At 27.6% G+C, this 57,671-nt stretch carries 65 protein-coding genes (1 of these 65 cut by a window edge); 23 read left to right on the forward strand and 42 right to left on the reverse strand.

The window, feature by feature from the left end:
• The 8 genes from AACT_RS09215 to AACT_RS09250 form a co-directional block, all read left to right on the forward strand.
• A protein-coding gene (locus AACT_RS09215; protein WP_172126526.1) for an RluA family pseudouridine synthase crosses the window boundary here: on the forward strand, positions 1-500 show its 3' portion. The gene continues 487 nt to the left of window position 1, outside the view; the window shows 500 of its 987 coding nt (coding positions 488-987); the start codon falls outside the window, past its left edge; the stop codon is at positions 498-500.
• Positions 448-1,731 carry a fibronectin type III domain-containing protein gene (locus AACT_RS09220; RefSeq protein WP_228720467.1) on the forward strand — a complete coding sequence of 428 codons (1,284 nt, stop codon included), beginning with the start codon at positions 448-450 and terminating at the stop codon, positions 1,729-1,731. The genes AACT_RS09215 and AACT_RS09220 overlap by 53 nt, the downstream gene beginning before the upstream one ends.
• An 8-nt stretch (positions 1,732-1,739) precedes the next feature.
• Positions 1,740-2,933: a tRNA (guanosine(46)-N7)-methyltransferase TrmB gene (trmB, locus tag AACT_RS09225; protein ID WP_172126527.1), complete on the forward strand. Its 1,194-nt coding sequence runs from the start codon at positions 1,740-1,742 to the stop codon at positions 2,931-2,933.
• Positions 2,930-3,592, forward strand: coding sequence for a cell division ATP-binding protein FtsE (locus AACT_RS09230; RefSeq protein WP_172126528.1), 663 nt, complete (start codon positions 2,930-2,932; stop codon positions 3,590-3,592). Before trmB ends, AACT_RS09230 begins: the two co-directional genes overlap by 4 nt.
• On the forward strand, positions 3,579-4,397 hold the full coding sequence (locus AACT_RS09235) for a cell division protein FtsX (protein ID WP_172126529.1): 819 nt from the start codon (positions 3,579-3,581) through the stop codon (positions 4,395-4,397). The genes AACT_RS09230 and AACT_RS09235 overlap by 14 nt, the downstream gene beginning before the upstream one ends.
• Positions 4,390-5,709, forward strand: a complete 1,320-nt coding sequence (locus AACT_RS09240; protein WP_172126530.1) for a murein hydrolase activator EnvC family protein — start codon at positions 4,390-4,392, stop codon at positions 5,707-5,709. The genes AACT_RS09235 and AACT_RS09240 overlap by 8 nt, the downstream gene beginning before the upstream one ends.
• Positions 5,709-6,161 (forward strand): YaiI/YqxD family protein, encoded by a 453-nt coding sequence (locus tag AACT_RS09245; protein WP_172126531.1) that lies wholly within the window; start codon positions 5,709-5,711, stop codon positions 6,159-6,161. The genes AACT_RS09240 and AACT_RS09245 overlap by 1 nt, the downstream gene beginning before the upstream one ends.
• A 78-nt stretch (positions 6,162-6,239) precedes the next feature.
• On the forward strand, positions 6,240-7,049 hold the full coding sequence (locus tag AACT_RS09250) for a DUF234 domain-containing protein (RefSeq protein ID WP_172126532.1): 810 nt from the start codon (positions 6,240-6,242) through the stop codon (positions 7,047-7,049).
• Here the strand turns inward: AACT_RS09250 and AACT_RS09255 are convergent.
• From AACT_RS09255 to AACT_RS09330, 16 genes are all read right to left on the reverse strand, one after another.
• Positions 7,046-8,875, reverse strand: a complete 1,830-nt coding sequence (locus AACT_RS09255; RefSeq protein ID WP_172126533.1) for an ABC-F family ATP-binding cassette domain-containing protein — start codon at positions 8,873-8,875, stop codon at positions 7,046-7,048. The two genes, AACT_RS09250 and AACT_RS09255, sit on opposite strands and share 4 nt — an antisense overlap.
• Before the next feature lie 146 nt (positions 8,876-9,021).
• Entirely contained in the window at positions 9,022-9,393 is a 372-nt protein-coding gene (locus AACT_RS09260; protein ID WP_172126534.1) for a SpoIIAA family protein, read from the reverse strand.
• Positions 9,394-9,526: 133 nt separating this feature from the next.
• On the reverse strand, positions 9,527-10,714 hold the full coding sequence (locus tag AACT_RS09265; protein ID WP_172126535.1) for a tetrahydrodipicolinate N-succinyltransferase N-terminal domain-containing protein: 1,188 nt from the start codon (positions 10,712-10,714) through the stop codon (positions 9,527-9,529).
• An 82-nt stretch (positions 10,715-10,796) separates the two neighbouring features.
• Positions 10,797-12,644: a primosomal protein N' gene (locus AACT_RS09270; protein ID WP_172126536.1), complete on the reverse strand. Its 1,848-nt coding sequence runs from the start codon at positions 12,642-12,644 to the stop codon at positions 10,797-10,799.
• On the reverse strand, positions 12,645-13,115 hold the full coding sequence (locus AACT_RS09275) for a hypothetical protein (protein ID WP_228720468.1): 471 nt from the start codon (positions 13,113-13,115) through the stop codon (positions 12,645-12,647).
• Positions 13,078-13,287, reverse strand: a complete 210-nt coding sequence (locus AACT_RS09280) for a hypothetical protein (RefSeq protein ID WP_172123754.1) — start codon at positions 13,285-13,287, stop codon at positions 13,078-13,080. Before AACT_RS09280 ends, AACT_RS09275 begins: the two co-directional genes overlap by 38 nt.
• Positions 13,280-13,480: a hypothetical protein gene (locus AACT_RS09285; protein WP_172126537.1), complete on the reverse strand. Its 201-nt coding sequence runs from the start codon at positions 13,478-13,480 to the stop codon at positions 13,280-13,282. The genes AACT_RS09280 and AACT_RS09285 overlap by 8 nt, the downstream gene beginning before the upstream one ends.
• 53 nt (positions 13,481-13,533) lie before the next feature.
• The gene (locus AACT_RS09290) at positions 13,534-13,944 is read right to left on the reverse strand and encodes a TerB family tellurite resistance protein (RefSeq protein WP_172126538.1); all 411 of its coding nucleotides are present in this window, start codon (positions 13,942-13,944) and stop codon (positions 13,534-13,536) included.
• A 64-nt stretch (positions 13,945-14,008) separates the two neighbouring features.
• Complete coding sequence (locus AACT_RS09295) at positions 14,009-14,656, reverse strand: MarC family protein (protein WP_172126539.1); 648 nt, start codon at positions 14,654-14,656, stop codon at positions 14,009-14,011.
• Between the two features lie 30 nt (positions 14,657-14,686).
• Positions 14,687-15,382: an ABC transporter ATP-binding protein gene (locus tag AACT_RS09300; protein WP_172126540.1), complete on the reverse strand. Its 696-nt coding sequence runs from the start codon at positions 15,380-15,382 to the stop codon at positions 14,687-14,689.
• Positions 15,375-16,142, reverse strand: a complete 768-nt coding sequence (locus tag AACT_RS09305; RefSeq protein WP_172126541.1) for an ABC transporter ATP-binding protein — start codon at positions 16,140-16,142, stop codon at positions 15,375-15,377. The genes AACT_RS09300 and AACT_RS09305 overlap by 8 nt, the downstream gene beginning before the upstream one ends.
• Positions 16,139-17,164: a branched-chain amino acid ABC transporter permease gene (locus AACT_RS09310; protein WP_228720576.1), complete on the reverse strand. Its 1,026-nt coding sequence runs from the start codon at positions 17,162-17,164 to the stop codon at positions 16,139-16,141. The genes AACT_RS09305 and AACT_RS09310 overlap by 4 nt, the downstream gene beginning before the upstream one ends.
• Before the next feature lie 17 nt (positions 17,165-17,181).
• Positions 17,182-18,078 carry a branched-chain amino acid ABC transporter permease gene (locus tag AACT_RS09315; protein WP_172126543.1) on the reverse strand — a complete coding sequence of 299 codons (897 nt, stop codon included), beginning with the start codon at positions 18,076-18,078 and terminating at the stop codon, positions 17,182-17,184.
• 130 nt (positions 18,079-18,208) lie between these two features.
• Entirely contained in the window at positions 18,209-19,324 is a 1,116-nt protein-coding gene (locus AACT_RS09320; RefSeq protein WP_172126544.1) for an ABC transporter substrate-binding protein, read from the reverse strand.
• A gap of 123 nt (positions 19,325-19,447) precedes the next feature.
• Entirely contained in the window at positions 19,448-20,632 is a 1,185-nt protein-coding gene (gene alr / locus AACT_RS09325) for an alanine racemase (RefSeq protein ID WP_172126545.1), read from the reverse strand.
• A 156-nt stretch (positions 20,633-20,788) separates the two neighbouring features.
• Positions 20,789-21,880, reverse strand: a complete 1,092-nt coding sequence (locus tag AACT_RS09330; RefSeq protein WP_346726265.1) for an alanine/glycine:cation symporter family protein — start codon at positions 21,878-21,880, stop codon at positions 20,789-20,791.
• Positions 21,881-21,921: 41 nt separating this feature from the next.
• On the opposite strand from AACT_RS09330, the gene AACT_RS09335 reads away from it, so the two are divergent.
• Positions 21,922-22,980 carry an IS630 family transposase gene (locus AACT_RS09335; protein WP_172124971.1) on the forward strand — a complete coding sequence of 353 codons (1,059 nt, stop codon included), beginning with the start codon at positions 21,922-21,924 and terminating at the stop codon, positions 22,978-22,980.
• A 15-nt stretch (positions 22,981-22,995) separates the two neighbouring features.
• Here the strand turns inward: AACT_RS09335 and AACT_RS09340 are convergent, their stop codons facing one another.
• The 3 genes from AACT_RS09340 to AACT_RS09350 form a co-directional block, all read right to left on the reverse strand.
• Positions 22,996-23,445 carry an alanine:cation symporter family protein gene (locus AACT_RS09340; protein ID WP_172126547.1) on the reverse strand — a complete coding sequence of 150 codons (450 nt, stop codon included), beginning with the start codon at positions 23,443-23,445 and terminating at the stop codon, positions 22,996-22,998.
• Between the two features lie 147 nt (positions 23,446-23,592).
• The gene (locus AACT_RS09345; protein ID WP_172126548.1) at positions 23,593-24,831 is read right to left on the reverse strand and encodes an NAD(P)/FAD-dependent oxidoreductase; all 1,239 of its coding nucleotides are present in this window, start codon (positions 24,829-24,831) and stop codon (positions 23,593-23,595) included.
• A 32-nt stretch (positions 24,832-24,863) separates the two neighbouring features.
• Positions 24,864-25,238: a RidA family protein gene (locus AACT_RS09350; RefSeq protein WP_172126549.1), complete on the reverse strand. Its 375-nt coding sequence runs from the start codon at positions 25,236-25,238 to the stop codon at positions 24,864-24,866.
• 305 nt (positions 25,239-25,543) lie between these two features.
• On the opposite strand from AACT_RS09350, the gene AACT_RS09355 reads away from it, so the two are divergent.
• The gene (locus AACT_RS09355) at positions 25,544-26,191 is read left to right on the forward strand and encodes a helix-turn-helix transcriptional regulator (protein WP_172126550.1); all 648 of its coding nucleotides are present in this window, start codon (positions 25,544-25,546) and stop codon (positions 26,189-26,191) included.
• Positions 26,192-26,193: 2 nt separating this feature from the next.
• Here AACT_RS09355 and hypA read toward each other — a convergent pair whose 3' ends face one another.
• From hypA to AACT_RS09400, 9 genes are all read right to left on the reverse strand, one after another.
• Positions 26,194-26,535 carry a hydrogenase/urease nickel incorporation protein HypA gene (hypA, locus tag AACT_RS09360; protein ID WP_172126551.1) on the reverse strand — a complete coding sequence of 114 codons (342 nt, stop codon included), beginning with the start codon at positions 26,533-26,535 and terminating at the stop codon, positions 26,194-26,196.
• Between the two features lie 42 nt (positions 26,536-26,577).
• On the reverse strand, positions 26,578-27,576 hold the full coding sequence (hypE, locus tag AACT_RS09365; RefSeq protein WP_172126552.1) for a hydrogenase expression/formation protein HypE: 999 nt from the start codon (positions 27,574-27,576) through the stop codon (positions 26,578-26,580).
• Positions 27,577-27,933 carry a nucleotide pyrophosphohydrolase gene (locus AACT_RS09370; RefSeq protein ID WP_172126553.1) on the reverse strand — a complete coding sequence of 119 codons (357 nt, stop codon included), beginning with the start codon at positions 27,931-27,933 and terminating at the stop codon, positions 27,577-27,579.
• A 9-nt stretch (positions 27,934-27,942) separates the two neighbouring features.
• Positions 27,943-28,806: an NAD(P)-dependent oxidoreductase gene (locus tag AACT_RS09375; protein WP_172126554.1), complete on the reverse strand. Its 864-nt coding sequence runs from the start codon at positions 28,804-28,806 to the stop codon at positions 27,943-27,945.
• Between the two features lie 145 nt (positions 28,807-28,951).
• Positions 28,952-30,076, reverse strand: a complete 1,125-nt coding sequence (gene hypD, locus AACT_RS09380; RefSeq protein ID WP_172126555.1) for a hydrogenase formation protein HypD — start codon at positions 30,074-30,076, stop codon at positions 28,952-28,954.
• Positions 30,077-30,089: 13 nt separating this feature from the next.
• Positions 30,090-30,371 carry a HypC/HybG/HupF family hydrogenase formation chaperone gene (locus AACT_RS09385; protein WP_172126556.1) on the reverse strand — a complete coding sequence of 94 codons (282 nt, stop codon included), beginning with the start codon at positions 30,369-30,371 and terminating at the stop codon, positions 30,090-30,092.
• A gap of 130 nt (positions 30,372-30,501) precedes the next feature.
• A complete protein-coding gene (hypB, locus tag AACT_RS09390; protein WP_172126557.1) occupies positions 30,502-31,320 on the reverse strand; it encodes a hydrogenase nickel incorporation protein HypB in 819 nt (272 codons plus the stop codon).
• A 128-nt stretch (positions 31,321-31,448) separates the two neighbouring features.
• On the reverse strand, positions 31,449-31,841 hold the full coding sequence (locus tag AACT_RS09395) for a NifB/NifX family molybdenum-iron cluster-binding protein (RefSeq protein ID WP_172126558.1): 393 nt from the start codon (positions 31,839-31,841) through the stop codon (positions 31,449-31,451).
• A gap of 87 nt (positions 31,842-31,928) precedes the next feature.
• The gene (locus AACT_RS09400) at positions 31,929-32,570 is read right to left on the reverse strand and encodes a hypothetical protein (RefSeq protein ID WP_172126559.1); all 642 of its coding nucleotides are present in this window, start codon (positions 32,568-32,570) and stop codon (positions 31,929-31,931) included.
• Positions 32,571-32,681: 111 nt separating this feature from the next.
• Between AACT_RS09400 and AACT_RS09405 the strand changes: the two genes are divergently transcribed.
• Together AACT_RS09405 and AACT_RS09410 are read left to right on the forward strand one after the other, a co-directional pair.
• A complete protein-coding gene (locus tag AACT_RS09405; protein WP_228720469.1) occupies positions 32,682-33,338 on the forward strand; it encodes a hypothetical protein in 657 nt (218 codons plus the stop codon).
• 34 nt (positions 33,339-33,372) lie between these two features.
• Positions 33,373-34,533, forward strand: a complete 1,161-nt coding sequence (locus AACT_RS09410) for an MFS transporter (protein WP_172126561.1) — start codon at positions 33,373-33,375, stop codon at positions 34,531-34,533.
• 27 nt (positions 34,534-34,560) lie between these two features.
• Here the strand turns inward: AACT_RS09410 and AACT_RS09415 are convergent, their stop codons facing one another.
• The 3 genes from AACT_RS09415 to AACT_RS09425 all read right to left on the reverse strand — a co-directional run bounded on the left by AACT_RS09415 (position 34,561) and on the right by AACT_RS09425 (position 36,674).
• On the reverse strand, positions 34,561-34,986 hold the full coding sequence (locus AACT_RS09415) for a DsrE family protein (RefSeq protein WP_172126562.1): 426 nt from the start codon (positions 34,984-34,986) through the stop codon (positions 34,561-34,563).
• 75 nt (positions 34,987-35,061) lie between these two features.
• Positions 35,062-35,400, reverse strand: a complete 339-nt coding sequence (locus AACT_RS09420; protein ID WP_172126563.1) for a DsrE family protein — start codon at positions 35,398-35,400, stop codon at positions 35,062-35,064.
• A gap of 32 nt (positions 35,401-35,432) precedes the next feature.
• On the reverse strand, positions 35,433-36,674 hold the full coding sequence (locus AACT_RS09425) for a BaiN/RdsA family NAD(P)/FAD-dependent oxidoreductase (protein ID WP_172126564.1): 1,242 nt from the start codon (positions 36,672-36,674) through the stop codon (positions 35,433-35,435).
• 147 nt (positions 36,675-36,821) lie between these two features.
• Here AACT_RS09425 and AACT_RS09430 point away from each other — a divergent pair, with 147 nt between their 5' ends.
• Both AACT_RS09430 and AACT_RS09435 read left to right on the forward strand, forming a co-directional pair.
• Positions 36,822-38,450, forward strand: a complete 1,629-nt coding sequence (locus AACT_RS09430; RefSeq protein WP_172126565.1) for a sensor histidine kinase — start codon at positions 36,822-36,824, stop codon at positions 38,448-38,450.
• Between the two features lie 16 nt (positions 38,451-38,466).
• The gene (locus AACT_RS09435) at positions 38,467-39,573 is read left to right on the forward strand and encodes a DUF808 family protein (RefSeq protein WP_172126566.1); all 1,107 of its coding nucleotides are present in this window, start codon (positions 38,467-38,469) and stop codon (positions 39,571-39,573) included.
• A 36-nt stretch (positions 39,574-39,609) separates the two neighbouring features.
• Here the strand turns inward: AACT_RS09435 and AACT_RS09440 are convergent, their stop codons facing one another.
• Together AACT_RS09440 and AACT_RS09445 are read right to left on the reverse strand one after the other, a co-directional pair.
• Positions 39,610-40,317 carry a DUF481 domain-containing protein gene (locus tag AACT_RS09440; RefSeq protein ID WP_172126567.1) on the reverse strand — a complete coding sequence of 236 codons (708 nt, stop codon included), beginning with the start codon at positions 40,315-40,317 and terminating at the stop codon, positions 39,610-39,612.
• Positions 40,317-41,825, reverse strand: a complete 1,509-nt coding sequence (locus AACT_RS09445) for a B12-binding domain-containing radical SAM protein (RefSeq protein ID WP_172126568.1) — start codon at positions 41,823-41,825, stop codon at positions 40,317-40,319. Before AACT_RS09445 ends, AACT_RS09440 begins: the two co-directional genes overlap by 1 nt.
• 194 nt (positions 41,826-42,019) lie before the next feature.
• On the opposite strand from AACT_RS09445, the gene AACT_RS09450 reads away from it, so the two are divergent.
• From AACT_RS09450 to AACT_RS09465, 4 genes are all read left to right on the forward strand, one after another.
• Complete coding sequence (locus tag AACT_RS09450) at positions 42,020-42,322, forward strand: DUF3817 domain-containing protein (protein ID WP_172126569.1); 303 nt, start codon at positions 42,020-42,022, stop codon at positions 42,320-42,322.
• A 1-nt stretch (position 42,323) separates the two neighbouring features.
• A complete protein-coding gene (locus AACT_RS09455; RefSeq protein WP_172126570.1) occupies positions 42,324-42,788 on the forward strand; it encodes a DUF420 domain-containing protein in 465 nt (154 codons plus the stop codon).
• A gap of 99 nt (positions 42,789-42,887) precedes the next feature.
• Positions 42,888-44,105 (forward strand): cytochrome-c peroxidase, encoded by a 1,218-nt coding sequence (locus tag AACT_RS09460; protein WP_172126571.1) that lies wholly within the window; start codon positions 42,888-42,890, stop codon positions 44,103-44,105.
• Positions 44,102-45,922, forward strand: a complete 1,821-nt coding sequence (locus tag AACT_RS09465) for a multiheme c-type cytochrome (RefSeq protein WP_228720470.1) — start codon at positions 44,102-44,104, stop codon at positions 45,920-45,922. Before AACT_RS09460 ends, AACT_RS09465 begins: the two co-directional genes overlap by 4 nt.
• A 1-nt stretch (position 45,923) precedes the next feature.
• On the opposite strand, the gene AACT_RS09470 is transcribed toward AACT_RS09465, so the two are convergent.
• The 6 genes from AACT_RS09470 to thiI form a co-directional block, all read right to left on the reverse strand.
• Complete coding sequence (locus AACT_RS09470) at positions 45,924-46,637, reverse strand: alpha/beta fold hydrolase (protein WP_172126572.1); 714 nt, start codon at positions 46,635-46,637, stop codon at positions 45,924-45,926.
• The gene (locus AACT_RS09475; RefSeq protein ID WP_172126573.1) at positions 46,634-47,029 is read right to left on the reverse strand and encodes a DUF3465 domain-containing protein; all 396 of its coding nucleotides are present in this window, start codon (positions 47,027-47,029) and stop codon (positions 46,634-46,636) included. Before AACT_RS09475 ends, AACT_RS09470 begins: the two co-directional genes overlap by 4 nt.
• A gap of 50 nt (positions 47,030-47,079) precedes the next feature.
• Complete coding sequence (locus tag AACT_RS09480; RefSeq protein ID WP_172126574.1) at positions 47,080-47,505, reverse strand: DUF2214 family protein; 426 nt, start codon at positions 47,503-47,505, stop codon at positions 47,080-47,082.
• An 82-nt stretch (positions 47,506-47,587) separates the two neighbouring features.
• The gene (locus AACT_RS09485; RefSeq protein WP_172126575.1) at positions 47,588-49,420 is read right to left on the reverse strand and encodes an SLC13 family permease; all 1,833 of its coding nucleotides are present in this window, start codon (positions 49,418-49,420) and stop codon (positions 47,588-47,590) included.
• 65 nt (positions 49,421-49,485) lie between these two features.
• Positions 49,486-50,109, reverse strand: coding sequence for a M15 family metallopeptidase (locus AACT_RS09490; protein WP_228720471.1), 624 nt, complete (start codon positions 50,107-50,109; stop codon positions 49,486-49,488).
• On the reverse strand, positions 50,109-51,569 hold the full coding sequence (thiI, locus tag AACT_RS09495; protein ID WP_172126576.1) for a tRNA uracil 4-sulfurtransferase ThiI: 1,461 nt from the start codon (positions 51,567-51,569) through the stop codon (positions 50,109-50,111). The genes AACT_RS09490 and thiI overlap by 1 nt, the downstream gene beginning before the upstream one ends.
• Before the next feature lie 150 nt (positions 51,570-51,719).
• On the opposite strand from thiI, the gene AACT_RS09500 reads away from it, so the two are divergent.
• Together AACT_RS09500 and AACT_RS09505 are read left to right on the forward strand one after the other, a co-directional pair.
• Positions 51,720-51,911, forward strand: coding sequence for a hypothetical protein (locus AACT_RS09500; RefSeq protein WP_172126577.1), 192 nt, complete (start codon positions 51,720-51,722; stop codon positions 51,909-51,911).
• Positions 51,912-51,924: 13 nt separating this feature from the next.
• Positions 51,925-52,179 carry a hypothetical protein gene (locus AACT_RS09505; RefSeq protein ID WP_172126578.1) on the forward strand — a complete coding sequence of 85 codons (255 nt, stop codon included), beginning with the start codon at positions 51,925-51,927 and terminating at the stop codon, positions 52,177-52,179.
• A gap of 39 nt (positions 52,180-52,218) precedes the next feature.
• Here the strand turns inward: AACT_RS09505 and AACT_RS09510 are convergent, their stop codons facing one another.
• The gene (locus tag AACT_RS09510; RefSeq protein WP_172126579.1) at positions 52,219-53,682 is read right to left on the reverse strand and encodes a potassium/proton antiporter; all 1,464 of its coding nucleotides are present in this window, start codon (positions 53,680-53,682) and stop codon (positions 52,219-52,221) included.
• 158 nt (positions 53,683-53,840) lie between these two features.
• Between AACT_RS09510 and AACT_RS09515 the strand changes: the two genes are divergently transcribed.
• Complete coding sequence (locus AACT_RS09515; protein ID WP_172126580.1) at positions 53,841-54,833, forward strand: peptidoglycan bridge formation glycyltransferase FemA/FemB family protein; 993 nt, start codon at positions 53,841-53,843, stop codon at positions 54,831-54,833.
• A gap of 59 nt (positions 54,834-54,892) precedes the next feature.
• Here AACT_RS09515 and AACT_RS09520 read toward each other — a convergent pair whose 3' ends face one another.
• Positions 54,893-55,441 carry a hypothetical protein gene (locus AACT_RS09520; RefSeq protein ID WP_172126581.1) on the reverse strand — a complete coding sequence of 183 codons (549 nt, stop codon included), beginning with the start codon at positions 55,439-55,441 and terminating at the stop codon, positions 54,893-54,895.
• A 352-nt stretch (positions 55,442-55,793) separates the two neighbouring features.
• On the opposite strand from AACT_RS09520, the gene AACT_RS09525 reads away from it, so the two are divergent.
• Positions 55,794-56,177, forward strand: coding sequence for a thioredoxin family protein (locus tag AACT_RS09525; protein ID WP_172126582.1), 384 nt, complete (start codon positions 55,794-55,796; stop codon positions 56,175-56,177).
• Between the two features lie 9 nt (positions 56,178-56,186).
• Positions 56,187-56,780, forward strand: coding sequence for a pentapeptide repeat-containing protein (locus AACT_RS09530; RefSeq protein WP_172126583.1), 594 nt, complete (start codon positions 56,187-56,189; stop codon positions 56,778-56,780).
• 94 nt (positions 56,781-56,874) lie between these two features.
• Here the strand turns inward: AACT_RS09530 and AACT_RS09535 are convergent, their stop codons facing one another.
• The gene (locus AACT_RS09535; RefSeq protein ID WP_172128633.1) at positions 56,875-57,570 is read right to left on the reverse strand and encodes an AAA family ATPase; all 696 of its coding nucleotides are present in this window, start codon (positions 57,568-57,570) and stop codon (positions 56,875-56,877) included.
• Between the last annotated feature and the right edge of the window lie 101 nt (positions 57,571-57,671).

Here is a 57,671-nt window from a genome sequence, read left to right on the forward strand (position 1 = left end):
GACAACTAGAAGATAAATCTATGGGAAGATATTATCTTGCAATCATGGATATGCCTTTAAAAGAAAATATAATTGTTGAAAAACCAATAGGTAGAAACGTAAATAACAGATTAAAAATGTCTATTGAAGAAAATGGAAGAAATGCAAAATCTGCTTTTTCAAAGATTGCTTTAAGTGATAATGAAAAATTTGAATTAATAGCTGCAAAATTATATACAGGAAGAACTCATCAAATTAGAGTTCACTTAAGTTCGATGAATAGGCACATACTTGGAGATAATTTATATGGTTTTAAGGGCGAATTAAATAAAATAAATAGATTTTATTTGCATGCTTATTATCTTTATTTAACTCACCCAATAACAAATAAGCAAATGAGTTTCAAAGCAAATTTACCAAAAGACATAAATGAATTTCTAAATAAAAATTTTCAAAAGGAAAATATTGATGATAAACTTAATGAAAGCTACATCATTAACAGCTTTAATACTTCTATTTAGTGGATGTAATAATGTATTTGATAATTTAAATACTCCTACTACTCCAAGAGTAAATAATGCAATTGAATCTGTTGATTTTAATTCTATAAAATCAATTCCAGATATTGTATCTATTGGGTTTGAATGGCAAAAAGTGGATGATCCAAAAGTAATTGGATATAACTTTTATAGAACAGATTTACAAAAAGATGGTAAAACTCTTAAATTAGTAAAATCTATTGACAATAGATATGCAACACATTACGTGGATAAAGATTTAGAACCAAATACAAAATACGCATATCAAATATCTGCAAAAGCTGCTGATGGTAGTGAATCAAGAACAACAGAAGCTTATATCACACAAACTCTACCTCGAATTGTGCCTGTAAGTTTTGCACAAGCTGTTTCTGAATTACCAAATAGAGTAAAATTATTGTGGAGACCACATCCTGATAAAAGAATACAGTATTATAGAATTGAGAAATATAATGAAACTATAAATGAATGGATTCATCTAAAAACTGTAGAACAAAGATTGCAAGTTGAATATATTGATACTGGTTTAGACAATAATGCAACTTATAAATATAGAATAAAAGCTTTTACATTTAACGATGTAGAATCAGCTCCAACAGCTACACTTGTAGGAAAAACAAAAGCTTTACCTAAAGATGTTTCAAATATTAGTGTATCTAATAATCTTCCTAAGAAAATCAATATTACGTGGAATGCATCGCCTTCAAGTGACATAATAAGTTATGAGATTCATAGGAGTTCATATAGCGTATTAGGGTTTAGTAAAATTGCGACAGTAAATGCAGATACATTAGAATACTCAGATAAAATAAATGATGATGGTAGATATTACTATTATAAAGTACTTGCTATAGATAAAGATCATTTAGAAAGTAAATTTAACATGGATCCTAAAAAAGGAAGTACATTAGGTAAGCCTTTAAAACCTGTATTAACTCTTGCACAAATCCAAGGTAATAAAGCAATTTTAAACTGGAAAGCAGGAGATGAAAGAGCAATTTCATACAATGTTCAAAAAAGAATTAAAGTTAATTTTTTCGAGTATAAAACTGTAAATATAAATAATATAAACGATTTAAGATTTGAAGATACAGATGTTTTAAGTGGAGTTGAATATAAGTATTCAGTTCAAGCAAATGGAGAATTTGGATTAGTATCTGATAGAACAGATGAAGCTTCATTAACAATACCAAAATCAAAATCACAACAATAAGAAGATAAATGCCACATATAGTATTTGAAAGAAAAGAATTAATAACTACTCCATCACAAAAAGATGGAGTAGATTTTGAGTTTATTGCAAAATCTTATAACTTTACTCAAAAAACAAGAAAAACTGAATATAGAATTGCATTAAAAAATCAAGGAAAAGAATTTTTATTATCATTAAAACCAAAAGATGAAAATTTTATGATTAAAGCAGATAAAGTAACAAGGTTATCTCCTGTTACTCTTGTAAAAAATGCTTTGAATGCTTATGTTAGCTTAAACAATGCAAATGTATTATTTTCAAATACACATAATTTAAAACTAAAAGATGAATCAAAAAGTGAATATTTAAAAGATATTAACTATTTTGTTGATGAGTTTAATACTGAAAAAGAGATACAAATAGAGATTGGATTTGGAAGTGGAAGACATCTTTTACACCAAGCTAAAGTAAATCCTAATATCCAATTTGTGGGTCTTGAAATTCACTATCCATCAATAGAACAGCTATTAAAACAACTTGAACTTCAAAATATAACAAATGTTTTAGTTGTAAATTATGATGCAAGACTTTTTATGGAGTTTATAGAATCAAATAAAGTTGGAAAGATATTTGTACATTTCCCTGTACCCTGGGATAAAAAACCTCATAGAAGAATTTACTCAAATGAATTTGTAAATGAAGCATTAAGAGTTCTTAAAATTTCTGGAACATTAGAGCTTAGAACTGATAGTAGAAAATATTTTGATTTTTGTACAGAAGTTTTAACAAACCTTCCAAAAGGAAGAATAACTATCGATATAAATAAAGACTTGGCAGTGTCAAGTAAATACGAAGATAGATGGAAGAAACAAGGTAAAAATATCTATGATGTTGTTTTAGAAGCTTTTAACGAAGATGCAAATATTAATTTAGATTTTGATTTTTCATTTGATTTTGAAGTTAACTTTGAAAATATATTAAAAGATATTCCAACAAAATCTATTATAGAAAAGAATTTTTTTATTCATGTGGAAGAACTTTATGTTATTGAAGATATTAAGAATTCAGGACTTATAAAATTAACAATGGGAAATTTTGATAGACCTGTTACAAAATATTTATATGTAAATGAAGGAAAAATCTCTTATTATCAAGGTAACCCACTCCCTACAAGTGCAAATATTGATGCACATAAAAAACTAAAAGAGATTTTAAGTAAATGATAGAAGCTAAGAATATTTATCTTTCATATGATGATAATAAATATATTATAAAAAAAGGTAATTTTACTATTAAACCAAAAGAGTTTATCTTTATTGGAGGAAATTCAGGAAGTGGTAAATCTACACTTTTAAAATCTTTTTATGGAGACATCCCTTTAAAACATGGAAGTTTGAAAATTGAAAATCAAGAAGTTTTTGGTATAAAAGGTAAAAAACTAAGAGTTTTAAGAAAAGACATAGGTATTATATTTCAAGATTATAAACTAATAAATGAATATACTATTGAAGAAAACATTATGATACCACTTAAAATAAATGGATACTCAGATGAAGTGTCAAAGGATCAAGCTAATAAATTGTTAGCACATGTAAGATTATCACATAGAGCAGGATATTATCCAAATGAACTAAGTGGTGGAGAGCAACAAAGAGTTGCAGTTGCACGTGCACTTGCACATAATCCGAAAATAATCATTGCAGATGAACCAACAGGAAATCTAGATGATTTTTCAGCTGAAGTTGTATGGAACTTATTAAAAGGTGCTAATGAACAATTGGGTATTACAATTGTTGTAGTAACACACAGAGTTCCAAAAAATCTTGGAATAAAATTTAGACAGTTATCTATTGAGGATGGAATCATTTATGAAGTTTCTTAAAAATTTATTTGCTTTTTTAATTCCATTACTTTCAATGTTAATTACATTTTCGATATTTTTATTAATAAATAATGTAGTTGAAAATTACAAATCTAAAATTTCTAGAGACTACTCAATTGTAATAGTTACAAACACACCTTTAGAAAAAGACTCAATTAGTGAATTAGCAGGAATAAAAGTAGAGAAAATACAAGTTTTGCCAAATGATAAAATTATAACAAGTATAAAATCTAGTTTATCTGATAATTCAATAGAATTATTAAAAGAAAAACTTCCAAATTTTTATCAAATATACTTGGAAATATTTCCTACAAGTAGTGAATTAGAAGAAATAAAAGAAACTTTATTGCAAAATAAAAATATTAGAAAAGTTGAAGTATTCTATAAAAATCATAACCAAACATATTTATTACTACTATTACTTAATAGTGTATCATTTATATTATTTTGTATCATAACTTTGTTCGCAATTATAATTATTGCTAAACAAATAAAACTGTGGTTCCATGAACATAGTGTAAAAATAGCTATTTTAAGATTACATGGTGCTTCAATACTCTATAGTGCATCATCTATTTTAAATTATGCATTATTAAGTTCACTATTGGCATTTTTAATATCTGCTGCATTTTTATATTATGTATCACATAATATGACCGTATTATTTCCTTTAGAGTTACATGATATTATGGATATAGAAATAAATCTTACTTTAGAATTAATGAAAATATTTTTATTATCATTTTGTATATCTATATTTACAATATTTGGTGTTTTATTAAAGTATAAGATCAATAATGACTAAAATATTTTTCTTGTTGTTTTTAAGTACGAATCTACTTTTTTCGGCTACTAATATCGATAAAAAAATTCAAAAGAATAAACAAATTCTTGATTCCAGTGCAAAAAAAGAAGAAACAACATCTTTAAAAATAAAAGAATTAGCAGATAAAATAGAATCACAAAATTCAAATATTATAAATCTTGAGAAAGATATTAAACAAGTTAATCAAGATATAGATGAGCATCAAAAACTACTTGAAGATTCAAAACAAAAATTAGATGAATTAAAATCTAAATCAACTGATCTAATAAAAGAAAAAACATCTAACGAAGAACAAATAGTTAATACTATAATCGAAGAGTTCTCCATATCAATTGCTTTAAAACTCGCTTCTGAAAATAGCTTACAAGAATTAATTGATAGTGAAATATATACTCTTTTATCTCAACACTCAAAAGATAAAGTATTAAAACTAAATAACAACTATAATCTCCTATCAACAAATACAAAGAGTAATCAAAAAGATATAGAAAAAATTGCTTCTTATATAGAAGATAGACAAAAAACAAAAGAGAAATTAACAAGCTTAAAACAAAAGCATTCTAGCTCACTTGAAAATTTAGAAGAACAGCATAAATCATATCAAGAAGAGTTAAGTAAAGTTGCAAAACAACAAGACTCTTTAAAAAATCTTCTTGCAGAATTAAATATTTTAAAAGAAGAAGAAAATAAAAAAGCTGAAGAAGAGCGAAAAGAAAAGTTAGAAAAACTTTTAGCCAAAAAGAAAGCTGATGCTAAAAAAACCATAAGAGAAGAAGCACAAGAAGAAGCACCAAATGATGAGATTCAAACAGCTGAAGTTAGAAATCAAAGATATGCAAAAAATCTAAATTTAGATGTTAGAAAGATTGGTTCTTCAACTGATGGTATAAAAATTGTTAAATATAGAGGAACATCTACAATTGCACCTCTAAAATCATTTAAGGTTGTTAAAAATTTTGGAACATATTATGATCCAGTTTATAAAATAAAACTTTTTAATGAATCTATTGTTTTAAAAAGCGATGAACCAAAAGCAAAAGTTGTTGCTGTTTTAAATGGAAAAGTAGTTTATGCTAAGAAAAATGCAGGAATGCTTGAAAATGTTGTTATTATTCAGCATGAAGATGGTCTTCATACTATTTACTCTCATTTAGATGAGATATCTCCTACTCTAGTTGTTGGGAAATGGATTAAACAGGGTTATGTTGTAGGACGTGTTGATGATAGCTTAATGTTTCAAGCAACAAAAGATTCATCTCATATAGACCCAAAAGACTTATTTAAAATATAATGAAAATATTCATAGATGGTGATGCATTTCCAAATCTCTTAAAACCTATAATATTAAGAGCTATTGAAAAACAAAAAATAGATACAATTGTCATTGCAAATAAAAAAATAAATATAGGTGCTTCTAATCATATAGAATATATAATTGTAGATCTTGGTGCAGATGAAGCTGATAATAAAATAGTTGAAATGCTAAGTGAAAATGATTTAGTAATCACAGCGGATATACCACTTGCAGATAGAACAATTAATAAAAATGGCCACGCAATTGATCATAGAGGCGCAATGTACACAGAAGATAATATAAAACAATATCTTGCAATTAGAAATCTAATGCAAGAGATACGAGATAGCGGAGAGATTACTAAAGGCCCACCTGCTTTTAATCAAAAAGATGCTCAACAATTTGCAAATTCTTTAAATAACTTTTTGCAAAAATATAATAAAAAATAAGGATTTCCCATTATACTAATAGATCAATCAACAAAAAATCAATTTAGAATTTTTTGCAAAGAAAACAATATTCAAGATATGGAAGTAGCTGTTAAATACTTTATAGTATTTGGTGGATTAGATATAAAAATAGATACAACAAAACCTCTTTTAGAATTAATTGAAAAGCATATTTTAGATGACTATACTGATCTTAAATATGAAATCACAACAATATGTGGTGGATACAAAGTAGATCAAGCCATTCTAACAGGAATTGCCCAAGGGGATAGAAGAACAACTACATCTTTTAAAAGAGCTTTTGTAAGCTTTGAAGAAGGTAGTAGATGTATAGAAAAAATAATCGATAGAGGAATTATCGAAATAGAATCTTCACAACATCACCTAGCAAAAAAAAGAGGTGATGATAAAATTGCAAAAAAACTTCTTTTTACAGCACCATTCTTAAGATTTTGGTTTGCTTTTGTTTCTCCTATATATAAAGGAATAAAAGAAAAAAATTACAAAGAATTTTTTGAATTATATGAAAATAAAGAAGCTGAATTTGGAAACTTTGTTTTTGAAGAATTAGCTATGGAATGTTTAAGAGATACATTTACAGATGACCCAATTAAACAGTTTGGTAGATATTGGGATGATAAATATGAAATTGATTTAGTTGCAAAAACAATTTCAGGAAAGATAATTGCAGGAAATTGTAAATACATTACTTCAAAGTTAAAGAAAAATGAACTAAATAAACTAAAAGATGATTCTACTTCAATAGATTTAAATCCTGATATTCTAGTTTTATTTAGTAAAAACGGGTTTTCAAATGAGTTAAAATCACAAAAAAGTGAAACTCTAAGACTATTTACAACAAAGAGTTTTAAGCTATTATTAGCTTAAACCTCATTCATTCTTTTTTCAAATTCAGCGTTCATCTCATCAAGTTTTGTTTGAGACACTTCAAGTGCTGAAAATTTAGTTTCAATATCTTTTTCATATTTATTAATATTCTTTAAAAGTTCAATAGATGAATTATTATCACCTTTATTTGTAGCTTTTGTTAATTCATTTTGGTCATGATCTAAAAGTTCTTCTAATTTTTCAATCTCTTTTTCTAACTTCTCAACCTCTTTTTTAAGAGGTCCTGTTGCTTTACTTTTCTCAGCAACAATAGCAGCTCTTAATTTTTTACTCTCTTTTTTATTTACTTTTACATTTTTTACTTTTTTCACTTCAACAACATCATCATCCCAACCAATTTTTTCTAAAAACTCATCATAAGTTCCATCAAAATAGATTGCTTCATCATTTGCGAATATAATCAATCTATCACAAACTTCTCTTAATAACTCTTCACTATGTGTTACGATGATACTTGAACCCTCAAATGCTTTAATAGCTTTTGTTAAAGCTGCAATTGAATCCATATCAAGGTGATTTGTAGGCTCATCTAGGAATAATAAGTTTACATCTTTTGCAATTATTTTACCAAGCATTACCCTAGATTTTTCTCCCCCTGATAATAAAGAAATTTTCTTCTTAGCATTATCTCCACTAAACATCATTAAACCACAAATACTTCTAATTACAGCTTCTGGTAATTTTGTATTTGTTGAATGTATTTCATCCATAATTGTACTGTTTAGATTTAAGTGAGAAATATTTGTTTGTCCAAAGTGTCCAAAAACTGTACTTCCATGATAGTCAATAGTTCCACTTAAGGCTTTTAATTCGTTTGCAATTACATTTAGTAAAGTTGATTTTCCTTTACCATTTTTTCCTATGATTCCAAGAGTTTCACCTTTTTGAAGAGCAAATGAAATATTTTTAAATAAAATATTATCTTTTGAGTATCCAAAGCTTACATCTTTTACTTCAACTAAAAATTTTGCAGGTGTATCTTTATAATTAAAGTCAAATTTTAAAGTCGAGTCATAACCAATATCTTCTAAAACATCCATTTTTTCTAAAATTTTTACTTTAGATTGTGCTAAAGCTGCTGTTGATGCTCTAGCTTTATTTTTTGCAATAAAATCTTCAAGTTCTTTTATTTTCTTATCTTGAGCTATTTTTTGTTTTTCATGGTGCTCTTCATTACTTGCTAATTGCTCATAAAACTTCTCAGTTCCACCTGCAATCATATATGCATTTCTTCTAATAATTCCCATAGTATGTGTACAAACACTATCCATAAACTCTCTATCGTGGGTAATTAAAATTACTTCACCTTCAAAAGTTTTTAAGAAAGCTTTTAACCATCTAATAGATAAAATATCCAAATAGTTTGTAGGCTCATCTAAAAGTAGCATATTTGGTTCTGTTAATAGAAGTTTTGCAAGGTTAATTCTAATTTGGTAACCACCTGAAAAAGATTTTGGTGCTTTTTCTAAATCTTCTTGTGAAAATCCAAGACCAAATAATATTTTTTCAACCTTGTAAATACTAAATTTATCATCTTCAGCAAGTGCAAGTGCAGTTTCATCTACCAATGTTTTTTCTGTAAAATCAAAATATTGTTTTAATGCTCCAATTTTATAATTCTTTGGAATCATTACATCACCACCATCGGCTTGTTCTTCATTAAGAATTAACTTGAAAAGTGTTGATTTACCACTACCATTTCGCCCTACTAAACCTATTTTATTACCAGAATTTAGTCTTAAATTTAGTTCACTAAAAAGCTCATTTGGCCCATAGCTTTTTGATACATTTGAAAGTTCTATCATGTTTCTCTTTTATTATGTGTTTTATATTTTTTTGATTTGGAAGTATACGATATATGTGGTTATATGTTGATTAGAGAGAATTTATTAATTAAGTGTCTTAATTCACAAATATTAAATTTAGACACCTTTTATATGGATAATATTAATTATTTTTTAGAACTTGTTATCCATTTTTTAGCTTTTTCTAAATCAGTAAATTCAAAATGTTTAATTTCAGCTGCAATAAAATGTTTTCCTAAATCTTGAGCAAATTCACCTATTATACTATTTGTAACTATAGCTACTTTAGATACTTTTTTATGGTGAGCATTTATAAATTTTAAATGACTAATTAATGCACCAAAAGAATCCCATCCGGGGAATGTTTCAACATAAATTATTATACCATTCAATTTTTCATGATTTTCAATAAAAGGATCTATAATATCCCTTGCAGAATTAAAATCACTCTCACTTAATCTACCGTTTGGTTTTAATATTGCTATATATTCTTTTTCATTTAAATGTACTTGCATCATTAATTATCCTTTAAAATATTATATTTTATATTTTAATTATACTATTTAAAAAATTTATTTTCATCATAAAAATAAAAAAAGGGTAAGAACATTTAAGCTCTTACCCTTTTATATCTATAAAGTTTTTAAAAAATTAATGTAAATCAGCGTTTAATTTAATTTCTCTAGTACTTCTCATAGCAATTGTTTGACCAGTAGAAGAATTAACTCTAAAGTGAACTCCATTTACTCCTTGGAAATCGCTACCTTTCATTACTGTTGTAATTTCTTTACCAGGATTAATCTCTTTTAATGCAGCAACTGCTTTTTCAGATAAAGCAATTTTAGTACCAGGTAAGATTGTAACACCTGCATCTAAAATACAACCATCACCAATAGCAGTTCCAGTACAAGAATTTGCACCTAATAATGTATTTTCTCCAATAGAAACAGGAACTCCATCAGTTCCTGATAAAACTCCAAGAATTGAAGCTCCACCGCCAACATCAGATCCAGCACCAACAACAGCAGATGAAGAGATTCTTCCTTCAACCATTACTGAACCTAAAGTTCCTGCATTGAAGTTAATATAAGCAGCACCTGGCATTACAGTTGTTCCTGCTGCTAATTGTGCTCCCATTCTAACTTTTGAAGTTTCTAAAATTCTTGTATTATCAGCAGGAATTACATGTTGTAAGAATCTTGGGAATTTATCAACAGCATCAATATTTGGATATTTTCCTGATAATTTTAAAACAATTTCATTTGCTCTTAACCAGTCAAGTTCCACTGGTTGATTTCCAATCCATGCACAGTTGTGTAATTTACCAAATGCACCTGTTAGATTAAGACTTCTTAATGCTGCTTTTCCAGTAGAAAGTGCATAAAGTTTTAAATATACAGCTTCTGTAGTTTCAGGAGCAGCATCTTCAAAAATAAATACAACTCTATAATCATCGGCTGTAAGTCCTGAATCTATTGGAAGTGAAGCTAATGTTGAAATAACTTGAACATTTTTATGTGCATCACCTTTTGCTTCTGGAATAAATGGTCTAAAAGCTTCTATACAAGAAGTTAAAAACTCATCAGAAATTTTAAATACTAATTCAGATTTTGTAGTATCTACATTCTCTCCTGCTACTTTTAAAGCATTTAAAAATACTGCTGCACTTCCAAAGTTTTCATTCCAATTTATTAAAGGGAAAGTAGCTTGTAGTATTTTATCTTTATTAATTTGTCCTCTATCTACTTTTGCAATACCAAATCCAATTGGATTTCTGTACCAAGATTGTGATTGAATATCATCTATTAATTGTTTAAATTCATCTTTTGTATAAGCCATTATTTCTCCTATTATTTTTTGTGTATTGTACAACAAAGAAGACTAATATTAGGTTAATTTATAAGAAAAAATTATAAATTTATTAATAAATAGTATCCATATCAATTGAAGCATTTGTAGTATTAACAGAATGTAAAGCTGTTAATAGAGCCTTTACATTTGAGCTTCTAAGAATTATTTCATATCTAAATTTATTTGCCATTTTAAAAATAGGGCTTTGTCCAAATCCCACAACTTCTATGTTTTTATTCTCTTTAAAATAACTAACATAAGAATCCATTTCATCTTTTATTTTAAGACCGTTTGCATGGGAAAATGTAACTTTTGCCATTTTTAGAAATGGAGGATAAAGCTCTTGTCTAAATTCAAGTTCAGATTCTAAAAACTCTTGATAATTTGATTCATTTAAATAATGATTAAAAAACTCTTCATTTTTTGTTTGAATTATAACTTCACCCTCACCTTTTCTTCCGCTTCGTCCTGAAATCTGAATTAGCAAAGATAAAGCTTTTTCTCTTGATTTATAAGAGTTCATATTTAAAACCGAATCAATTCCCAGAACAACTGCAAGACGAACATTATGATAATCGTGCCCTTTTGAAAGCATTTGTGTTCCAACTAAAATATCGATTTCACCTTTATTAAACTCATTTAAAATAGTTTTTAATTGATTATTAGTTTTTATTTTATCCCTATCAAATCTTTTTATAATTTTTTCTGGAAAAATTTCTTTTAATTCTTCTTCTATTTGTGCAGTTCCCACTCGCAAATTATGTATTATTCCACTATGACAAGAAGGACAAGAATCAGGAATTTGTTGAGCATAACCACAATAATGGCACTTTAATGCTAAATCATTTTTATGTAAACTCATAGAAACAGAACAATAAGGGCACTCAACTGATTTTCCACAAGATGTACAAATTTGATATTTAAAATTTGCTCGTGTTGGTAAAAACACAATTACTTGATTTCCACCATTTATTGTGTTTTCAATTTTATTTATAATTTTTCCTGATAAATTACCATTACTATCATCAAAACTATAAGTTTTTTTTGTAGTATGAAATGTTTCATTTAGTCTGAAAAATGGTATTTTATGAAAAGAACTAGCACTAACAGTTGCACTTCCTAAAACAAGTTGAATATTAAATTTTTTTGCAATATAAATACATAAATCTTTTGTATGAAATCTAGGTTTTGAATCACTCTTATAAGACTCATCATGCTCTTCATCAACAACAATTACCCCAAGGTTTGAATATGGTAGAAATAAAGCAGATCTAGCTCCTGCAATTAGTTTTATACTTCCTTCTTGTAAACCTTTTAATATTTCAGTTTTTTTCTTTGCTGTAATTTTAGAGTGCCAAATTGCTACGCTTTTATTAAATACTTTTTCTAATCTTTTTTGCATTTGTGGAGTTAGAGAAATCTCAGGCATTAGTAAAATTGCTTGTTTATTATCATTTAAATGCTCTTCAATTATTTTGATATAAACCTCTGTTTTCCCTGCTCCTGTATCTGCAAATAATAAAGCTTGCTTTTTTTCTTTTAAAAAAACTTTTGCTTTTTCTTGAGAGTTTGATAAAAGAATTTTACTATCAAACTTTATTTCATCATTTTGTTTTTCTATTGATTTTGAAAATGGATGATATACACTTAAAGCCTCACCTAAAGAGCATACATAATATTGAGATACAAAATGTGCCGTTTGCATCATAATTTCATCATAATAATTATTTGAGATTTCAGAAATATTAGTACATTTAAAACTTGGCTCTTCTACTTGCTTTATAATTACAGCTTCATTTAAAACTTTTCTATTTTGTAGTTTTACCAAAACTTTTGCACCTATAGTTATTTCTTCTTCACTTTTATAAGTAAGATTATTTAATGGGGATTTTAATAATGCTAATTCATAATAAAACAATTATCTGATCTCCTTACATATATCTTCTTCACTTTTACAAAGCATTTTTTCATTTTCATATAAAAATAAAATAGATTTAGAAGATGAAAGATAAAATTCGTAAGAGTTATCTGAAATTTTGCTCCACTTTCCTAGTTTTTTTTCTTTTGTATCTGTAGAAGTTATAGAAAACTCTATAACTTTTGTAAATAATTTTTCATTAATTTTATCAATAGCACTATAATCTAAATTTTCTATTTTATCACCATTTGATAAAAGGGTATTTATTGTTTTTTTTTGTTCAATTCCACTTTGAATTAAAGATAAATCTGATTTCAAAAGAGATAAGTTTGAACTATCAATTATTGCATTGTATTTAGGAAGAGCAAAAGAAGTTATAAGTACAATTAAGATAATTGCAATTATAATTTCTAAAAGAGAAAAGGCCTTTATATTAAAACCTTGATAATTTATTTGTAATATCTTCAACATTTTTTTGAAAAGTATTATATTCTTGAGACAATCTTATATAAGCTGCTAATAAATCTCTAGTATCATTGTTTTTACCTAAATCCAAGTATTTACTTAGCTCTTTATGTATTTTTTCATCAACAGTAATAGTATAGGCCATATTGTTTATATGAAATGTAACTTCTTTATTCACCCTTTTGCGCCTTTATCAATGTTAATGTACTATCGATTCTTAAAAACATATCTTGATTATTTCTAATTAATTCATCATTATCATTTTTAACTCTATTTAATTCTTGAGTTAATGCTTGATTTTCCAATTTTAATTTTTCATAATCATGAATTAATTTATCAATTTTATTATTTAATGTTTCTATTATTTCCATAAAAAGATTTTATCCAAAATTTCCTAGGTTTCGAACATAAATTATAGTGATAATTATATTTTTTTCTCATTTATAAAGATTTTCGCTACTTCATACAACATTGCAACTGATTTTCCCCATTGAGAATAATCATTTACGTCTTCAAGATTAATTCCAAAATTTTGTGAAATCTGTTGCATTAGCTTTTGCTCATTTAAATGAAAAGTGTGATCAATATGAATTAAAATCATTAATTCAAGTATAACTATTCTTTTACTTTGCTCTGATTTAAAATCTTTTAAAATACCATCTAAACTAAAATTTTCACTATCAAAAGAGTCTAAATTTTCAATACCCATTTCAGTGCAATATTCAAGCAATATTTCTTCTTCTCTTGGCCCATATTTACTATCCACCCGAGCAAGATAATGAGCTAATTGTAAAAAAGAAAACTTCTCTTTTGATTGTAATTTCATTAATAACATTATGATTATTCCTATTTGTATATTTTGTAATTATAATAGAACTAGGTTAACAAGGAATAAACAGCTATCTACCTAAAAAAGGAAATACTGTTAATAAACCTGAAATAATAAATTCTATAGATATTGAAGCTAATAATAATCCCATAATTCTTGAGATTATATTTAATCCAGTAATTCCAAGTCTTTTTGAAATATAACTTGCCATTTTTAAAGTCAAGTAAATATAAGAAGAGATTGCAATTATAATTATACTCATCATTATAAGATGAAATAAAGTATCAGATTTTTGAGAAAATATGATAATAGTTGATATTGCACCAGGACCTGCTATTAAAGGAATAGCCAAAGGAACTACTGCAATTTCTTTTACATTTATACTTTTTTTCTGTGCTTCTTTTAATTCACTTTTTGTATTTTTCGCTTTTGGGGTTTTTGCATTTATCATGTTTATAGACATCAATAGTAACAAAATTCCACCTGCAATTTTAAAAGAAGAAATAGAAATTCCAAAAATCAATAAAATATATTGCCCAATCCAAATAGAAACTAATCCAGCAATACAAGCAGCAATAGAAGCTGTTCTTGCTGTTTCTCTTTTTTCACTTGGACTACTATGTGATGTTAAAGAAACAAAAATAGGAATGGCAACAAAGGGTGAAAATATTGACATTAAACCTATTGATATTTGAATATAATCAGAGAAATCTAGCAACTTACAACCTTATTTATTTGAGTCATAACTTTATGCACCTAAATATTTTGCTCTAATTTCATCTGAGTGAACTAAATCACTTCCTTTGCCTTCAAGTGCTACTTCACCATTTTCTAAAACATATGCCCAATCTGATATTTCTAAGGCAGCAAAGGCGTTTTGCTCCACTAATAAAATAGTAATACCTTCTTCTTTTAATCTAATAATTGTTTCAAAAAGTTCACCAATAATTTTAGGAGCAAGTCCAAGAGATGGTTCATCTAACATAAGAAGTTTTGGAGAGCTCATTAAAGCTCTAGCGATTGCTAGCATTTGTTGCTCTCCTCCACTCATAGTTCCAGCTAATTGCCCTTTTTTTGAAACTAGTCTTGGGAAAAGTTTAAACATCTCTTCTTGTAACTCTTCATATTTATCATCATTATTAAAAGCGCCCATTCTAAGGTTTTCTTCAATAGTAAGATTTTGGAAACATCTTCTTCCCTCAGGAACTAAAGCAATATGATTTTGAATAATCTTATGTGTTTTTAAATTCGAAATATCTTTATTATTAAAAGTGATTTGACCAGTTTTTTTAACATCATTTACAATTGATTGTAAAGTAGAAGTTTTACCAGCTCCATTTGATCCAATCAAAGAAACTATTTGTCCTTCTTTAACTTCAAAATTAATTCCTCTTACAGCTTTAATAAGCCCGTAATATACTTCTAAATTTTTTACTTTAAGCATGTTTAAAATCTCCAAGATAGGCTTTTATAACCTCTTCATCTTTAATAGCATCTTTAATGTCACCTTCAAAGATTGTTTTTCCATAATCTAAAACCATAACCCGATCGCATAGTTTATTTACAAATTTCATATCATGTTCGATTAATAAAATAGTAATATCAAACTCATCTCTTATTTTAAAAAACAGCTCTGCTAATTCATTTGTTTCATTTGGATTCATACCTGCTGCTGGTTCGTCTAATAATAATAGTTGTGGATTAGCTGCAAGTGCACGTGCTATTTCTACTTTTCTTTGTTGACCATAAGAAAGAGAAGTTGCTTGTTCATTTGCATATTTATCAATTCCTAATACTTCCATAATTTCAAAAGCTCTTTTTTTAACTCTTTTTTCTTCTTTATAAAATCTTGGTAATCTAAAAATTGCTTCAAAATATGTATAAGAGGCTTGATAATCAAAGCCTATTAAAATATTTTCTAAAACAGTCATAGATTTAAATAATCTAATATTTTGAAATGTTCTAGCAATTCCTCTATGAACTATTTTATGGGGTTTAATACCATCTATTTTTTGACCATGAAATTTAATTGAACCTTCAGTTGGTTCGTAATTTCCTGTAATAATATTAAACATTGTTGTTTTACCAGCACCATTTGGGCCAATTAAACCATAAATCTCTTTTGCTTTTACACTAAATGAAGTATCTTTTATTGCAGTTACTCCACCAAACTGCTTAGTTACGTTGCAAACTTCTAAAATCATTTGTTTGCCTTTTTCTTTTTAAATAAATCTTTTAACTCTTTTTTACCCATAAGACCTTCCCTTGCAAAAAGCATCACTATAATTAAAATTAAAGAGAAAACAACCATTCTCATTCCTGGCATTGCATCTGTTTGAATACCCATAAAATCCATAGGTTCATCTAAAAATCTCATCCATTCAAGTCCTGCCATTACAAATATAGTTCCTAAAATAGCTCCCGTTGTACTTCCAAGACCACCTAAAACGATGATAATTAATAATTGGAATGTTAAGAAGAATGTAAATAAATCTGGAGAGATTGATGTTAGTAGTGCTGCTAATAAACCACCACCAACACCTTCAAAAAATGCTGAAGTTGTAAATGCTAAAGTTTTAATTTTAAAAGTATTAATACCCATAGCCGTTGCCGCATCTTCATCATCACGAACAGCTTTCATAGCTCTTCCAAACTTTGAATAGATAATATTTAATATTGCAATAACTGTAAAAATTGCAATTCCACCTGTCCAATAAAGATTTGAGAATTCAGGAATATCATTTATACCTAAAGATCCATTTGTAATTGAAGGAGAGTTAATAGCTAAAATTCTAATAATAAATCCAAAACCAAGTGTAACAATAGCTAAGTAATCACCTCTTACTCTAAAAACAGGAAAAGATAAAGATAAGGCTAATAAAGCTGAAATAGTTCCAGATAAAATCAATGCCCAGAAAAAATTTGCTTGTAAAGCTAAAACCCATGGAGATGCATCTTCAATATAGTATTGATATTCCATCGCTTCTGCATCAACTAATAATATGGCTGTTACATAAGCCCCAATTGCAACAAATCCATTTGGTTCAAGTGAAAACTGACCAGTCACACCATTTATCAAGTTATACGAAACTGCAAGAATAATAAAAATAGCAACATTGTTAATAATTCTAACTGTATATTCATCAAAAAAGTTTTGCGCAAACCATGTAAACCAAATAGCTGTTATTATAATCGCTAGATTTATTAATCTGTCTCTTGTAAAAATTGTATCTTGTGCCATGATTAAAACCTACTCTTTTCTAAATCTTCACCCATAATTCCAGTTGGTTTAAATAACAATACTAAAATTAAGAAAATAAATGCAAAGGCATCTTTATAACCACCAAGTTCTGGGAAAAATGCAATTACAACAACTTCTGTAAATCCAATAATAAATCCACCAACAACAGCACCTGAAACAGAACCAATACCACCAACAACAGCAGCAGCAAAGGCTTTAAGTCCAACTAAAACACCCATCATAGGCTCAACAGAAGGATAATTAATAGCCCAAAAAATCCCACCAACGGCTGCTAGTCCTGAACCTAATCCAAATACTAAAGCAATAATAGTATTTGCATCAATTCCCATTAAATTTACTGTTTTAATATCAAATGACAATGCTCGTATGGCCATACCATATTTTGTTTTATATAAAACATATAATATTCCCATTAATAAAAACAGAGTAACAATTGGAACCATAATAGAAGCAAAAGAGAAAGTAACACCAGCAACATTAAAAATATTTTCCATATACTCAGGTACTGGAAATGCTCTTGGAACTCCACCTAAAAAAACTGTAAAAGCATTTTCTAAAAAGAATGAAATACCAATTGCTGTAATTAGTAAAGAAATTTTTGGAGCTTCTCTTAAAGGTTTATATGCAATTTTATCCATAAACATACCAAAACTAGCCGAAATAGTAACAGCTAATAAAACAGTAAGTGGAAATGGTAAATCAAAAACAGCCATAAAAGTATAAGCTAAAAAAGCACCTACCATCATAATATCACCATGTGCAAAGTTAATTAACCTTAACACACCATACACCATAGTATAACCAATTGCAATAAGGGCGTACATACTACCCAAACTAAAACCGTTCACCATTTGTTGCATAAACGTTAATATATCCATTAAATCTCCTGATTTCTTATATCTACATATTATTGCAATATTAAAAATAATTTTTATTAGTTTTAATATTGCAAAAAAGCCTAACAAAAAAAATTGTTAGGCTTTTTGAATTCTTATTTTATAATAAAAATTATGGGTTAACTGTTGCTTTAAATACAGCTTTTCCATCTTTGATTTCTTTAATAACAGCAGATCTAGTTGCGTTACCTTCAGAATCAATAGAGATTTTTCCTGAAACACCATCAAATCCAGTTGTTTTTTTAATTTCTTTATTAATACAAACAGAATTTGTTGGATCTTCACATCTATTCATTGCATCAATTAATACATTATAAGTATCAGCACCTAAAGCTGTAAATGAATTCATTTCTTTATTTCCAGTTTCTTTTTCATGGAAAGCTACGAAATCAGCTGAAGTTTGTGAAGGAGGATTTGTTGAATCAAAGAAATCTGTAAACATATATCCATTTACTGAATCTCCACCTAAGTCAATAAATGTTTGGTTAGCAACACCATCTCCTGAAAACATTGGTTTTTCTAAACCTAATTGTTTAGATTGTCTAGCAATCATAGAAGCTTCTGGGTGGTATAATGGTAAAAACATAAAGTCTGGATTTGTTTCTTTAATTTGAGAAACTACAGCTTTAAAATCTTTGTCACCTGAAGTAACTTTGATTTTCTTAACAATTTCTCCACCATTTTTCTTAAATGCTTGTTCAAAAGCTTTAGCTAAACCTAAAGAATAAACTTGTGCTTGATCAACAACTACAACAGCAGTTTTATAACCTTGAACTTTTGCAAAATTTGCAACAACTTCACCTTGGAAAGAATCTGTAAAACAAACTCTATTTGCAAATTCTCTTTTTGCTGTTAATTGATCATTTGTAGCAACTGAAGCAATAACAGGAATCTCTTTTTTATCAGCAATAGCAATTGCTTGAGCTGTATTTGTAGATGTTAATGCACCTAAAATAGCTACAACTTTATCAGAAGAGATAAGTCTAGTTGTTGCAGTTGCAGTTTCAACTTTATCACCTTTGTTATCAAGTAAAACAATTTTAATTGTATCACCATTTTTTAATATAGGTTGTTGTTTGTGAGCTAACTCAACACCTAAGTTTGTTACTTGTCCATAAGCTGCTAATGGTCCAGACATTGGCATAACTGCACCAATACTAATCTCTTTTGCTGAAACAACACTACAAGATAATGCAGATGCTAAAGCTATACTTAAAAATTTATTCATTTGTTCTCCTTAATTAATTCTTGTTTATTCTATCATAAGAATATAAAAAAATTATGATAAAACTACAATAAGTTATATAAAAATTATACATTTCATATGACTTTTTAACAAATTTATACTGTTTTAGTACTTTTTAATAGTAGAAAGCATTAATATATAATCTATTAAATCAATCTTTTTGCCGTTTTTAATATAAACTCTTGGAACTCGTTTATCAACCATACATGTTATTTCATAATTTATTGTATTTAATGATTCTGCAACACTATCTATTGAAATTCCATTTGAATCATTTCCTCCAAATAAAATCACTTCATCACCAATATTTACATCTAATCCTGTCACATCTATTAGGCATTGATCCATACAAATATTTCCAATAACAGGAACTTTAGAATCCTTTACCATTACCTTTGCTTTTCCTGTTAACATTCTTGTATAACCATCTGCATAACCTATTGGTAAAGTGGCAACTAAAGATTGCTTATCACATTTGTATTTTAAACCATAACTAACACACTCACCCTTATGAAGAGTTTTTACAAAAGAAACTTGAGCTTTTAAACACATAACTTCTTTTAAATTAACAACATTATGATTTACTTCTTTAGATGGGAATAAACCATATAACATAATACCAGCTCTTACCATATCAAAATTATATTGGGGTAAATCAATAATTCCTGCACTATTTGATACATGTTTTAAAGGTATCTTTAGTCCTTTATTCTCTAAATTATTAATAATATACATATATTTTTTAACTTGCTGTATTGTATATTCTTTATCAATTTCATCAGCAGCAGCAAAATGTGTAAATATTCCTTCTATAATTAAACCATCAAGTTTACTAATTTCTAATATATTATCAATAGTTTTATCTTCAAAAACCATACCTAATCGGTTCATTCCAGTATCAAGTTTTATATGAACAGTAATTTTTTTATTTAAAGAAATAGCAACTTGTGAAAATTCTTTTGCTTGCTCTAGTGTATAAATTGTTTGAATAATATTATATTTAATAAGATCAAGTGCTAAATTTTCAGGAGTATAACCCAATACCATAGTTTCGATATTTGGGAAAAAAGTTTTTAATTGCATTGCTTCACTTAATGTAGCAACTGCAAATCTATCTGCACCATTTTCAAGTAATGTTTCAGCAATATAAACAGCACCATGACCATAACCATCTGCTTTAATTACAGCTGTAATTTTAGAATCTTTATTTGTAACTCTTCTTACTTCTCTCATATTATGAGCTAAATTATCTAAATTTATTTCAGCCCAAACGGGTCTTGATAATTTCACTTATTTTCTCCTATTTATATATACTAAATCATTATTCTTATGTAAGTAATAAAAAGCAGCACAATAGCTTTTTATTACTTCCATAAAAATAAATTTATCAAAAGGAGAAAAATAAAACTCCCTTTGATTTAATTTATTTGAGATATTTTAAAATATCTATTTATATCTTTTTATTTCACCTGAATTTACTCTTGCAACAAAAGAGTTTAACTCTTTTTTAACAATTGGCATAAGATAGTATAATCCAATAATATTAAAAATAGACATTGAAAACATTGCTGCATCAGAGAAGTCAATAACAGCACCAAAGCTAATACTTGTACCAACAATTACAAATAAACAAAAAATTCCTTTATAAACTAGTTCAGTTGTAGCACCCTCACCAAAAAGATAAGTCCATGCTTTTAGTCCGTAATATGACCATGACACCATAGTTGAGAAAGCAAACATCACTACTGCTAGTGCTAAGAAATACTCAAAAATAAATGAAGTTTCTGTAAAAGCAGCAGCAGTTAATGTAACTCCACTTAAAGCACCTGTATTCATTCCTGAAATAATAATAACTAAAGCTGTCATCGTACAAATAACAACCGTATCAATAAATGGTTCAAGTAAAGAAACAAAACCTTCTGTTATGGGTTCTTTAGTTTTTACAGCTGAATGGGCAATGGCTGCTGATCCAACTCCTGCTTCATTTGAGAAAGTAGCTCTTTTTAATCCTTGAATTAATGCTCCAATAAAACCACCAGCAACTCCAGCACCTGTAAATGCTCCAATAAATATTTGCTCAAAAGCAGCGCCTATTTGATCATAATGAGAAACTAATACAATAACTGCCATTCCAACATATAAAGTAGCCATAAATGGAACTAGTTTTGAAGTTACTGATCCAATAGAAGGCATACCACCTATAATAACTCCTGCAAGAAGTATTGCAAAAATAATACCTGTAATCCATCCGTATCCAGGAGCTAATCCAAATGTTTGAACAATCATTGCATTGGCTTGATTACCTTGGAACATATTTCCAGCACCAAATGCTGCAAATATTGTCATAATTGCAAAACCAACTGCTAGTATTTTACCCGTTTTTGCATGACCTTTTTCTTTAAATGCTTTTGATAAATAATACATTGGTCCACCTGATACTGTACCATCAGCATTTTCATTTCTATATTTTACACCTAAAGTACACTCAGTAAATTTTGATGCCATTCCAAATAAACCACAAACTATTACTCCACCGATAAACTAAACTAATTATATGCTAAATTTAGCTATAATTTGAAATGGAAAAAATAAATAAATTAGAAAAAAATGATGCTAGAAAAGTAGATTCAAATACATTACAGTATCTCAGAGATAGAGCAATTAAATTAAGGGATAGTGGTATAAGTAATCTTGAAACAGCTGCAATATTAGGTTTGTCAAAAATTACAACATCAAGATGGTATAGCAAATATAAAAAAGATGGTCAAAAAGCACTTAAAGTTCAAAAAACTGGTCGTCCTAAAAAGTCTGGTAAGAGACTTAGCGATGAACAAGAGGAAAAAATCATCCGAATGCTTATAGATACAACCCCAGAACAATTAAAGTTTAAGTTTGCTTTGTGGACAAGAGAAGCTGTAAAACAGTTAATTCTAAGAGTAGTAGATATTGATATGCCAATATCAACAGTTGGAGATTATCTTGCAAAATGGCAATTTACTTCGAAAAAACCAATAAAAAGAGCTTATGAAAGAAAAGATAGTGCAACTAAAGCTTGGTTGGAAGAAACATATCCAAAAATCAAAAAAGAAGCAAAAATAAATAATGCTGATATTTGGTGGGCTGATGAGACTGCTTGTGTATCAATGCCATCAAATTTAAAAGGATATGCTCCAATAGGAAGTAAAATAAAACCTATTCTTACTCATACAGCTAAAAAGTTTAAAGTGAATATGATATCAGCCATTACAAATACAGGTAAATCAATGTTTGCATTGTATGATGATTCAATAGCTACAGATAATTTTATAGATTTTTTAGAAAAAGTAATAAAATCAAATGATAAAAAAGTATTTATGATAGTAGATAACCTAAGAGTACATCATGCTAAATTAGTAAAAGCTTGGGAAGAAAAGCATAAAGATAAAATCAAACTCTTTTATCTTCCACCATACTCCCCAGAATTTAATCCTGATGAATATTTGAATCAAGATTATAAGAGTAATGTACATAAAAATGGTCTGCCAAAAAATCAAAAAGAACTAAAAGAAAACACACAAAATTATATGGAGAATTTACAAAAAAATCCACAAAAAATAGCTAACTTTTTTCAACATCAAAGTGTTAAATATGCTAGCTAATGAAATTAGCTCTGTTTATTGGGGGAGTAATATCATCCAAAAAGTTGCTCCTGCTCCTCCAATAGATAAAGCCACACCAACTCCAGCAATATTTCCAAGACCAACAGTTCCTGATAATGCAGTTGTAAGCGCTTGAAAGTGTGAAACTTCACCTGGCTCTTTTTTATCTGGATTTGAAAACTTTCCACGAACAATATCAATTGCTAATCCAATTCTTCTAAATTGTACAAAACCAAAATAAAAAGTAAATACAATAGCTGCAACAAACAACCAAGCAACAATTAATGGGAATGTTACTCCATCTTCTATTTTAATACCATAAAAAATCATATTCGCAAACCAAGCAAAGTAATTTGTAAAAAATTGATCTATTTTTTGATCTATTCCAACAATCTCTTCTGCAAAACTAAAACTTGGGATACACAACATTGCTATGAAAAATAGCACCCTTTTAAATACATTCATAAATTTTCCTTTTTTATAATATAAATTTATATTAAATTATTATTTTATTCTATAGACAGCTATCAATATTAAATTAAGACATTAGCCAATTGATTTATTAATGAAAATTTCTAAAAGTAAAGAAAGAGAAAACTCTTTCTTTACAGTCTATCCTTGAAAGAATGATGAGAATAACAAGATATCTGCATTTGTTTCATTTCTTTTATCAATAGTAATTACATCATTTATAATTTTTCCAATTGAAGGAGCAAATGTAATTCCAAGCCAACCTAATCCAGTGGCGTGTACTAAATTTTTATAGTTTTCATCAAATCCTAAAATTGGAATATCATTTGGAGTAAGAGGTCTAAATCCTGCCCATTCAACTACATTTTCTCTTTTAAATTCGTTTGTGTATTGTGCTAGGTTTTTATTCATACTATCAATTTGTTTTCTTACAATTGAAGGATCCGTTGTACCAAGTTCAAGTTTTGAAGTCATTCTTAATGTTTCTCTTCTTGGAGTCATAGCTATAAACAAGTCTGCAAATAAAGATGTTGTTTTAGGCATTAATTCTTTATCCATATTAAAAGTCAAACTATAACCTTTTGCAGGTGTCATCATAAATCTATTTTTTGCTTGACGTGCTAGTTTATCATCAGCTCCAGTTGAAAGAATAAATGTTTCAGCTTCATATACACCTTTTGAAGTTCGAATTTTACTTACTTTTGAACCTTCAAATTCTAATCTTTCAACATCTTCATTTAAAAGAAATTCAACACCCTTTTCTTCTAAATATTTTTTTACAGCAAGCATCATTTCACCTGCATCAATATGTCCATTTTCTTTTAAAAGAATAGAACCTATTACTTTGTCATTTAAGATTGGCATATACTCTTTTGTTTTCTCTTTTGAAAGAATTTCATAAGCAAGTGGATCATCACAATGTGCTGCTTTTGCATCAAAAGTTTTTTGCTCAGTATAAATCATTAATAAACCATCTTTTCTAAAGTAAAAATCAATTCCATCATCTTCAACCATAGATTGATACATATCTAAACTAACTTGCCCATATCTTTCAAATAAAGCTAATGTTCTTTTTAATCTAGCTTCTGTTGAACTTGCTGCAAATTTTAAAAGCCATTTATATAAATGTAAATCCAATGTAGGATGAACACTAGCTGGAGATTCACCTTTTAACATCAATTTAATAGTATCAGGAATAGCACCAGGTGCACTTAATGGAGCTTTTTTAAATGCTGATAATAATCCTGCATTTCCAAAAGATGTTCCATTTGTAATATCACTTTTATCTATTACAGTTACACTTCTACCACTTTTTTGTAAACAATATGCTGACATAAGTCCAATACAACCACCACCTACAATTACTACATCTTTTTTCATTTTAATTCTCCATTAATATTTAAAATAATCTTCTATCTTTTTGCTATTGCTTCAATTTCAATCAAAGCATCTTTTGGTAATCTCGCTACTTCATATGTTGCACGTGCTGGATATGGAGCACTAAAAAACTGTCCATAAATCTCATTTACTACTGCAAAATCTTCAATATTTTTTAATAAAATTGTAGTTTTTGAGATATCTTTCATTTCTAAACCTGCTTCTTCTAAAATATATTTAATATTTTGTAAAGATTGTCTAGCTTGAGAAGCTATATCTTCTCCTGCAAAAGAACCAGTTGTTTCATCAATAGGTAATTGTCCAGATACAAATATAAATCCATCTTTATCTACAGCTTGAGAATATGGTCCAATTGCACTTGGTGCTTTTGTTGAGTTAATTACTTTCATATTATTCCTTGGTGATAATTTTTTTTTACTATTGGTAGTTTATAATAAAGTTTTATTAAAGTAAATAGTTTTTATTATATATTTTATACAATTTGATAATTTATTATTGACTTATTTGAAACTAATGTATAATTTATAAACAAAAAACATTAAATTATGGTCTTATTTACTTTTCTGATAATAAAAAATTATTATAGAAACTATTTGCCTTTTAATTATTCTGATAATTTTTTATTATTATATTGACTTTTTCTATTTTATCACTTATAATACTAGCCATAAATTTAAATAAAAAAAGGTTTTTTTTGAACTCTTACATCAAAAAATATATCTCAATTGCTGATTTTTTAGGTGAAGTATTAGGAACTAATACTGAAGTAATAATACATGACTTAATTAATTATGATCATTCAATAGTGCATATTATTAATGGACATATAAGTAATAGAAAAATTGGCGATGCAATAACTGATTTAGTTTTAGAGTTTATGATAACAGAAGCTAAAAACAATAAGCAGTTTATATGTAACTATAGCTCAAAAACTATTGGTGATAAACTATTATACTCATCATCATATTTTATTAGAGATGAAAAAGATAATTTAGTTGGTGCACTATGTTTAAATTCAGATTATCATGATGTAAAAAAATCATTATCATTTTTAACTTCCCTACTTCCAAACTATGTGGAGGATAAGGTTATAGCACTAAGCAATATAAAAGAGACTCTAAATACAAGTTCGCAAGAAGGAACTGTAAATAAAATAGATGAAATTTTAAATCAATTTGATGTTGAACCAAATAGAATGACAATAGAAGAAAAAACTGAAGTGATTGCCACATTAAGTGATTGTGGTATTTTTAATATAAGAGGCTCAGTTCAAGAAGTAGCAAATAAATTGCAAATGTCTGAACCTTCAGTTTATAGATATATAAAGAAAATAAAAAAATAAATTTATTCTAATTCCAAACTCATAAGATACATATCTTCACCATCTGTAACTTTTATATTTATACTTTGGCACTTTGGACATGAAAATTCATTTTTTTCTAAAGTTGAACTTGTATTACAATCAAAACACTCAATAACTACTTTTTGATGATTTATCAAAAAAACTGCATCATGACAGACCGTTTGTTCTTTAAAGGTATCAAAAGCTGTTTGCAGTAAATCAGGTTCAACTCCACTTAAAACTCCAATTTTAACCACAACTTTTGTAACTTTTTTTGCATCATTTGTTCGTGCGTGTTCTTCACAGCTTTCAAGAAGGGATTGAACTATTGAGTATTCATGCATAAACTACTCCTTTAAAAATATTATACTTTTTAAAGAAAACCATTAACAAATCCTTGGAAGAAGCTCACCTGTTGGTGTATCTAAAAATCTTTTTGTTCCCCATGAACTATTTAGTATTACTTTTTTATTATATTGTTGAGTAACTTTCCCAATAATACAAGCATTTGAAGCTTCAGGAAATCCATGTAAAACTTCAATTGCTTTTACTACATCATCTTTAGGAATAGCTAAAACAAAAGTTCCCTCATTTGCAAGGTTTGTAGCTTCAAAACCTAACATCTCACAAATTCCCCTTACCTCATCACACAGAGGAATTTTTTCTTCATCTACTTCTATACAAATATTTGATTGTTTTGCCCACTCATTTAAAACAGCACTCACTCCACCTCTTGTGGCATCTCTTAGAGCTGTAATTTTAATACCTGAGTCAATCAAAGCTTTAACTTGTGGATATAATGAATTACAATCACTTTTAAGATTTGAGTTCATATCCATACCCTCACGTGCAGCAAAAATAGTAGCACCATGAGCTCCAATATCTCTATTTACTAAAATCAAATCATCTTCACTAATATTGTTTGAGCTAATACCTTTATATAAAATCTCTCCAATTCCAGTCGTATTTATAAAGATTTTATCAACAGCACCTTTAGGAACTACCTTTGTATCTCCACTTACAACAATAGCATCATTTACTTCAAGCTCTTTTTTCATGGAAGCCACTATTCTTTGTAGTTGCTCTACTTCAAACCCCTCTTCAATAATCACTGAACAAGTAAGATACTTAGGCTTTGCACCCATCATGGCTAAGTCATTACAAGTTCCACAAATGGCAAGTTTCCCAATATCTGCTCCACTAAAGAATAAAGGACTAACTGTAAATGAATCTGTACTAAAAGCTAATTCCCCATTTTGAATAATTGCAGCGTCTTCACTTTTTTCTAAAATCTCATTTTTAAAAGCTTCATAAAAGACCTCTTTTATTAACTCATTGTTTTCAGCTCCACCATTTCCATGAGCTAGGGTTATTGTTTTGGTCATTTATTTATCTTCCCTACTCTTTGAATATTTCTTTTTCCCACCCTTTGATGTTTCAACTGGATATTTAGCTTCATTTTTTGTCATCTTATTCATAATGGCATCTTCAAGGTTTATATCTAGTTTCATACAAAGTCTAAGAAGATAAATAGCAACATCAGCTACTTCTTCTTTTGTATGCTCTAATACATCATCAGGTAAGTTTTGTGATTCTTCAAAATTTAACCATTGAAATATTTCATTTAGTTCCCCTACTTCACCTGTTAATGCCATAACTAGATTTTTAGGATTATGAAAACTTTCCCAGTTTCTATCATCTGAGAATTTTTGTATTCTTTGTTCTATTCTTTCTATGTTCATAAATAGCCTTTACTCATAAAATTTACAAATAGCCTGAGTTCCCAAATCTCCATCACCATTTTTTTCTAAAGTTTCATACATCTCTATAACATCTTGTAGTACTTTTAGATTTGCTACTTCTTCATTTGCTATTTTTAAATCTTTTACAATATGTTTTATATAAAAGCCTGGCTCAAAATCTCTTTTATTCATCTTAGGAGCATTATTTGTCATTTGCCAACTTGATGCTGCTCCATTACTAATACTTGCAAGCATTGTAGGTATATCTAATCCAACTTTATTTCCATAAGCAATAGCTTCACTAATACCTGCAATTATTCCAGCAATTGCAACTTGATTTGCCATTTTTGTATGTTGTCCATTTCCTGATTTACCTTCATAGATAATTGTAGTACCCATGGCTTCAAAAACTTCTTTACAAGTATTAAAGTTATCTTCATCTCCTCCAACCATAATAGATAAAGTAGCATTTTTAGCTCCCACATCTCCACCTGAGACAGGGGCATCTAAAAATTTCAATCCTTTTTCTTTTGCCTTATTATAAATATCTATTGTTAGCTTTGGACTTGTAGTTGTCATATCTATTAAATAAGTGTTTTCATTTGCACTATTTAAAATACCTTTTTGAGATAAATATACTTCTTCTACATCTTTTGGATAACCTACAATTGTAATTACTACATCTTTATCTTTGGCACATGATTCTATAGTTTCACAAAATATTGCACCTGCATTTAATATATCTTTGATTTTTTCTTTATTTCGTGCATATACTTCAACTTCAAATCCTTTTTTCATTAGATTTAAAATCATAAATTTTCCCATTACACCTGCGCCTATAAAACCTATTTTTTTACCTATAATTTGACTCATAATATTAAGACCTTTTTTTAAATTTATAAAAAGTAAAGCAGTTTTCTTTCTTTATAAAAGATTCTCAGACATTTATGGTTTAAACTAAAGATTAAACATCATAAATCTCGTAATCTTTCAAAAAAGTAAAGCAGTTTACTTTTTTTTATAAAAGATTACCATATTTATAATAAGCACTACATGCACCTTCGCTACTAACCATACAAGAACCTATTGGATTTGTTGGAGTACAAAGTGTTCCAAAGATTTTACAATCGTGTGGTTTTGCAACTCCTTTTAGAATATCTGGGCATCTGCAAGCTTTATTATCTTTTACTTCTTTTGTTGGTAATATTTCTTTATATGCTATTTTTGCATTATATTTATCATATTGCTCTTTTAGTTCATATCCACTATCTTCAACCTCTCCAATTCCTCTGAATTTAAAAGGAACTTTTTTGAAATATTTATTTATTAACTCTTGAGCTTTTATATTTCCCTCATAAGAAACCAATCTTTTATACTCTATTTCTAAATCACTTCTTTTTTCAACAAACTGTTTTACTATCATATAAAGAGATTGCATCACGTCTACTGGTTCAAAGCCACTTACAACTACTGGTTTATTATAATCCCTTGGAAACTCTTCATATATCTTACTTCCACTAATAACACTTACATGTGAAGGGCCTAAAAAAGCATCTATCTTACAATCACTACTTTGAACAAGTACACGCATAACTTCAGGAACTGTAATATGATTTATATGAAAAAGTATATTTGTAATATCTTGTTTTATTACTTGTTCTAATAAAGCACAAGTCATAGGAGTTGTTGTTTCAAATCCTATTGCAAAAAAGACTACTGTTTTATTTGGATTTTCACTTGCTATTTTTATACACTCCATTGGTGAGTAGACAAATCTTACATCAGCACCTTGGCTTCTTGCATTTTGTAAACTTCCACGACTACCTGGAACTTTTATCATATCGCCTAAAGTTACAAGTATTACATCTTCTTGTAAACTTAATTCATAAGCACTATCGATTCTCTCTTTTGGCATAACACAAACAGGACAACCAGGTCCGTGTATAAAATTTATTTTTTTATTTATTAACTGTGGAATTCCATATTTCATAATAGTATGAGTGTGCCCACCACAAACTTCCATAATATTTATAATTCCATCATAATCTTTTAAATCATCATCTATTATTTTCTTATATGCTTTTATTGTTTTAGCATCCCTAAAACCATCATATAAATCTTTTAGTTGTAGCTCTTTTTCCATGATATTTCAAAACCTATCTATTTGGGCAATTATCAGATTGCTCAATTGCTTCTAATCTATCTTGCTCTTCCATCTTTTCTATTATTTCTGCATAGACTTTGAGTGATTCTAGTGCATCCTCTTCATCTATTTTATTCATTGCAAATCCAATATGAATTAAAACATAATCACCAATTACAACATCTTGGTCTATTAAATCTAAACTTGCACTTCTTTCAACACCCATTGTGTCAACTACACAAGTGTTCATTTCAGTGTCTATACTTTTTATTTTTGATGGTATTGATAAGCACATACAATTTTTCCTTTTTAATCTATTATTTGTAAAACAATTTTATGAATGATTCTGCAACGGAAGGGTAAAAATCTTTGATTTTTGGGTACTCACCGTGAAGCCTAAATGAATGAAATTGATTTTACAAATTTCATCTCATCTTTCTTTTGAAATTAATCCAATCAATTACATTTTGAAGTGATTGTTTATCTTTGATATTCACTTCTAATATATCCACATTTGGTTTTAGTTTTCTAGCTTCTTCTTTTTCTTTTTGTATATCATATTCAAAATAAGGAAGTAAATCTGTTTTTGTAATAAGTATTAAATCAGCAGCTCTAAACATAACAGGATATTTAACTATCTTATCCTCACCCTCAGGAACTGAAACTAAAACAATATTTAAGTGAGTTCCCACATCATAAGAAGCAGGACATACAAGATTTCCTACATTTTCCACAAAACAAACATCTATATCATCTAAAGCGATATCATGTAAACCTTTGTGAACCATAAAGGCATCAAGATGACAAGCACTTCCTGTTTGAATTTGAACAGCTTCAATTCCCTTTGCTTTTAATCTATCGGCATCCCTTGAAGTTTCTAAGTCACCCTCAACAACTGCAAATTTGAAATCAACTATATCTGCAATATTTTCCAAAAGTGTAGTTTTACCACTTCCAGGACTACTCATAAGATTTATTCCTAAAACTTTGTGTGAGTCAAAATGAGTTCTATTATGTGAAGCTTCATGGTCATTTTTATCTAAAATCTTTTTAATTACAGAGATTGTTTTAGCATCGTTTAATTGGGGATTGTGATTTAGTGTTTCATGGGCTGCTTGATGAGTATTACTAAAAGCCAAATTATCATGTGGATGGTCATGATCATGAACAAGTCCATGCTCATGAATGTCGTGATGGTGGTGATGTTCTTGACCTGCTATTGTACAACCGCAATCTTTACACATATTATTATCCTTTTGAGTTAAACTATTTTTCTGAATAATTATTCATTTTAAATAGTTTAACTCAAAAAGTCTAAATATAGTATAATTTTTATTTACACTTAGGTATTTTTAGAACAAGTTTTATTTTTTTATTTAAAAGAAATAGATGTCTCTTTTAAGATTGCATTTACATCTGTTGAGTCACCATTATATTTAACTAATTTTATACCTTGTGAAGTAAATGAATTAGCTGTATTCTTACAAGCTTTTCTAACAACCACATAACTACACTCAACTAAAGCTTCACCCATTTTATTATGTTGAGCAATATGTTGGGCATCATCATGTTTATGATTACACTCATGATCTTCTTCGGCATGGTCATGATCTATATCTGTTCTTGGATTTGTAATTACTGAATCTAATTTAAATGATCTAAACATTCCGGAACCTGTCAAATCATAAATTGCAAACTTTGGAGTATGTCCTGCATTACTAAAGAATGTTAAATTCTCATCTTTTACTGGAATTGCTATTTTCATTGTATGCCTTTTATTACTTTATTGTAGAGTATACTCTCTTAAGTGCTTTTATATGCAATTATTACTCCTTTGACTTTTAAATTAACCCTAAGCTAATAAAAAGTTAGTACCAACAACTAAAGAAACAAGGCCTGCAACAGTAAATATTCTTTTAATATTTTGTTGAGAATTTAATAAATTTTTATTTATATATAAAATAAATGCCCCAAAAGCTAAAAAGACAATCATAACACCCAAAGTAAAAGCTAAAACCATAGTAAAATCAACACTAGCACTTTCAACCAGTCCTAGAGTAACTAACATTCCTCTAACTCCGCCTATTCCCATAAGAGTTCCTATTGCAAAGGCTGAACTTACATCTTTATTTGTATGAGAATGTTCTTTGCCAAAATAAATATGAATATGCTCTTTACCATCGTGGATATGCTTACTTAGGTTTATTCTATTTGTAAATACTAACCATAATAAATAAATTCCCATTCCTAAAATCACAGAAGCAGAAATAACATCTCCATAAGCTAGTATCTCATCTGATATTTTATATGTTTCAAGTATTTTTGCAAAAATAAAAAGTGATATTCCATGGCCTACTGCAAACATACTTGTAATAAGTATTGTTTTTCTTTTATTTTTTCCTATTGAAAAATCTGCAATTGCAGTTAAATGATCAGCTCCAAAAGCATGTAAAATTCCATACCAAAAGATTAGAGATAAAGCTACATGTTCCATGTTTTTCCTTACGAGTAGTTCTTAGATTATTGTAGTATATTTTTATATTTATAAACTTATCATAATTTTATAAAACTCTTATGTATTTTTAGAACAAAAAATATACAAAAGATGCTAATATATGAAATGAAATGTCAAAACTGCAATAACACAAACTTTTATATTCTAGCAAATGATTATATAAAATGTAAAAAATGTGCAAAAAAATATTCCCTAAAAAAAATAGAAAAAGACAAGCAAGTAGCAATAAGTTTTTCTCAAAATAAAAATGCCCTTGAAACCTCTAAAGAACTACAATTAAATTATAAAACAGTAAAAGATAGATTTGATATTTATAGAAAAGAAATAGCTATATATTTAGAAAACCAATATAATAACTCAGTAAAAGACAATACAGAATATGAAGAGTTTTATTATATAAAAGAACGTGAAAAAAAGAAAAAGAAAAAATCTTTAAGCCAAGCCATAAATATAATGGGATTTTATTCAAATGAAAAGATATATACTATTCTTATGCCAAAAATTGGTAAAAGAGCTTTTGATATAGAAGATGGTTTTATAGAGTATTTAAATTGGCATAAAATCCACTCAAAAAATTCTTATCAATCAAAACTTAATGAATTTTGGAAATTTTTAGAAGAAAATCTAAAGAAATATAAAGGTGTAGAAGAAGAAAATTTTTTCTTTTATTTAAAAGAGTGCGAATTTAGATTTAACTATTCACAAAAAGAGCAATTAGAGATTATCGAAAATTTATACAAAATATAATTTCTGAATAATTTATTTTCACTATAATTCAAAAATGAGAAATATAAGTAAACTAACCATTTTAACAATGCTTTTATTAGCAATGACAACTAGTATGTCAAATGTCGCTATTGTAACAACTCTTCCACATCTTAAAGAATATTTTACAAATATAAACAATATAGAATTTTATTCAAGATTAATGCTCACGCTTCCTTCACTGGTAATTGCACTTTTAGCACCTATTTTAGGGCATTTTATTTTTAGCTTTGGAAAGAAGAGATCTGTACTTATTGCACTTTTCTTCTTTTCTTTTTTTGGAACTGCAGGGCTTTATCTAAATAGCATTGAATCACTTCTTGCATCACGAGCTTTATTTGGATTATGTGTAGCAACTTTGATGATAGTTTCTACTTCTTTAGTGGGAGATTATTTCAAAGAACATGATAGACACAAATTCATGGGATATCAAAGTGCTTTTATGGCAATTGGTGGAGTATTTTTTGTCGTTGGTGGTGGTTTTTTATCTGATATAAACTGGCGTTTCCCTTTTGGTATATATTTTATTGGTTTAGTATTATTGCCTTTTGTAATTCTATTTTTAAAAGAGAAAAAAATAGAAAGCACACAAGAAGAATTATCTATAGATATTGGAAAAAATATGCTTGTTGTATATTTTCTTGCATTTATTTATATGCTATTGTTTTTTATTTTACCAACGCAAATTCCTTTTTTATTAATAGAAAAATTTGAAGCTAGTGGGAAAATGGCTGGAACTGTAATTGCTACTGCATTTTTTTGCAATGCTTTAGGAGCTATTGCTTTTTCAAAATTGAAAAAATACTTAAATTTTATTGCTATTTATTTAATAGGTATTACGTTAATGGCCCTTGGATTTTCACTTGTAGGTGTTATAAATCATATCTATTTCTTTTTTATAACTAGCCCTATTCTAGGTTTTGCAGGTGGAATTATGATGACAAATGCAACAGCTTGGATGCTAAGTAAAACAAGTCATGAAAAAAGAGTAAAAAGTTCAGGATATTTTACTTCTGCTATATTTTTAGGGCAGTTTTTATCTCCTATAGTTTTTCATCCTTTTTTAGACTTTTTAGAAATCCAAGATTTCTTTTTGTATATCGGGTTAAGTTTATTTTTTGTTAGTTTTATAGCTTTTGTTTTTTTAAGATTCAAAACTAAAATTAAACAGAAATAAGAGCTTTATTGCTCTTATTTCTTTATACTAAGGTCTAATATAAGAGTAACCTTGCTCTTGAAGTTCCACGATTCTACCAACTCCTGCTTTAACTGTAGTTACACCTTTTGTTAAAATTGGATCAACACCTGTTTTTTCTTTTATATGAGCCATTGTATTTTCACAAGCACTAAATTTTACATCTTGCAATGAAAGATCTTTAACTCTAGTACTATGAAAAGATTGCTCTGTTAATATTCCTAATCCTGGACCAAAAGCAACTATTTCAATAGTTACATTATCCATACCATATAATTTTTGTAAATTTGAAGCATTATTTAATGCCAATAATTGAGTTCTTGTATCATCTGTACTAACTTGTATTACAACTTTATGTTCTGAAGCATTTAAATTACTACTTAAAAACAATAAAGAGATAAAAAGAAAAGCAATTTTAGTAAATAAATTTTTCATTCTTAATGGCTAATGTTAATTTAAAAATATACTAACACTTCTTCATAACATTAGAATAGCTTATTTTATTTATAATCAAACAGAAATAATACTTTCTCCACTTTTAACCCAAGAACTTAAAAGCTCACCTGTGTAATAAACTTGCATATCACAAGATTTAAGTTCATTTTCAACTCCTAAATCTTCAGCACATTTTTTACATGCAATTACTTCTACACCATCTGCTATCATTTGTTTAATTTTTTCTTGAACTTCTTTATCTTTTGCAACTAATCCTTGAGATGCTCCCCAAATAAGGATTTGAACATTTCCTATCCAACCTTTTAGTTTTGCATTATGAGCATATAAACATATCATATTCATAGCTGTTTCTTTATTATCACTTGTCCATAAAATTTTTGCTGTATTGTTCATATTTTCTTCCTTTTATTAATTTAATTATAATACTAATATAATTTTCCTATTTTTCCTGCAAGATTTCCACTTGAAAATGACCATTGAAGATTATATCCGCCACAAGGTCCATCTATGTTTACTACTTCTCCACAAAAGAAAAGTCCTGAAACTAAACTGCTTTGCATTGTTTTTGAATCTATTTGTTTTAACTCAACTCCACCTCTTGTAATCATGGCATTTTTAAAGCCTTCATGACCAATTACCGTAAGTGGTGTCCAAGCTAAAGTTTTGATTAGTTTTTCTCTTTTTATTCCATCAATATTTTTAAATCTTTGACTTGAATCCACATCACAAATATTACAAATCTCTTGTGCTACACTTGAAGCTAAAAGTGTATTTAGATTTTCTAAAACCGTATTTGTAGGATTTTTTTCAATCTCTTTTTTAATATGTGTATAAATTTGCTCTTCATTCATACCTTTTAAAAAACTAATTAAAAGTGGAACTTCATCATATTTTGCTAAAATGGGAGTTAGTTCCCTTGCAAAATCCAATACAACAGGACCACGAATTCCATTATTTGTGAAGATTAAATCTCCAGTTAGTTTTAGTTTTTTATATTTTGGAATATCTACTTTTAATATAGCCTTAGCAATAGTATCAGCTTTGCAACGAGCAAAATTCTTTTCTTTCGTAAAAAGTGGCATCATTGCAGGATGAAGGGAAGTAACTTCATGACCAAACTCTTTTGCAAAAATATAACCATCTCCCGTTGCTCCTAAAGTTGGATAACCTAATCCTCCCGTTGCTAGAATAATATTTCTTGAGTTATAAATAGTGTCTTTTGAGTTTATAATAAAAATATCATCTATTTTTTGAATAGTTTGAATATCAACAGAACATTGAACTTCTATATTTAATCTTGCAATTTCATCATCTAAAGATTTTAAAATAATACTTGAACTATGATCTGCTGGAAATACTCTAAATCCATCCCTAGCAATTGTTTCAACTCCTATACTTAGAAAAAAATCTCTTAAATCATCTGCTGTAAAAGCAGCTAAAGCATGGGTCATAAAACGTCCATTTTTACCAAATTTTCCCATAAAGTCTTCAGTACTTAGAGTATTTGTAAGATTACATTTTCCTCCACCTGTAGCTTTTAGTTTTGCAGCAATCTTAGGAAGTTTTTCAAGTAATAAAACATCGTTTTTTTCTTTTGCAGCACTTATACTTGCCATTATCCCAGCAGGTCCACCACCAATTACAATTACATCATAAATCTTATTCAAATTTTTCTCTTTTTATTTTTTTATGTATTATATATAAAGCTTTAGGTGGCTTTGATAAAATCCAATATAAATATTCAAAATATGTAGTAATTTTTTGATATAATTGACATTACTTTCAAAAATTATTGTAATACTAAGGTCTCAATCATGATTAATAAAATTATAAAAAATAAATTTTCTATTTTTTGGATAATTATTATTCTTATAATTTCTTTTAACTACTTAAGCTTTAATTATTTTATAAAAAGTTTTATAAACTTAGAAAAACAAGAAAATAATAAAGTTTTAAATTCATTAATGACATTTATTGATACAAAATTTAAAACAATAAAAATAACAGCAAATGATTATAGTTATTGGGATGATACATACGAATTTATAAAAGATCAAAATGAAAAGTATATATACGAAAATTTTCGGGATACGACCACTACTTTAGAAAATGTAAATTTAGATTTTATGATTTTTATGAATTTAGAAAATAAAAATATTCATACTCAATTATCAAAAAATATAAAAACTCTAAATAAAGATAATTTTACTAAATATATAGTAGATTCAATAACAGATGATGAAAATATCTCAATAGCCAAATATCAAAATAACTACTACTATATTGTAAAATCTCGAATACTAAAATCTGATTTAAGTGGTAAAACAAGAGGGTTTATTTATGTAGGTAAAAAAATATATTTAGAAAACTTTAATGATGAATTTAAAAATAGTATAAAATTTATTGATATAGTTTCCAATAAAACAAATAAAACTTTAAAAAGTATATTTTTAGATAAAGTAGAAGTTCATTTTGTATATAGTGAAGATATTTTATCTAATATTATTTCATTACAAAACAATAATAAAAACTTAGCAATGTTAAAATTAGATAATTATAGAGATATTTATAAACAGGGAAGAAAACAGATTATTTTATTTAATACAGCTGTTTCAATATTTGTATTAATTTTATTTTTTATCTTTTATTTTTACATTTATTATCACAAAAGATTAAATATTGAACTTGAAATTAGAGTTGAAGATGAAATAAAAAAACAAAAAGCTCAAGAAGAGATATTAATTCACCAATCAAGATCAGCAGAAATTGGTGAAATGATAAATAACATAGCTCATCAATGGAGACAACCTTTAAATAATTTGAGTTTAACAATACAAAATATTGGTTTTAAATATGAAAATGATGTTTTAACAAAAGAAGAGCTAAATGAAACCATTGATAAATCAAAAATGATAATAAACTCAATGTCAAATACAATAGATACTTTTAGAAACTTTTTTGAACCAACCAAAAATAAAAATCTATTTAAAGTTGAGCATAGTATTGAGAATACCTTAGAAATATTAAGTTCAACCCTTAGATTTTATAATATTGAAGTAGTAAAAGAGATTATTGATGATGTGGAAATATATGATTATGAAAATGAATTTTCTCAAGTATTATTAAATATTATTACAAATGCAAGGGATGCTTTAGTTTCAAATAAAATTGAAAAACCAATAATTAAAGTTAATGTTTCTAAGATTGAGAATAATGTAATAGTTAAAATTAAAGATAATGCAAATGGAATAAATGAAGAGATTATAGATAGAATATTTGAACCATATTTTACAACAAAAGGAAAAGGTAACGGAACTGGAATTGGGCTTTATATGTCAAAACTTATTATTGAAAAAAACATGAATGGAAAATTAACAGTAAAAAATGATAATGATGGTGCAGTTTTTATAATAACACTAAATATCACAAAACAAGAAATATAATTACAAAAGGATTTTAATGGCTGGAATATTAGGCTACTTATCAGTTTTAACAGATGATATAAGTTCACTTGCGGGAAAGACTATGGCAACAACTGCCAAATCACTGGCAACTTCACTTGATGATATAGGGCTTTTATTTGACGATATTGCTACATATACAAAATTAGCAAGTATTAAATCATCTGGACTTTTAGTAGATGACTTAGCTGCAATTGCAAATTTTACAAATGAAACAACTTCTGATATTTTGAAAAGAGAATTATCAAAAGCTAAATCTGTAGATGAATTAAAACAAAATATTGAGAAACTAGATGAAAAATCTCAACAAGAAATTTTTAAAGAGCTAGAAAATATTAGACAAATAGCTATTCTAGAAGCAAAAAGAAAAGCTGCTTTAAGAGAATTACCTATTGTTTATAAAATTGCAAAGGGAAGTTTTAAAAACAAATTTATCATTATTCCTATAGTTTTACTTCTTAGTTACCTTGCACCTTGGGCTATCTCTCCTATTTTGATTCTTGGGGGAATTTATCTAGCTTATGAAGGTGTTGAGAGTATTTTAGAAAAAATGGGGCATCATCATGAAGTTGAAGATGAAAAGGAAACAATAAAAGAGTTATCAAGTGAAAAACTTGAGGATGAAAAAGTAAAAAGTGCTATTAAAACAGATTTTATTTTATCTTTTGAAATTATTGTAATATCATTAAGTCTTATTGAAAATACAGAATTTATAACAAAACTTTCTGTTTTAACTCTAGTTGGAGTATTAACAACTGTTTTTGTATATGGAATAGTTGCTTTAATTATAAAACTTGATGATATTGGTTTTTATCTACAAGAGAAGAAAAGTGCAATTTCAAAAACTATTGGAAATGCTTTTGTAAACTCAATGCCATGGATTATAAAAGGTATTGGAATTTTAGGAACTATTGCTATGTTAGCAGTTGGTGGAGGAATCGTTGCCCATGAAACTCATATCTTACACTTTATGGATAGTGCAATAAAAGCTATACCATTAGGAGGTTTTTTAAGTGAGATTATACTTGGAGGAATAGTAGGATTTTTAACTGTAAAAATTCTTCCTATTTTTACACCTATTTTTAATAAGTTCAAAAAAAACTAAACTGCAAAAACAGTTTAGTTTAATCTCTAAATAATTTTAGAAATCTACTATTAAAGAAGTTAAAAGTTTTTTATCTGCTTTCTCTTTAGTAGTTTGATTTACATAATCAATTCTATAACTAACACCCAAAGACAGGTTATCAGTCATTTTAACACCCAATGATGTATCACTTGCCATAAAATATTTATCATTATCTTCAAGAGAAACTAAATAATTAAACATTTGTTTAAACTTTAAATTTTCATTGATTTTATATCTATAGTTTATTTCAGCTCTTGAAGCTACATATTCATCTTTTATACCACTTGAGTATTGATCTAGGGCATAATCCAAACCACCTTGTAAATCAACAGTTTGTTCTTTTGTATCTAATAATTTATACCCAAGTCCTGGTCCTGTATTTAATCTATAATCATAATCTGAAAATTGATCTTTTAAATAATTTACTCCATAATAAGCGTAAATTTTTTCATCTAACATATAATTATAATCTAATTCAATATCATATTTATTTGCAGAACTTTCCTTGTTATTTTCACTATAAAGGATATTTCCTTTTGCTTTGAAACTACTTCTATCACTTAAAGCAGTTGTTGCTTCTAGTTTTGTTGAAAATGTACTTGTATTTGAATTTCCACTTGTTTTTACATAAGATAACTCTAAATGTTTATCAACATCTAAAGCATAAGATGTAGATGCAAAAATTGCTAAAATACAAATTTTGCTAACAATAATTTTACTCACTATTCTTTCCTTAATTGCTGTCTTTTATTTGCTTTTGAAACTTCTTTTTGTGCAAAATCATAAGTCTCTGGTATTATTTTTTTTAAAAATGCAGGGAAACTTCTTCCTTCTACACTCATAACATCTTGTAAAATAGCATTAGCTATTAACTCTTTATCATAAGAATTACTAAGATATTCATACAAAAATTGCGCAATTCTATCAAGAGAAATCTTATAAGTAGATTCACTTCTTTTATAAAGCCATTTTGAGAAATCATAAAAATTCTCATACACTTTTCCATCGCTAAAAAGTAAAGCTGTAGTTTTTTGAAAATTACCACTATTGTAAATAATATCCCAAAATCTTGCAAACCGTTTCATATCTTGCATCAAATCAAAACTGATTAAATCATTTTTTAAAATATCATAAGGAGGAGCGTCATTATAAACCATTCCATAAATTTTGTCATGTCTATCAAGGGTAGTTCCTGATAACTTTTTCAAAATTCCCACTTGTATTTCACCCGTTGAAAGTGTATAAAGTTGATTTAAATTTCTTCCAAAACTTTCAATACTTTCACTTGGAAGTCCAATAATTAAATCTATATGCATATGAGCATGTGTTTCTTGAGATAAAAACTTTAAATTATCTTTTATTTTGTCTAGTTTTAAATTTCTTCTAATCTCTTTTGCCACATCTAAATTTAAAGTTTGAATACCAACTTCAAGTTGTAAACACCCTGCTTTAAACTGCTTTATTAAATCCCTTAATTCTTCAGGAAAATTATCAGGGATAACTTCAAAATGTAAGAAATAGTCTTCTTGCTTTGCTAAAAAGTAGTTCAAAATAGCTTTTGCATAAGAAATTTTAATATTAAAGGTTCTATCTATAAACTTAAAACTTCTAGCGCCTCTTTGCCACAGTTTTTCGATCTCATCTAAGAAAATATTTATATCTAAATATCTCATTTTTGTTTCTATTGAAGATAAGCAAAACTCACACTCAAAAGGACAACCACGTGCATTTTCAACATAAATATGTCTATTTTTTATATCAAAGTCTGTGTAATCATCATATGGTAAAGCAATTGCTTCAAAATCAACTTTTGGCGAATGAATAGTTCTTGCTTGAGTACAGTTTCCATCTAATAATTCTCTGCAAAGATTATAAAAAGAGACTTCACCTTCACCACAAATTATATAATCAGCCATATCAAAATTTACTCTAAGAGGTGTATAACTAACTTCAGGGCCACCTAAAACAACAATAGTTTGGGGTGATACTTTTTTTATTATTCGTACAAGTTCACCTATATCAAAAGCATTCCAAATATATACAGCTATTCCTATGATTTTTGGTTTTTTAGAAAGTATTTGTTCTGCAATAGTTTGAACTGAAGAGTTTATTACAAACTCTAAAATTTCTGCCTCGTTTTTTAATTCTTTTAAATTTGCTAATAAATATCTCAATCCTAATGAACTATGAGAATATCTAGAGTTTAATGTAGTAAGTATTATGTTTTTCATGCGCGATTTTAACACAATAAAGTAGTGTTTTAGATAATTTGTTTTTTCTAAAAGAAATAGGTTTTTAACATATCTGCCAAAATATATAACATTAGTAAAGTAAAAATAATTTTGTTTGTATTCATAAATTTATTTTATATTAACTTTTCATAAACCAAACTTTTATATACTCACGTTTTATTTAAAGGATTATTATGAAAAATGATACATTTTCAAGATTTAGATTGATTTCATTTGTAGAAGGAATATCTTATTTACTATTAGTATTTATTGCAATGCCATTAAAATATATGTTTGATTACCCTCTTGCTGTAAAAATTGTAGGCATGGGTCATGGAGTTTTATTTATACTATTTTTTGTAGCTTTACTTATGGCTATGAATAAATATAAGTGGAAGTTTTTAGGATTTCAATTATTTGTTTATTCTTTAATACCATTTGGTTTTATTTTAATTGAAAAGATTATTATGAAAAACCCTGCGAAAAAATTAAAATAATATGTTTTTTTCTAAAGGTTTTTTAGGCACAGATGCCCCTTTGTATATGGATATAGCAACTATTTATTTTGCTATTTTACCATTTTTACTTGCATTTAGTATATTTTATGCGGTGAAAAAACAGTATAAAAAACATTTTATTTCTCAGTTTATAATTTTATCTACCACTTTATATATAGTAGTTTTATTCGAAATTGGTCTTAGAATTTCAGGTGGATTTATGGAGTATTCAAAATATAGTAATATATCTTTTGATTTTATGCTAGTTTTTTTAATAATTCATATATTTATAGCAATTGCAGCAATTGCAGGATGGATATTTTTATTTATTTCATCTTATAAACAATATAAAAGAAATGAATTAGATGGAGCAAAACATAAAAAAATAGGAAAAGCTATTTTTGCAGCACTAACCATAACATCAATTATGGGAATTTTTATGTACTTATTTTTATTCGTTTTTTAAAATATTTAATATTTTCTCAAAACTTGACTTTTTACAATTTTTATTATTTCTAATTTTGTTATGATGTAAATATTACATAAAACAAAATTTAGGAATAAAATGAAATCATTTTTACAAGTTATCATTGTAGCTTTTATTTTTATATCATTTTTACTATCTCTTCCAAATCTTACAAAAGAGAGAAATTTCAAAACATATAAAGACGAACAATTAAGAGCTACCGCACAATCAAAGGGACTAAAGCCAATTCCAAATACCTATGAAGAGTTATTAAAAATAGTAAATGATAAAAACAATCCTTTAAGCCATGAAAAAATAACTTTAGGAAAAGAATTGTTTTTTGATACAAAACTATCTTTAGATGATACTATTAGCTGTTCAACTTGTCATATGATTAGTAAAAACCCAAATGAAAAGAAAGTAATACTAAATGCCATAACTTCAAAAAAACAACCAAATGACATGAAAAATGCAAATAATTGTGTTATTTGTCATCTAAGTGATGAAAGTGGAACTGATAGATTATCAACTGCGATTGGGTATAAGGGGGCTACAAATCCTCATCATCTAAATACTATGACTATTTTAAACTCTTCATTGGCAAAAGTTCTTACATGGGATGGAGAAGTAAAAAGTATAGAAAAACAAATATCTAATTCTATTCAATCAAGCTATAAAATGAATATAAAAGAAGATGAACTTATAAAAAAATTATCAAAAGATGAAAAATATATAAATCATTTTAATGAGGTTTTCAAAGAAGAAAATAGTTTAACTTTTATAAATATTCAAAAAGCAATTGCAACTTATGTAAGAACTTTACTTACAAGAAGTTCTTTTGATGAATTCTTGGAAGGAGATAATAATGCTATTTCAGCAACAGCCAAAAGAGGTTTAGTAAACTTTATGAACTTTGGTTGTGCTGGTTGCCATACAGGTATGAGTGTTGGGGGTCAAAGCGTTCAAAGATTTCCATTAAGACAATTTGCAGGAATCCATGATTTAAGACCAAACTTGGGTTCTCCTCCTGATTTTGAAATCATTGATGATACCTTTCCTTTTGAAAATAAAGGTGGATATAAAGGTAGAGCTGATACTCACTTCTTTAGAGTTCCAATTTTAAGAAATGTTACTAAGACTTCACCATATTTTCATAATGGCTCTGTAGATAAGATAAGAGAAGCAGTTGAAATAATGGGTAGGCATCAAGTTGGATTAAATTTATCAAACCAACAAATAGATGAAATTGTTGAATTTCTAAAAACCTTAGAAGGAAATGTTGTAGATTATACAAAAGATATAAAGGTTAACAAATGATGCTATTTAATATAAAAACATTAATTCTTCTAATATTCGTAAGTGGTATTTTACAAATGGATATATTAAATATTTCATGGGAAAACTTAAAAATAATCTCTGTTATACATGTTTTTGCTTCTATATTCTTATGTATATTTTATATTATCCCTTTTGTAAATAAACACGCTTATAAATATATTGTTATAAAAAGAGTAAATAGTATTATTGGATGGGTTTTAGGTTTTATTCTTTTACTTATAGTATTAAGTGGATTTTATCTATTTTTTATTGGAAACACAGGAGGAAATATGATTGGAATTTATAGTTTTAATATCCATTTATATGGCTCTTTTGTATTACTATTTTTTCTTTTTTATCATACAAAAAATCCTAAGAAAAAAGTATCATCTATTGCTTTATTTTTAGCATTTTCATTTACAGGTATGATACCTGCATATAGTTTTGATACAAAATCAGAAAACAACTTACTAAATCTAAAAACACAAAAAGATGTAATTTATCATAATCAAGATTGGACAAACTCAACAAAATGTAAATCATGCCATAATGAAATATTTAATCAATGGGCAAATTCAAATCATAAAAATCTAGTAGAATCAAATCCTTATTATATGGTTATGGAATCAATTGCAGGTGAGGTTGAAGGAAATGATTTTAAAAAATGGTGTATGGGATGCCACAATCCAAGTGCACTAACAACTGGACTTACTAGAACAAGTCACGCTATGGATGATAACTTTTTAGCAAATACACTATTTGAACAAAATGCAAAAACTTTAGTTAAGACCTATGAAAAACATGGAAATACAAGACTTGAAGAGGGAGTTTCATGTTTAACTTGTCACAGAATCACAGATGCTAGTTCTGAGGGAAATGCATCATATACACTAAATATTACCGATAGAAAGAAATATCCTTTTGAAGATGATGAATCAACTTTAGGGGAATTTTTAGGGCATAAATTTATAAATGCAAAACCAAATGTTCATAAAGAGAGTTATATGAAACCTCTTTATAAAGAATCTAAATATTGTGCTTCTTGTCATGATGAAACATCCCCTACAACAAATAAACAAATAGTATCAACTTTTAAAGAGTGGGAAGCCTCACCATATAATAATAAAGAAGATAAAACAAAAAACAAATCTTGCATAGATTGTCATATGACTTATTTAAAAGATGATAAGTTTGATCCATTAAATGGAGTCTCTACAGATGGCGGAGTAGTAAAAAAAGATGTAAAAGTTCACTATTTTGCAGGTTCGAATCATTTTCTAGCTGGATTAAAAGACAAGGAAAATGAAGATCAAATACTTCAACTATTAAGAACTTCTGCAAAACTTGATGTAGATATAAAAAACAATCAAATACATGTGGGTGTAGAAAATGTAGGAGCGGGGCACCACTTGCCAACAGGAGTTGCAGATTTTAGAGAATTATGGCTTGATATTACAATATATGATGCAAATAAAAAAATAGTATTTTCAAGTGGGAAGCTTGATAGTAACGGTGATTTACAAGCTGATGCAAGACCTTTTATGAAAGTTTTTGGGGATAAAGATGGAAATCCAGTTGGATTATTGTTTTGGAAATATGAGAAACTTTTAAGTGATACTAGAATTCCTGCAAAAACAAGAAGAGTTGAAAGCTATGATTTAAAGGAAAATTTAACTTATCCTTTAAAAGCTATTGTGAAATTAAACTTTAGAATCTATCCTCAATGGGTAACATCAATAGTTCAAAAAGCTTTTCCAGAGCTTCCAAATCCTCCAGTTGTAGAATTAGAAAGAATTGAGCATATTTTTAAAAAATAGCTTATTCTTTCATCCATTTTTTTATTTCGATACTTAAGAGTTCTGGAACTTCAAGTGGAATATTATGACTTGTTCCTTCCCTTGAAATTATCTTCATATTATGTTTATTATTAAGTAATTTATCTAATGCAATTTGATTTAAAAGCCTATCATTAACACTATAATAAAAACAAATTGGAAAATCTTGAATAATTAAATCTTCAAATAAATCTTTTCTATAAAATGTACTTGTAAGTTGTGAAATAAAAGTCTCTTTTCCTAAATCCATAAACATATCTTGAATAATTTTGATTAATTCAGAATCATTTTGATTTTGCTCTTCTACTAAAGAGACTGCTTTTTCATAAGATAGGCCTACAAATCCCTCTTTTTCTATTATTGCAAATTTCTCTTTTCTTCTTTCTATTTCAGCCTCATTTGAAGCCCCAGGAGTTGCTGCTACCATAAAAAGTCTATTTACTCTATTTGGATATGTTATTGCAAAATAAGAAGCTATATACCCTCCTAGTGAGAACCCTAAAAGATTAACTCTTTCTTCTTTGAAAAGATTAAATAAAATATCTATAATCTCATCAAAATCCTCTGTATGTGGAATTGGTACATGAACTAGTTCATACTCATTTTGTAAAAAGGGTTTAATTCTACTCCATAATCTTTCATCAGTCATAAGTCCTGGAATTAAATATATCTTTTCTTTTGCATTCTCTTCAATCATTGATATATAACTCCATTATGTTTTAACCAACCATCTTTATGTTTTTTTCTTGGGTCATGATGTGTCCAGTGAACTACTCCACCTTTATTATTCCACTCATACTCACCATAAAACTCTATTGCATCCCCTGCTTTTAAATCAGCCACTCTAGGGGCTAAATCAATATTATGAGCAATTAAAATAGTTAGATTTGAAGGAAGTTTTACTAAAAATCTTTGATGTTGACTTCCTTTTGTATCATCTTTTAAAACCTTGATAACTTTCCCGACACCTAAAACCTGAACATCACTTTGTTTACTATGATAAGCTTTATCTATTTGTTTATTATTGGCATAAGCGGTATTTGAAATAAGACAAATAGTTGTTAATAGTATAAATAATAGTTTTTTCATTTTCATCCTAGATTTTATAACTTATAAAAAGTGTATTAATTGAAAATTTATTAAAGGCCCTTTGCTATTAATGCACCTAAAAATGGCATTATAAACACTAATAAAAGTTGCATTCTAAATAACATAATGATTATTTTTGGCATTTTAACTGTATCACCTAAAGATTTTTTATTTCTAAGAAAAAATCTAGTTGGATAAATAGAAAGTAAATATACTAAAACAAACATTGATAGTTTTAAATGAAACACCCAATTTGTTGAATAAAAACTAGCATCTTTACCAACCCAAAGCCAAAGGCTTAATCCACCAATAAAAGTAAGAATAAGACTGATTATATAAATAATATCTAAAAATGCAATTTTCTTAAACTGTTCTTTACTTACTTCTGTTGATATTATCAAATGTTGAGCAACTAATGTCGCACTTAAACTCATGATTCCAATAAAATGTAAATATCTAAAAAATACTTCTGTCATAATTTTTCCTATAATTTGTTTTTTGAAGTGCAATGATATATTTAATTTACTTATTTTTTTATAATTTACTAAATATTAGTATTTATAGATTATAAAATAACATCAATAACCAAGTAAGAGATGCCCACATGATTATAGTTAGTGGAATTCCAACTTTTAAGAAATCATTAAATGTATAACCACCAGCTGTCATAACAAGTAAATTTGTTTTATAAGCCATTGGTGTTGCATAACTCATGTTTGCACCAAACAATACAGCTAATACAAAAGGCTCAGCAGGTAAATTTAACTGTTGAGCAATTCCTATTGCTATTGGAGTTCCTATTACTGCTGCTGCGTTATTTGATACTATATTTGTCATTATTGCCATTAATAACATCAAACCACTTAACATAAATATTGTACTACTTCCTTGCATTGCTGATACAAATAGATGTGCCAAATAAGATGCTGCTCCTGTTTTAAGAAGGGCTTGCCCTAAAGCTAAAGATGCAACTACAATTAAAACAACTTGAGTATTTAAAGCATTTGAAGCATCTTTCCAATTTATACAGTTTGTTAAAAACATCAAAAAAACTCCAAGTGTTGCACTAATAGCAATTGGTAGTATTCCCAAAGCAGCAACAGCAACAATTCCAAACATAATAAAAAATGCAATTGGAGCTTGTTTTGAGTGGGCTAAATCAGCGGTTGAGTCTAAAACTAGTAACTCTCTACTTTTTTTAAGTTCAGTTATATGTTCACTTTTCCCTTGAATCAAAATAACATCACCTACTTTTAGATTTATATCACCCATATCTTTCATAATTGTTTCAGTTTTTTTACCACTTCTGTGAAGAGCAAGAGCTACCAAATTATGTCTTTGTAAAAATCTAGTTTGAGAAAGTGTTGTATTATTTAATCTTGAACCTTGGGAAATTATAACCTCAGCTATTTGCTGTTCTTCTGCCATTAAAGGATGTTCATCGTCAACAGCTCCCAAACTCGTGTATAAAACTGCTCCTAGTACTGTCTCATAAGTTTTTAGATTCTCAGGAGTATCTTCGACTACTAGCATATCTTCAGCTTTTATAATAGTTTTAGAATTTGGTAAAACATACATATCTGTACTATTTCTATGAATTCTTAAAACCTTCATCATTCCATCTGTTTTTGCTATTAAATCATCCAAAGGCTGATCTTGCGAAATTGAGTCTTCGGGAATCATCAGTTTCGCTGTAAATATTCTTGGACTTGTATCAGAAAATGGTGCTTTTCTTTCATTCATAAAATAAGGAACAACTAACCATAAATAAAGCATAGCAAATGCACCTGCTATTACCACAGGTAAAAAGAAATCAAACATACCAAAACTTTTTAATCCCATATCTACTGCAACTGAAACAACCAATAGATTTGTAGAAGTTCCAATTGTTGTACTCATTCCACCAATAAGTGTTGCAAAGCCCATAGGCATTAAAACCTTTGAAGCTGATGTTTTAGTTCTTATTGAAACAGCCGTTAAAATAGGAAGTAACAATATTACAATAGGAACATTATTTACAAATGCACTTAAAGTTGCACCTACAACCAAAGTAAGTAAAAGTGATAGTTTTGGATAAGAGCCCCAAAGCTTAGATAATACCCTTCCAACAGGTTCTAAAGCCCCTGTTCGAACTAATCCTTGCCCTGCAATCATTAATGCACAAACAGCAATTAAAGCCTCATGACCAAAACCAGAAAAGAAATCAATTGCATGAATTGTAGTATTTTCATAGGTATATGGGAAAACTGTGAAACCCACAGTAAGTGCTACTAAGATAAAAAGACTTGAAGTTTCCAAAGGAACTTTTTCCCTTGTAAAAAGAAAAAGTGCAAAAACAGTTAAAAGCATTACAGCTAGAGAATGACTATTAATAGACGTAACAAGTTCCATAAAATACCTTTTACATAAATATATAGACTATTCTACAATGCTTAGGCAAAAATTAAACTGATTTTTTATTTATTAAAATGTTGATAATCTTTTATATTTTTCCAATCACCACCCCATTTCCATCCATACTTTTTAAATATCTGCACAGCTTTACTTGATGATGTTAATACAGCTTTATTTTCAATAGAGTCATTATTTTCTACTCTTGTTAGATATTTAATAGAATCTTTGTGTGAAGTTGTACCATCTTTATAAACATAAGGGTTTTCTAAAGGATTTATGTCTATGGCTTTTCCATAGGAATGTTTTGAGTACTTATTACTTCCCTCAGCTTTTCGGCAGTTAAAAGCTGATGTATTATCATCTTCTATTGATTCAAAATCATCGCCATTGTATTTCTCTATTGGAAAGATTTTTCTTATTGGATAGTTTATAGCAAGTAACTCTTCAAATATTTGTGATACTTCAAGTGAAATATCTTTGTGAACCACTATATCTCCAAAATGTTCCTTATCATCAAATCCTAGATATTTTACATTTACAATTCGTAAATCATCTAAAGAAACGGGACACTCTTTTTGATAAGCGATTCCTTCCATTTGTTTTGCATAGTTTTCATCTATTAATCTAATATTTGAAGCATTTAAATAACTTGTTAAAATAAATACTAAAAATAAAAGAATTTTCATTATGGTCTATAAACTTTGATATTAGTATAATTTTCAGCATCTCTTAAAAACTGTGCATGAAGTTGGCTTAGAATTCCTTTTTCACAATAAAACAGATACTCTTTATCTTGAGGAAGTTTTTTAAACTCGCTTTTTAATTTATAAAATGGGATTTTTAAAGTTTCAACAGAAGTTTCAATACAATCATCACTTTGTCTAATATCAATAACAGTATAATCACCACTTGATAAATCACTAATTACTTCCATTTGACCAATTTCGCTTATGTTTTGATCCATTTCATCTACATTTATAAAAGCTGAGTTTTTAACTGCTTCATCTAAAATCGTATAATCAAACCTTCTAGCTTCACTTGCTGTTCTTTCATAGTTTCCATGAGTAACTGGGTTTTTTGAAATAACACCACAATACTCAGGCATAGATTCAGCGAATCTTGTTGTTCCAATTTTATTTGCAATATCAATGATATCTGGTTTACTCATCATAGAAAGTGGTCTTAATACAAGTTTATTTGTAGCTTGGTCAATAAGTGCTAAGTTTCTTAATGTTTGACTTGAAACTTGAGCTACACTTTCCCCTGTAACTAACGCATCAATACTCATAGTATCTGCTACTTTTTCAGAAGCCATTAACATAAGTCTTTTTAACATAACACCCATATATGGTTCACTTACACTTTTAAAAATTTCTGTTACAACATCATCAAAAGGAATAGAAATAAACTGAACTCTATGAGAGCTACCAAATTTATTCCATAAATAATAAGCCACTTGTTTTACACCAATTTCATGTGCAATTCCACCAAGATTAAAGAAAATAAAGTGAGTTTTAATTCCTCTTTTCATAGTTAAATAAGATGCCACAGTTGAATCAAATCCACCTGACATAAGAGATAAAATACTTCCTTGTGAACCTATTGGAAATCCACCCATTCCCATATGTTTGTGAGTGATAACATTTAATTGAGCAAATTCTAATTCTAAATTTATAGTATATTCAGCACCCTTTAAAGCAACACCTTTTGTATCATTCATAGCAAGCATATATCCACCAACAGTTTGTTCAACTTGTGTTGATTTAAACTCTTGAGTTCCCATTCTTTTACATCTAACTACAAATGTTTTACCTTGAATTTCATGTGCCATTGTTTCGTTTACAACAACTTTAATATCATCTAATGTATTCATATTATCAAATTGTACAGCTTCAAGTATTTGTTGAATTCCAGGAGTGTCTAAAAGTCTCATTCTAACTTCAGCAACCACTTCTATAGGACATACAACTTCTACTTTATCAAAAAATTTTCTCACTTTTATGTCTTTTGAAATCTTTGATAAAATATTTACGAGGTTATTATAAACCTGCGATATCATCTGTCTTTTTGCAGTTGTACCTTTTATCATAATCTCAGTGAAATACTTTATTATAAATTTCTGTGTTTTGATTTGCGTTTCATTCATTCTAGGAAAACCTTGTTTATTTTATTATTCGCGATTATAACATAAGAGTGCTTTTGATACTAATTTTTATGGCATTTCTAGGCTCTTTTATTTTTTTCACAAAAAGTTTTCTCTATAATACACCTTCAATTTTTACCAAAGGCCTAATTTATGCAAGAGAACCAATACGAAAAAATAAGAGTACTATTTTTTAAACTAATAGAAGAAACAAAAGAACTATCTGATAATGAATTTGAAAATATAGTAAATCAAGTTTTCAAAGAGAACGAATCTTTTACACCTGAAATGAAAGAAAGATTGGTTATTGATATTGCAAAAATGAGAAGCAAAATTTTAAACTAAAAGTAGAACAATCATGACAAACGAAGAATTAATAGATTTAGCAAATGAATTAAAATCTGATGAAACAACAAATCCAATAGGTGTTTTTGAAGAGTTTGCAAAAGAAAACAACATAAGCCAAGAAGAGTTAGAACAATTATTATCAAAAAAATATGACTGTTTTAAATGTGAATCATGTCATACTTTCTACTGTTATGATGAATATTCATTTTTTGATGAAAAATGTATCTACTGCTGTGATACAGATTCTGAAGAGGAAGAATATTAAAATTCTTAGATAAGCCAAAATTTAGGCTTATCTTTAAATCTATTCTTTTACTATTTGAAAAATTTTTAAAACTTTTTTATATTTATTTTCACTATTACATTGAATCAATAACATATCGTTCTCTTCTAAAAGAGTAGAACCTGTTGGTTTTATATAGTCATTATCTCTTTTTATAAGAAGAATTAGAAAATCTGCTGGTAAGTCAAGTTCAACAATACTTAAACCTATAACTCTAGATTTTTCTTCAATATAAAACTGCTTTAATGTATGATAAAAAAGTGGTGATGCAATAACACTTTCACCTTTAAAATCTTTACTTTTTGATTCAACTTTTAGCCATTTTGCCATTAAAGGAAGTGTTGTTCCTTGAATTAAAATTGAAAATAAGACGATAAAAAACACTATATTAAAAATCAAATTTGATTTCTCAAATCCTTGTAAATATGGATATGTTGCCAAAATTATAGGAACCGCTCCCCTTAATCCAACCCAAGAAATAAATGCTTTTTCTTTAAAAGAAAAAGAGCTAAATATAGTACTAATAAAAACTCCAGCAGGTCGTGCTACAAACATTAACCAAAAAGCAATAGCTAAACCTGATAGGGCAACATCAGGAAGTTGTGATGGAAAAACCAAAAGTCCAAGGGCTAGGAAAACTGCAATTTGCATAATCCATGATAATCCATCATGAAAACCAATTAAATTCTTTTTATGCACAAACTCTCTTGTATTTGCAACTATTCCTGCCATATAAACAGCTAAAAATCCATTTCCACCTAATAAAGCAGCAGATGAGAATAAAAGTAAAACCCATCCTATTGTAAATACAGGATAAAGACCATAAAAAGTTAGATGTATTCTATTTAAAATTATTGGTAATAAATATCCAAATAGATACCCTAAAAGCCCACCTATCAGAAACTGTAAAAAGAATTTAAAAATCCACTCTGTGGCATTTGTACTTTCAGGCAACATTATAATTTGTAAAATAGCAACCGTTAGGAAGATTGCCATTGGGTCATTACTACCTGATTCTAACTCCAACAAAGGTGAAAGTTTCTTTTTTAAAGAAATTCCCTTTGCTCTTAATATTGCAAAAACAGCAGCAGCATCAGTAGAAGAGATAATTGCACCCAATAACAATGACTCTAAAAAAGTAAAATCAAGTAGATAATAAACACATAAGGCTACAAAAAATGCAGTTAATAGTACTCCAACCGTTGCTAGGATTAAACCATTTTTTAAAATAGGTTTAATAGATTTCCAAACCGTATCTAATCCTCCTGCAAAAAGGATAAAAATAAGTGCTAATGTTCCAATATTTTGAGCTAACTCCACATTATCAAACTCTATACCTAAAATACCATCAGAACCAGCAAGCATTCCTAGTCCTAAAAATATAAATAAAGATGGTATTCCAAATTTGTTAGATAACTTACTTGCTACTACACTTAGAAGCATTAAAAAAGCTGTAATTAATAAATAAAATTCAATTGATGACATAAGGGTCCTGATATTATTTTGTGTTCTAAAAAAATTATTATAGTTTAGAATAATTAATAAAAAGTTTTAAAATATAAAAATTCTAATTTTACAATCTAAATAATAAGAATAATTATAATATAATCCCGGAAAATTTACTTGAGAACACAGAGGATACAATGATTAAATTAATAAAAAAAGAAAACGAGATAGACATCAGCTTGCCTTTTTTTGCTCAAGAAAAATATTTAGAAACAAAAAGTCCTAATTATGGTTGGTTTGTTTCTGAAAATTTCATACTTCCTTTTGTTTTATTTACTACATATATATTTAAAAGAATAGTTTTTACAACTGAACTAATAAATAAACATAATTCATCAATAGAAGAAGAAATAGCTTTTTTAAATAATATGCAAGATTATATTAAAAAAAACAATATCTGTGACTTTATACATAAACCTCAACCTAGTGCTATTTTTAGAGCTTATCCAAAAAACGCAAATGCATTTAGATGGGGAACTTTTCAACTTCCAATAGATAGTGATTTTGATAATATGCTTGTAAAAGTATCAAGTTCTCAAAGAAAATATGTTAGACATGCAATTAGAGACAATGTAACAATAACAAAAACAGATGATTATGAAGAAGTATATAACTTATGTAATGAAACCTTATCTAGACAAAAAATTCAATTACTTATAGATAAAGAAGAATTTACTCATCAATATAAAAATTTACATCCTCAAAATATGATTATGTTCAAAGCTACTTATGAAAATGAAGTACAAGGTGTAATAGTAATATTTTTTGATGATAATACTGCATTTGCTGAATACGCAGGAAGTATCCCAAGACCTAAAAATGGTTCTTTGAAACTTTTGCATTTATATGCGATGCAGTATCTTGCTCAAAATCATAATTTAACAAATTTCGATTTTCTAGGTGCTGTACCTGATATTATCGAAGATGCAAAAGAATCTGGTATTCAAAAGTTTAAAAAAGAATTTGGGGCAGAGATAAAAGAAGGTTATCAATTTACTGTAATTTTTAAGCCAATTAAATATTTTCTTTTTAATTTCACTCTAAAAATGCATCTTTTATCAAAAGGTGTAAAATATGTTGATCCAGTTGAAAGGGATAGAAGATTATCTAAATCTAGATTGAAAGTTTGATTTTTTTATAAGTATTTAATCTAACCTCTTGTTAAAGGTTAGATTAAAATTACTATATATTAATTTAAAAGTGTTGGAAAATCTTTATGATTTATGATTTCACCAATTAATTGTTTTATTGTTGGACTGAAAGATGTTCCCATATTATTACAAGCTGTTGTTGCTAAATATGATGATGGATAATCTCTTTTTGTATTAACTGTAATTGATTTTCCAGTTGTTGACGTTACAGTTACATTTATTTCCCAATATGCATTTCCAAGCATTGAACTTCCATAAACTTTATTTACATTTCCACTGATTTTTAAATCAGAATTTTTATCATAAACTCCAGCCATTTTTAACTCAGATAACAAAGCCTCTTTTATATATTCTGAAAATGGCTCACCTTTTGGAGTAGATATTGTTTCTGCTAATCTACACATTACACTACTTTCTCCAACATTTGTAGCTGTGAAGTTTCCAACATCTAATTTTAACTCTTTATAATCTCTTAATGTTGACACATTATCTGCTGATACATTATATTCAGATGTTTTTATACCACAACCTGTAAAAAGTAATGTTGCTAATGCCACACTTGATACTACTAGTAATTTTGTTTTCATAAATTATTTTCCTTTGTTAATAAAATTATTAAATTATATCAAGCAAATGACTCTCAAATGACTCTTTTTTGATAATTTATCTATTTTTTATGTGCAACTTTTGTACATTTTGATAAATAATATGTTTTTTATCTCTACTATTAATATCAAACAAAATTATTGATACATTTATAGATAAATTTATTGAAAGTAAATTCAATAATTAATATTTGATTTAGTGTAGTTATTATTTATAAAATACACTCTTATTTTAATTATTAATTCATAAAATAGAGATAACAATATAAATGATTTATAAAAACTACATTTTCTAATAATTTATAATATAATTAATAAAAAATAGGAGTTTAAAATGAAAAAATTTATATTACTTTGTTTATTGGCAATTTCAGTTTTTGCAGGCTCTATAAATTTTGAAAAAGATTTAGATAGTGCAAAGCAAAAAGCCATTGCCCAAAACAAAAAACTTATGATTATGTATTCATCACCTACTTGTCCTGAATGTAATTATATGAAGAAAAAGGTTTTAAAAGATGAACAAATCGCATCTTATGTAAATGAAAACTTTGTTTCAGTTATCATGGATATACATGAAGATGAAAAAATCTTACCTTATAAATTTATAGGTATTCCTACATTCTATTTTGCAAATGCAACAAATATGGAATTAATTGGTAAAAAAATTGGTGGAACAAGAGAAGAACAATTTTTAGAAATAGCTAAAAGCATAAAATAGGATAATCATATGAAAACAATATTAATAGCCTTAGCATTAGTATCATCACTTTACTCTTTTGATCAAAATCATTTACAAAAATTTTTAGATACAAAGGATTGTCCAAACTGTGATTTAAGTGGCGCTGATTTAAGTAACAAAGATTTATCAGGTGCAAATCTAAGATCTAGTAATCTAACAGATGCAAATTTTGAGAATAGTACTTTAGTAAAAGCAAATCTTTGGGGTGCAAATTTAAAAAATGCAAACATGAATAATACAAATGCTAGAGCTTCTAATTTTACAGCAGCAGAATTAATCAATATCAAATGCGATAATACAACTTTCAAAGGAGTAAACTTCGCAAATGCCAACTTTGAGCAAGTATCATGTAAAGATGTATCTATTTGGTCAGCAAATTTTCTTGAAACAACTTTTGAAAATGTAGATTTTACAAACGCAGGGGCAGCATACGCAATTTTTAATGATGTGGATATGACAGATTTAAATATCAAAGGAGCTATTTTTTGGAATGCAAAAGTAACAAATAGTACCTTAACAAAAGAAGCTTGTGAACATCTAAAAAAAGAAGAAGCTATAAGCGAAAATAACCAGTGTAATTAAATTTACACTGGTTATTTCATTTTTTTGAATCATTGGGGTAACTTTCCTTTTTTTCAATTATATCTATTTTGTAATTAAAAATATTTATTTACATTCATTTCAAAAATCCCATTTTAGCTATACTATTTTCATCTGTTTTTTTAAACTCAATTTCTTCTTTTACATATTCTAAAATTTCTTGATAGTCAAACTCTTTTTGGTTTAAAATTTTATTTATAAGATATTTTCTACTTACATTTTCTATTTGTCCACCACTTAAATCATAAGATGATAATTTGGTATAAGTGCTATCATCTAAATCGTTAAGTTTTAATTTCCAAATAAACATTCTTGTTTTTGCTGTTGGTTTATCAAATTTGATTTTATTTAAAAATCTTCTTGAAAAAGCATCATCCATATTATCAATTAAGTTTGTTGTTGCCATAAAAATACCGTCAAAATTTTCTAATTCTTCTAATAATATATTTTGCATAGTATTATTCATTTGCCCAACAGCATCTGTAACATCTAATCTTTTTGAAATTAATGCATCAGCTTCATTAAATAAAAGTATTGGTTTAGATTTTAAAATACAACAAGCTCTTCTATACTCATCAAAAATAGCTTTAGTATTCTTTTCACTCTCCCCTACCCATTTTGATTGTATAGAGCTAATATCTACTTTTAGAACATCTCTTTTTGTAAGTTTTGCAATTTCATATACAGATGCTGTTTTACCAGTTCCTGGATATCCATAAAATATAGAAACTATTCCTGATGGTAAATTTGCTTTTTTTAAATCTTTTATGATTTTATTAAAGTTTTTAGAACTACATACATTTTTTAATGGTGTTTAGTTATAGTAATGTTTTTTTACTAGTAGTATCAAAGTGTGATATTCAATTCTATATT

Origin of the sequence: Arcobacter acticola (assembly GCF_013177675.1) — a bacterium.
GTDB classification, from domain to species: domain Bacteria; phylum Campylobacterota; class Campylobacteria; order Campylobacterales; family Arcobacteraceae; genus Aliarcobacter; species Aliarcobacter acticola.

Excerpts from the sequence above, each read along its gene's own strand:
- AACT_RS09465 (WP_228720470.1), top strand. The coding sequence starts at position 44,102 with ATGATGCTATTTAATATAAAAACATTAATTCTTCTAATATTCGTAAGT.
- AACT_RS09265 (WP_172126535.1), bottom strand. The coding sequence starts at position 10,714 with ATGGCTTATACAAAAGATGAATTTAAACAATTAATAGATGATATTCAA.
- AACT_RS09260 (WP_172126534.1), bottom strand. The coding sequence starts at position 9,393 with ATGATGCAAGTACATTTAAATGAAAAAGAATATATAGCAATATTAAAA.
- AACT_RS09520 (WP_172126581.1), bottom strand. The coding sequence starts at position 55,441 with ATGAAAACAAAATTACTAGTAGTATCAAGTGTGGCATTAGCAACATTA.
- AACT_RS09285 (WP_172126537.1), bottom strand. The coding sequence starts at position 13,480 with ATGGAAATAATAGAAACATTAAATAATAAAATTGATAAATTAATTCAT.
- AACT_RS09445 (WP_172126568.1), bottom strand. The coding sequence starts at position 41,825 with ATGAAAAACATAATACTTACTACATTAAACTCTAGATATTCTCATAGT.
- thiI (WP_172126576.1), bottom strand. The coding sequence starts at position 51,569 with ATGAATGAAACGCAAATCAAAACACAGAAATTTATAATAAAGTATTTC.
- AACT_RS09530 (WP_172126583.1), top strand. The coding sequence starts at position 56,187 with ATGAAAACAATATTAATAGCCTTAGCATTAGTATCATCACTTTACTCT.
- AACT_RS09410 (WP_172126561.1), top strand. The coding sequence starts at position 33,373 with ATGAGAAATATAAGTAAACTAACCATTTTAACAATGCTTTTATTAGCA.
- AACT_RS09275 (WP_228720468.1), bottom strand. The coding sequence starts at position 13,115 with ATGTTGAAGATATTACAAATAAATTATCAAGGTTTTAATATAAAGGCC.
- AACT_RS09250 (WP_172126532.1), top strand. The coding sequence starts at position 6,240 with ATGGAAGTAGCTGTTAAATACTTTATAGTATTTGGTGGATTAGATATA.
- AACT_RS09220 (WP_228720467.1), top strand. The coding sequence starts at position 448 with ATGATAAACTTAATGAAAGCTACATCATTAACAGCTTTAATACTTCTA.
- AACT_RS09335 (WP_172124971.1), top strand. The coding sequence starts at position 21,922 with ATGGAAAAAATAAATAAATTAGAAAAAAATGATGCTAGAAAAGTAGAT.
- AACT_RS09435 (WP_172126566.1), top strand. The coding sequence starts at position 38,467 with ATGGCTGGAATATTAGGCTACTTATCAGTTTTAACAGATGATATAAGT.
- AACT_RS09430 (WP_172126565.1), top strand. The coding sequence starts at position 36,822 with ATGATTAATAAAATTATAAAAAATAAATTTTCTATTTTTTGGATAATT.
- AACT_RS09415 (WP_172126562.1), bottom strand. The coding sequence starts at position 34,986 with ATGAAAAATTTATTTACTAAAATTGCTTTTCTTTTTATCTCTTTATTG.
- AACT_RS09420 (WP_172126563.1), bottom strand. The coding sequence starts at position 35,400 with ATGAACAATACAGCAAAAATTTTATGGACAAGTGATAATAAAGAAACA.
- AACT_RS09450 (WP_172126569.1), top strand. The coding sequence starts at position 42,020 with ATGAAAAATGATACATTTTCAAGATTTAGATTGATTTCATTTGTAGAA.
- AACT_RS09490 (WP_228720471.1), bottom strand. The coding sequence starts at position 50,109 with ATGAAAATTCTTTTATTTTTAGTATTTATTTTAACAAGTTATTTAAAT.
- AACT_RS09475 (WP_172126573.1), bottom strand. The coding sequence starts at position 47,029 with ATGAAAAAACTATTATTTATACTATTAACAACTATTTGTCTTATTTCA.
- AACT_RS09240 (WP_172126530.1), top strand. The coding sequence starts at position 4,390 with ATGACTAAAATATTTTTCTTGTTGTTTTTAAGTACGAATCTACTTTTT.
- AACT_RS09500 (WP_172126577.1), top strand. The coding sequence starts at position 51,720 with ATGCAAGAGAACCAATACGAAAAAATAAGAGTACTATTTTTTAAACTA.
- AACT_RS09305 (WP_172126541.1), bottom strand. The coding sequence starts at position 16,142 with ATGATTTTAGAAGTTTGCAACGTAACTAAGCAGTTTGGTGGAGTAACT.
- AACT_RS09300 (WP_172126540.1), bottom strand. The coding sequence starts at position 15,382 with ATGCTTAAAGTAAAAAATTTAGAAGTATATTACGGGCTTATTAAAGCT.
- trmB (WP_172126527.1), top strand. The coding sequence starts at position 1,740 with ATGCCACATATAGTATTTGAAAGAAAAGAATTAATAACTACTCCATCA.
- hypD (WP_172126555.1), bottom strand. The coding sequence starts at position 30,076 with ATGGAAAAAGAGCTACAACTAAAAGATTTATATGATGGTTTTAGGGAT.
- AACT_RS09400 (WP_172126559.1), bottom strand. The coding sequence starts at position 32,570 with ATGGAACATGTAGCTTTATCTCTAATCTTTTGGTATGGAATTTTACAT.
- AACT_RS09515 (WP_172126580.1), top strand. The coding sequence starts at position 53,841 with ATGATTAAATTAATAAAAAAAGAAAACGAGATAGACATCAGCTTGCCT.
- AACT_RS09345 (WP_172126548.1), bottom strand. The coding sequence starts at position 24,831 with ATGAAAAAAGATGTAGTAATTGTAGGTGGTGGTTGTATTGGACTTATG.
- hypA (WP_172126551.1), bottom strand. The coding sequence starts at position 26,535 with ATGCATGAATACTCAATAGTTCAATCCCTTCTTGAAAGCTGTGAAGAA.
- AACT_RS09460 (WP_172126571.1), top strand. The coding sequence starts at position 42,888 with ATGAAATCATTTTTACAAGTTATCATTGTAGCTTTTATTTTTATATCA.
- AACT_RS09505 (WP_172126578.1), top strand. The coding sequence starts at position 51,925 with ATGACAAACGAAGAATTAATAGATTTAGCAAATGAATTAAAATCTGAT.
- AACT_RS09375 (WP_172126554.1), bottom strand. The coding sequence starts at position 28,806 with ATGAGTCAAATTATAGGTAAAAAAATAGGTTTTATAGGCGCAGGTGTA.
- AACT_RS09290 (WP_172126538.1), bottom strand. The coding sequence starts at position 13,944 with ATGTTATTAATGAAATTACAATCAAAAGAGAAGTTTTCTTTTTTACAA.
- AACT_RS09385 (WP_172126556.1), bottom strand. The coding sequence starts at position 30,371 with ATGTGCTTATCAATACCATCAAAAATAAAAAGTATAGACACTGAAATG.
- AACT_RS09320 (WP_172126544.1), bottom strand. The coding sequence starts at position 19,324 with ATGAATAAATTTTTAAGTATAGCTTTAGCATCTGCATTATCTTGTAGT.
- AACT_RS09230 (WP_172126528.1), top strand. The coding sequence starts at position 2,930 with ATGATAGAAGCTAAGAATATTTATCTTTCATATGATGATAATAAATAT.
- AACT_RS09235 (WP_172126529.1), top strand. The coding sequence starts at position 3,579 with ATGAAGTTTCTTAAAAATTTATTTGCTTTTTTAATTCCATTACTTTCA.
- AACT_RS09455 (WP_172126570.1), top strand. The coding sequence starts at position 42,324 with ATGTTTTTTTCTAAAGGTTTTTTAGGCACAGATGCCCCTTTGTATATG.
- hypB (WP_172126557.1), bottom strand. The coding sequence starts at position 31,320 with ATGTGTAAAGATTGCGGTTGTACAATAGCAGGTCAAGAACATCACCAC.
- AACT_RS09395 (WP_172126558.1), bottom strand. The coding sequence starts at position 31,841 with ATGAAAATAGCAATTCCAGTAAAAGATGAGAATTTAACATTCTTTAGT.
- AACT_RS09510 (WP_172126579.1), bottom strand. The coding sequence starts at position 53,682 with ATGTCATCAATTGAATTTTATTTATTAATTACAGCTTTTTTAATGCTT.
- AACT_RS09485 (WP_172126575.1), bottom strand. The coding sequence starts at position 49,420 with ATGGAACTTGTTACGTCTATTAATAGTCATTCTCTAGCTGTAATGCTT.
- hypE (WP_172126552.1), bottom strand. The coding sequence starts at position 27,576 with ATGACCAAAACAATAACCCTAGCTCATGGAAATGGTGGAGCTGAAAAC.
- AACT_RS09525 (WP_172126582.1), top strand. The coding sequence starts at position 55,794 with ATGAAAAAATTTATATTACTTTGTTTATTGGCAATTTCAGTTTTTGCA.
- AACT_RS09405 (WP_228720469.1), top strand. The coding sequence starts at position 32,682 with ATGCTAATATATGAAATGAAATGTCAAAACTGCAATAACACAAACTTT.
- AACT_RS09480 (WP_172126574.1), bottom strand. The coding sequence starts at position 47,505 with ATGACAGAAGTATTTTTTAGATATTTACATTTTATTGGAATCATGAGT.
- AACT_RS09255 (WP_172126533.1), bottom strand. The coding sequence starts at position 8,875 with ATGATAGAACTTTCAAATGTATCAAAAAGCTATGGGCCAAATGAGCTT.
- AACT_RS09350 (WP_172126549.1), bottom strand. The coding sequence starts at position 25,238 with ATGAAAGTAATTAACTCAACAAAAGCACCAAGTGCAATTGGACCATAT.
- AACT_RS09315 (WP_172126543.1), bottom strand. The coding sequence starts at position 18,078 with ATGGATATATTAACGTTTATGCAACAAATGGTGAACGGTTTTAGTTTG.
- AACT_RS09470 (WP_172126572.1), bottom strand. The coding sequence starts at position 46,637 with ATGATTGAAGAGAATGCAAAAGAAAAGATATATTTAATTCCAGGACTT.
- AACT_RS09340 (WP_172126547.1), bottom strand. The coding sequence starts at position 23,445 with ATGAATGTATTTAAAAGGGTGCTATTTTTCATAGCAATGTTGTGTATC.
- AACT_RS09370 (WP_172126553.1), bottom strand. The coding sequence starts at position 27,933 with ATGAACATAGAAAGAATAGAACAAAGAATACAAAAATTCTCAGATGAT.
- AACT_RS09245 (WP_172126531.1), top strand. The coding sequence starts at position 5,709 with ATGAAAATATTCATAGATGGTGATGCATTTCCAAATCTCTTAAAACCT.